General features: G+C 71.6%; 49 protein-coding genes and 1 pseudogene (2 of these 50 running past the window's edge). 21 read left to right on the forward strand and 29 right to left on the reverse strand.

The features are described 5' to 3' along the window. Together AB0A90_RS13000 and AB0A90_RS13005 are read right to left on the reverse strand one after the other, a co-directional pair. On the reverse strand, window positions 1-1365 hold the 5' portion of the coding sequence (locus tag AB0A90_RS13000; RefSeq protein WP_357245948.1) for a hypothetical protein. The gene continues 807 nt to the left of window position 1, outside the view; 1365 of the gene's 2172 nt are visible here — the first part of the coding sequence; it begins with the start codon at window positions 1363-1365; its stop codon lies beyond the left edge, outside the window. A 7-nt stretch (window positions 1366-1372) separates the two neighbouring features. After that, a complete protein-coding gene (locus AB0A90_RS13005) occupies window positions 1373-2296 on the reverse strand; it encodes an SDR family NAD(P)-dependent oxidoreductase (RefSeq protein WP_357245951.1) in 924 nt (307 codons plus the stop codon). Between the two features lie 132 nt (window positions 2297-2428). Between AB0A90_RS13005 and AB0A90_RS13010 the strand changes: the two genes are divergently transcribed. Then, window positions 2429-3277, forward strand: a complete 849-nt coding sequence (locus AB0A90_RS13010) for a helix-turn-helix domain-containing protein (protein WP_357245954.1) — start codon at window positions 2429-2431, stop codon at window positions 3275-3277. Here AB0A90_RS13010 and AB0A90_RS13015 read toward each other — a convergent pair. The 3 genes from AB0A90_RS13015 to AB0A90_RS13025 form a co-directional block, all read right to left on the reverse strand. Continuing rightward, the gene (locus tag AB0A90_RS13015) at window positions 3274-4041 is read right to left on the reverse strand and encodes a TetR/AcrR family transcriptional regulator (protein ID WP_357245957.1); all 768 of its coding nucleotides are present in this window, start codon (window positions 4039-4041) and stop codon (window positions 3274-3276) included. The genes AB0A90_RS13010 and AB0A90_RS13015 overlap by 4 nt on opposite strands. Window positions 4042-4108: 67 nt before the next feature. Next, entirely contained in the window at window positions 4109-5743 is a 1635-nt protein-coding gene (locus AB0A90_RS13020) for an MFS transporter (RefSeq protein WP_357245960.1), read from the reverse strand. Then, window positions 5737-6432 carry an SDR family oxidoreductase gene (locus AB0A90_RS13025; RefSeq protein WP_357245963.1) on the reverse strand — a complete coding sequence of 232 codons (696 nt, stop codon included), beginning with the start codon at window positions 6430-6432 and terminating at the stop codon, window positions 5737-5739. The genes AB0A90_RS13020 and AB0A90_RS13025 overlap by 7 nt, the downstream gene beginning before the upstream one ends. A 154-nt stretch (window positions 6433-6586) precedes the next feature. Between AB0A90_RS13025 and AB0A90_RS13030 the strand changes: the two genes are divergently transcribed. From AB0A90_RS13030 to AB0A90_RS13040, 3 genes are all read left to right on the forward strand, one after another. After that, entirely contained in the window at window positions 6587-7876 is a 1290-nt protein-coding gene (locus AB0A90_RS13030; RefSeq protein ID WP_357245966.1) for a histidine kinase, read from the forward strand. Beyond that, window positions 7864-8529 carry a response regulator transcription factor gene (locus AB0A90_RS13035; protein WP_357245969.1) on the forward strand — a complete coding sequence of 222 codons (666 nt, stop codon included), beginning with the start codon at window positions 7864-7866 and terminating at the stop codon, window positions 8527-8529. Before AB0A90_RS13030 ends, AB0A90_RS13035 begins: the two co-directional genes overlap by 13 nt. A gap of 87 nt (window positions 8530-8616) precedes the next feature. Continuing rightward, window positions 8617-9678, forward strand: a complete 1062-nt coding sequence (locus tag AB0A90_RS13040) for a Gfo/Idh/MocA family oxidoreductase (protein WP_357245972.1) — start codon at window positions 8617-8619, stop codon at window positions 9676-9678. Between the two features lie 112 nt (window positions 9679-9790). Here the strand turns inward: AB0A90_RS13040 and AB0A90_RS13045 are convergent, their stop codons facing one another. Both AB0A90_RS13045 and AB0A90_RS13050 read right to left on the reverse strand, forming a co-directional pair. Then, the gene (locus AB0A90_RS13045) at window positions 9791-10015 is read right to left on the reverse strand and encodes a hypothetical protein (protein WP_357245974.1); all 225 of its coding nucleotides are present in this window, start codon (window positions 10013-10015) and stop codon (window positions 9791-9793) included. 89 nt (window positions 10016-10104) lie between these two features. Continuing rightward, complete coding sequence (locus AB0A90_RS13050) at window positions 10105-10353, reverse strand: winged helix-turn-helix domain-containing protein (RefSeq protein WP_357245979.1); 249 nt, start codon at window positions 10351-10353, stop codon at window positions 10105-10107. 209 nt (window positions 10354-10562) lie between these two features. Between AB0A90_RS13050 and AB0A90_RS13055 the strand changes: the two genes are divergently transcribed. After that, window positions 10563-10766, forward strand: a complete 204-nt coding sequence (locus tag AB0A90_RS13055) for a hypothetical protein (protein ID WP_357245982.1) — start codon at window positions 10563-10565, stop codon at window positions 10764-10766. Between the two features lie 101 nt (window positions 10767-10867). On the opposite strand, the gene AB0A90_RS13060 is transcribed toward AB0A90_RS13055, so the two are convergent. Together AB0A90_RS13060 and AB0A90_RS13065 are read right to left on the reverse strand one after the other, a co-directional pair. Continuing rightward, the gene (locus tag AB0A90_RS13060; RefSeq protein WP_030335934.1) at window positions 10868-11089 is read right to left on the reverse strand and encodes a hypothetical protein; all 222 of its coding nucleotides are present in this window, start codon (window positions 11087-11089) and stop codon (window positions 10868-10870) included. A 157-nt stretch (window positions 11090-11246) separates the two neighbouring features. Continuing rightward, complete coding sequence (locus tag AB0A90_RS13065) at window positions 11247-12335, reverse strand: hypothetical protein (RefSeq protein ID WP_357245985.1); 1089 nt, start codon at window positions 12333-12335, stop codon at window positions 11247-11249. Window positions 12336-12393: 58 nt separating this feature from the next. On the opposite strand from AB0A90_RS13065, the gene AB0A90_RS13070 reads away from it, so the two are divergent. Next, complete coding sequence (locus AB0A90_RS13070) at window positions 12394-13266, forward strand: hypothetical protein (RefSeq protein WP_357245988.1); 873 nt, start codon at window positions 12394-12396, stop codon at window positions 13264-13266. A 68-nt stretch (window positions 13267-13334) separates the two neighbouring features. Here the strand turns inward: AB0A90_RS13070 and AB0A90_RS13075 are convergent, their stop codons facing one another. Then, a complete protein-coding gene (locus tag AB0A90_RS13075) occupies window positions 13335-15995 on the reverse strand; it encodes an AAA family ATPase (protein WP_357245991.1) in 2661 nt (886 codons plus the stop codon). Window positions 15996-16104: 109 nt separating this feature from the next. Beyond that, window positions 16105-17202 (reverse strand): PIN domain-containing protein, encoded by a 1098-nt coding sequence (locus tag AB0A90_RS13080; RefSeq protein WP_357245994.1) that lies wholly within the window; start codon window positions 17200-17202, stop codon window positions 16105-16107. 224 nt (window positions 17203-17426) lie between these two features. Here AB0A90_RS13080 and AB0A90_RS13085 point away from each other — a divergent pair, with 224 nt between their 5' ends. Next, complete coding sequence (locus AB0A90_RS13085; RefSeq protein WP_357245996.1) at window positions 17427-19463, forward strand: glycosyl hydrolase family 28-related protein; 2037 nt, start codon at window positions 17427-17429, stop codon at window positions 19461-19463. A gap of 42 nt (window positions 19464-19505) precedes the next feature. Here AB0A90_RS13085 and AB0A90_RS13090 read toward each other — a convergent pair whose 3' ends face one another. From AB0A90_RS13090 to AB0A90_RS13105, 4 genes are read right to left on the reverse strand one after another with little or no spacing between them, the layout of a single operon-like run. Continuing rightward, complete coding sequence (locus tag AB0A90_RS13090) at window positions 19506-20135, reverse strand: hypothetical protein (protein WP_357245999.1); 630 nt, start codon at window positions 20133-20135, stop codon at window positions 19506-19508. Between the two features lie 13 nt (window positions 20136-20148). Beyond that, the gene (locus AB0A90_RS13095; RefSeq protein WP_357246002.1) at window positions 20149-21252 is read right to left on the reverse strand and encodes a cellulose binding domain-containing protein; all 1104 of its coding nucleotides are present in this window, start codon (window positions 21250-21252) and stop codon (window positions 20149-20151) included. Window positions 21253-21308: 56 nt separating this feature from the next. Beyond that, window positions 21309-22358 carry a nitronate monooxygenase gene (locus AB0A90_RS13100; RefSeq protein ID WP_357246005.1) on the reverse strand — a complete coding sequence of 350 codons (1050 nt, stop codon included), beginning with the start codon at window positions 22356-22358 and terminating at the stop codon, window positions 21309-21311. Between the two features lie 31 nt (window positions 22359-22389). Then, on the reverse strand, window positions 22390-23502 hold the full coding sequence (locus AB0A90_RS13105) for a hypothetical protein (protein ID WP_357246008.1): 1113 nt from the start codon (window positions 23500-23502) through the stop codon (window positions 22390-22392). A 231-nt stretch (window positions 23503-23733) separates the two neighbouring features. Here AB0A90_RS13105 and AB0A90_RS13110 point away from each other — a divergent pair, with 231 nt between their 5' ends. After that, the gene (locus AB0A90_RS13110) at window positions 23734-24006 is read left to right on the forward strand and encodes a hypothetical protein (protein WP_357246010.1); all 273 of its coding nucleotides are present in this window, start codon (window positions 23734-23736) and stop codon (window positions 24004-24006) included. Window positions 24007-24172: 166 nt separating this feature from the next. Here AB0A90_RS13110 and AB0A90_RS13115 read toward each other — a convergent pair. Next, window positions 24173-25440, reverse strand: a pseudogene (locus AB0A90_RS13115) (Nramp family divalent metal transporter). A gap of 205 nt (window positions 25441-25645) precedes the next feature. Here AB0A90_RS13115 and AB0A90_RS13120 point away from each other — a divergent pair. The 3 genes from AB0A90_RS13120 (at window position 25646) to AB0A90_RS13130 (ending at window position 28013) form a co-directional block, all read left to right on the forward strand. Further along, on the forward strand, window positions 25646-26053 hold the full coding sequence (locus AB0A90_RS13120; RefSeq protein ID WP_357246013.1) for a GntR family transcriptional regulator: 408 nt from the start codon (window positions 25646-25648) through the stop codon (window positions 26051-26053). Window positions 26054-26136: 83 nt separating this feature from the next. Further along, window positions 26137-27027 carry an ABC transporter ATP-binding protein gene (locus AB0A90_RS13125; RefSeq protein WP_357246016.1) on the forward strand — a complete coding sequence of 297 codons (891 nt, stop codon included), beginning with the start codon at window positions 26137-26139 and terminating at the stop codon, window positions 27025-27027. Continuing rightward, a complete protein-coding gene (locus AB0A90_RS13130) occupies window positions 27024-28013 on the forward strand; it encodes a transporter (RefSeq protein WP_357246019.1) in 990 nt (329 codons plus the stop codon). The genes AB0A90_RS13125 and AB0A90_RS13130 overlap by 4 nt, the downstream gene beginning before the upstream one ends. A 92-nt stretch (window positions 28014-28105) precedes the next feature. Here the strand turns inward: AB0A90_RS13130 and AB0A90_RS13135 are convergent, their stop codons facing one another. Continuing rightward, window positions 28106-28936, reverse strand: a complete 831-nt coding sequence (locus AB0A90_RS13135; protein ID WP_357246022.1) for an ABC transporter permease — start codon at window positions 28934-28936, stop codon at window positions 28106-28108. Further along, the gene (locus tag AB0A90_RS13140) at window positions 28933-29904 is read right to left on the reverse strand and encodes an ATP-binding cassette domain-containing protein (RefSeq protein WP_357246025.1); all 972 of its coding nucleotides are present in this window, start codon (window positions 29902-29904) and stop codon (window positions 28933-28935) included. The genes AB0A90_RS13135 and AB0A90_RS13140 overlap by 4 nt, the downstream gene beginning before the upstream one ends. 88 nt (window positions 29905-29992) lie before the next feature. On the opposite strand from AB0A90_RS13140, the gene AB0A90_RS13145 reads away from it, so the two are divergent. Further along, entirely contained in the window at window positions 29993-30343 is a 351-nt protein-coding gene (locus tag AB0A90_RS13145) for a hypothetical protein (RefSeq protein ID WP_357246028.1), read from the forward strand. A 26-nt stretch (window positions 30344-30369) separates the two neighbouring features. On the opposite strand, the gene AB0A90_RS13150 is transcribed toward AB0A90_RS13145, so the two are convergent. From AB0A90_RS13150 to AB0A90_RS13170, 5 genes are all read right to left on the reverse strand, one after another. Continuing rightward, window positions 30370-31575, reverse strand: a complete 1206-nt coding sequence (locus AB0A90_RS13150) for an ROK family transcriptional regulator (RefSeq protein WP_357246189.1) — start codon at window positions 31573-31575, stop codon at window positions 30370-30372. A 169-nt stretch (window positions 31576-31744) separates the two neighbouring features. After that, window positions 31745-32848: a sugar-binding protein gene (locus AB0A90_RS13155; RefSeq protein WP_357246031.1), complete on the reverse strand. Its 1104-nt coding sequence runs from the start codon at window positions 32846-32848 to the stop codon at window positions 31745-31747. 54 nt (window positions 32849-32902) lie between these two features. After that, complete coding sequence (mmsB, locus tag AB0A90_RS13160) at window positions 32903-34201, reverse strand: multiple monosaccharide ABC transporter permease (protein WP_357246034.1); 1299 nt, start codon at window positions 34199-34201, stop codon at window positions 32903-32905. Then, entirely contained in the window at window positions 34198-35745 is a 1548-nt protein-coding gene (mmsA, locus tag AB0A90_RS13165) for a multiple monosaccharide ABC transporter ATP-binding protein (protein ID WP_357246037.1), read from the reverse strand. Before mmsA ends, mmsB begins: the two co-directional genes overlap by 4 nt. Window positions 35746-36287: 542 nt before the next feature. Next, window positions 36288-37466, reverse strand: a complete 1179-nt coding sequence (locus AB0A90_RS13170) for an alcohol dehydrogenase catalytic domain-containing protein (RefSeq protein ID WP_357246041.1) — start codon at window positions 37464-37466, stop codon at window positions 36288-36290. Between the two features lie 128 nt (window positions 37467-37594). Between AB0A90_RS13170 and AB0A90_RS13175 the strand changes: the two genes are divergently transcribed. Further along, entirely contained in the window at window positions 37595-38179 is a 585-nt protein-coding gene (locus tag AB0A90_RS13175) for a WHG domain-containing protein (RefSeq protein ID WP_357246044.1), read from the forward strand. Next, a complete protein-coding gene (locus AB0A90_RS13180) occupies window positions 38176-39012 on the forward strand; it encodes an alpha/beta fold hydrolase (RefSeq protein ID WP_357246046.1) in 837 nt (278 codons plus the stop codon). The genes AB0A90_RS13175 and AB0A90_RS13180 overlap by 4 nt, the downstream gene beginning before the upstream one ends. A gap of 6 nt (window positions 39013-39018) precedes the next feature. Here AB0A90_RS13180 and AB0A90_RS13185 read toward each other — a convergent pair whose 3' ends face one another. Next, entirely contained in the window at window positions 39019-39411 is a 393-nt protein-coding gene (locus AB0A90_RS13185; RefSeq protein WP_357246049.1) for a PPOX class F420-dependent oxidoreductase, read from the reverse strand. A 138-nt stretch (window positions 39412-39549) separates the two neighbouring features. On the opposite strand from AB0A90_RS13185, the gene AB0A90_RS13190 reads away from it, so the two are divergent. Together AB0A90_RS13190 and AB0A90_RS13195 are read left to right on the forward strand one after the other, a co-directional pair. Continuing rightward, entirely contained in the window at window positions 39550-41235 is a 1686-nt protein-coding gene (locus AB0A90_RS13190) for an ATP-binding cassette domain-containing protein (RefSeq protein WP_357246052.1), read from the forward strand. Next, window positions 41225-42670 carry an aminotransferase class V-fold PLP-dependent enzyme gene (locus AB0A90_RS13195; protein ID WP_357246054.1) on the forward strand — a complete coding sequence of 482 codons (1446 nt, stop codon included), beginning with the start codon at window positions 41225-41227 and terminating at the stop codon, window positions 42668-42670. Before AB0A90_RS13190 ends, AB0A90_RS13195 begins: the two co-directional genes overlap by 11 nt. Window positions 42671-42689: 19 nt before the next feature. Here AB0A90_RS13195 and AB0A90_RS13200 read toward each other — a convergent pair whose 3' ends face one another. Then, window positions 42690-43088, reverse strand: a complete 399-nt coding sequence (locus tag AB0A90_RS13200; protein ID WP_357246057.1) for a hypothetical protein — start codon at window positions 43086-43088, stop codon at window positions 42690-42692. Between the two features lie 292 nt (window positions 43089-43380). Here AB0A90_RS13200 and AB0A90_RS13205 point away from each other — a divergent pair, with 292 nt between their 5' ends. From AB0A90_RS13205 to AB0A90_RS13220, 4 genes are all read left to right on the forward strand, one after another. Continuing rightward, the gene (locus AB0A90_RS13205; RefSeq protein WP_357246060.1) at window positions 43381-44628 is read left to right on the forward strand and encodes a family 16 glycosylhydrolase; all 1248 of its coding nucleotides are present in this window, start codon (window positions 43381-43383) and stop codon (window positions 44626-44628) included. 152 nt (window positions 44629-44780) lie between these two features. Then, the gene (locus tag AB0A90_RS13210; protein ID WP_357246063.1) at window positions 44781-45803 is read left to right on the forward strand and encodes a DUF4331 family protein; all 1023 of its coding nucleotides are present in this window, start codon (window positions 44781-44783) and stop codon (window positions 45801-45803) included. A 127-nt stretch (window positions 45804-45930) separates the two neighbouring features. Continuing rightward, complete coding sequence (locus AB0A90_RS13215) at window positions 45931-46479, forward strand: hypothetical protein (protein WP_357246065.1); 549 nt, start codon at window positions 45931-45933, stop codon at window positions 46477-46479. 16 nt (window positions 46480-46495) lie between these two features. Beyond that, window positions 46496-47500 (forward strand): hypothetical protein, encoded by a 1005-nt coding sequence (locus AB0A90_RS13220; RefSeq protein ID WP_357246068.1) that lies wholly within the window; start codon window positions 46496-46498, stop codon window positions 47498-47500. 52 nt (window positions 47501-47552) lie between these two features. Here AB0A90_RS13220 and AB0A90_RS13225 read toward each other — a convergent pair whose 3' ends face one another. Both AB0A90_RS13225 and AB0A90_RS13230 read right to left on the reverse strand, forming a co-directional pair. Further along, complete coding sequence (locus AB0A90_RS13225; protein ID WP_184183641.1) at window positions 47553-47783, reverse strand: DUF2188 domain-containing protein; 231 nt, start codon at window positions 47781-47783, stop codon at window positions 47553-47555. A 72-nt stretch (window positions 47784-47855) separates the two neighbouring features. Then, window positions 47856-48503, reverse strand: coding sequence for a M23 family metallopeptidase (locus AB0A90_RS13230; protein WP_357246071.1), 648 nt, complete (start codon window positions 48501-48503; stop codon window positions 47856-47858). 358 nt (window positions 48504-48861) lie between these two features. Here AB0A90_RS13230 and AB0A90_RS13235 point away from each other — a divergent pair, with 358 nt between their 5' ends. Continuing rightward, window positions 48862-49359: a hypothetical protein gene (locus tag AB0A90_RS13235; protein ID WP_357246074.1), complete on the forward strand. Its 498-nt coding sequence runs from the start codon at window positions 48862-48864 to the stop codon at window positions 49357-49359. 67 nt (window positions 49360-49426) lie between these two features. Here the strand turns inward: AB0A90_RS13235 and AB0A90_RS13240 are convergent, their stop codons facing one another. Then, complete coding sequence (locus AB0A90_RS13240) at window positions 49427-50110, reverse strand: hypothetical protein (RefSeq protein WP_357246077.1); 684 nt, start codon at window positions 50108-50110, stop codon at window positions 49427-49429. A 16-nt stretch (window positions 50111-50126) separates the two neighbouring features. Next, window positions 50127-56969, reverse strand: the 3' portion of a protein-coding gene (locus tag AB0A90_RS13245) for a putative Ig domain-containing protein (protein ID WP_357246080.1). Its footprint extends 4782 nt past the window's final position; only the last 6843 of its 11625 coding nucleotides appear in the window; its start codon lies off the right edge, out of view — the gene reads right to left on this strand; its stop codon occupies window positions 50127-50129.

Genomic DNA, 56969 nt, shown 5'->3' on the forward strand with positions numbered 1-56969 from the left:
CCGACCCAGCCACTCGGTGAACCGCGCCCGGGCCACGGCCCTGCTGACCTCCCGCAGCCGCCCGGTCGCCTCCGGCGGCGAGGTGGGAAAGTCGCGGGCGGTGATGTCCTCCGCCGCACGGCGCCGGCGGCCCCGGGACAGCAGGGTCACCGCGCCGCACGCCAGCACCGCCGCGGCCACGTGCAGGAACACCGCCAGGATCGTCCACCGGTACGGCAGTGCCGGCCCACCGTCACTGCGAAAGCCGCCGAGCAGGCCCCCCGTCTGGTAGACGAGGCCGGCGGAGAGCGCACCGGTCAGGCCGACCGCGATGGCCGCGATGACCGTCGCGCCCAGTCCGCGCGGCAGGGCGGAGCGGTCCCGGGCGCGACCGAGAGGCCACAGCACCAGCCCGCAGAGCAGCACCAGCAGCACCATCTGGCCGAGTAGCGCCGCGCCCGTGATCGCGCCGTAGCCGGGGAGCGCGGTCGACGACGGCCAGCCCCGCTCGTCGCTCGCGACAGCGACGAGGGTGGCCACGGTCAGCGCGGCCGCCACCACGCCCACCGCGCGGGCGGCCCAGGTGGACATCCGCGCCGTCGTCGCGCGGTCGATCAGCCCTGGCACGGCGAGCAGACCGACGCTGGCCAGCAGGACCGCCGCGCTGAGCGTCAGCAGCAGCGTCGTCGCGGGCGTCGCGCCGCCGCCGCGACGGGCCGTGAGCAACAGGAGATCGAGGACGGCGAGCGCGGCGGCGACGTGGATCGCCCGCAGCCGCCCCACCAGCGGCTCCACCGCCCACAGGGGGTTGCCGGACGGGCGGGACCGGCGGGTCCCGAGCAGCCGCAGGAGCGCGACCGCGGCGATCGGCAGCAGCGCCAGCACGGCCAGCCGCTGCCCGACGTGTCGGTCGTCGAAGCCGGCCGGCGTGTCGAAGGGCGCCCGGCAGTGGGCCGCGCCGAGACACCGCCAGGCCAGCAGGTCGAGGGCGACCCCGGCGATGGACACCACGTACACCACGGTGAGGTTCAGCGCGAGCAGCCGGCACAGGACGGTGACCCCGGCGGCGGCGCGGCCGGCGGGCCGCATCCACACCGCCAGGTTGCTGAGCATGAACGGCAGCAGGAAGACCATGGAGAGCGTCCGAGCCACGGTGCCCGAGGGCAGGTCACCCCAGCGGTACGCCTCCAGCGTCAGCCCGTCCGGGTCGGTGCCGTCGGGTCCGGCGCGGCGGTGGAAGCCCCCGCTGTCGTCGCCCGCGACCTGCCGCACCCGCGTCTCGTGCAGCACGACCGAGGGTCGGGCCCCCGACACGCCGTGCACCCGCAACTCCACCAGGTCGTCGCGTCGGGGCTGGTCGCCGTGCCGGGCTGGCCTCTGCGGCATCGGGCGGCTACCCGGCCGCGACCAGCTCGGCCGCCACGTCCCAGAGCCGCTGCGCGTTGGCCGGATCGACCGCGTACGCCGCCACCCCGGTGTAGTCGGCGGGCCGCTCGGTGACGACCGGCGCCTCGGCGCAGTCCTCGAAGTAGCGACCGCCGACGCCGTCGAGCAGCGGGGACGCGGCGAGCAGCGCCGAGGTCGCGGCGCCCTGCTGCGGGGTCTTGTGCATCTCCTTCGGCGACTTGAGCCCGCCGGTGTGCTTCTGCAGTCCGGTGGCGATCGCACCCGGGTTGAGCGCGTTGGCGTAGATGCCCTCGCCGGACCAGCGGCGGGTCGCCTCGACGGCGAGCAGGGCCTCGGCGCTCTTGGACTGCCCGTAGGCCAGCAGCGGGTCGTACGGCCGGAACGCGAAGTGCAGATCGTCGAAGATCACCGGCGAGAAGAGGTTGCCACTGGAGCTGACCGACACGACCCGGGCGCCACCGGCGGCGGCGAGCGCGTCGTGCAGGCCGACGGTCAACGCGTAGTGCCCCATGAAGTTGGTGGCGAACTGCATCTCCCAGCCCTCGGCGGTGCGCTCCAACTCGGGCAGCGCCATGATCCCGGCGTTGTTGACCAGGATGTGCAGCGGCTGGTCCCAACCGGCGACGAATCGGCGTACCGAATCCTGGTTGGCCAGGTCCAGCTCGCGGACGGTGACCCGCTCCGCGCCGAGGCCGGCCGCGATGTCGGCCGCGGCCTGCTCGCCGGCGCTGACCCGACGTACCGCGAGCACCACCTCGGCACCGGCGGCGGCCAGCGAGCGGGCGGTCTCGACGCCGATGCCGGCGGCGCCTCCGGTGATGACGGCCCGTTTGCCGCTCAGGTCGACTCCGGCGAGGACCTCGTCGGCCGTCGAGGCGAAGCCGAACGGTGTCGTGATTCGCTCGCTCATCTCTGTCCCATCTCTCGTTGACGCCTACGCCACAAACTGTCACCCCGGCGGCCGGCGCTAGCCGGGTTCCTGGTTTTCCTGGTAGTGGCAGGACCAGGATGGGCGGCCGTCGGCCGCTCCTACGATGGGTTGGTGCGCACGGCCGGTCCGCTCGGCGAGTACCTGCGTGCCCGGCGCGAGCTGATCAGACCGGGCGACGTCGGGCTGCCCGCGCACGGCCGTCGGCGGGTGCCCGGCCTGCGGCGCGAGGAGTTGGCGCTGTTGGCCGGGATCAGCGCCGACTACTACCTGCGGCTGGAGCAGGGGCGGGACCGGCACCCGTCGACGCAGGTGCTCGACGCGCTGGCCCGGGCCCTACGGCTGGACGCGGCGGCCACGACGCACCTGCGCCGGCTGGGTGAGCAGGCGTCGACCCGCCGCCCGGCGCGACGGCCGGAACGCGTACCGGTGGGAATCCGACAGTTGGTCGGTTCGTGGACGCAGACCCCCGCCCTGGTGCACGGCCGGCACCTGGACGTCCTCTTCGCCAACCCGGTGGCGACCGCGCTGGCGCCGATCTACGCGGTCGGCGTGAACCTGCTGCGCGCGGTCTTCCTGGACCCGGTCGTGCCGTCGCTCTACCCCGCCTCGGAGGCGGTCGCGGCCAACGCGGTGGCCGGCCTGCGCGCGCAGGTCGGCGCCGAGGTCGACGACCCCCGGCTCACCGACCTGGTCGAGGAGCTGTCCGCCGGCAGTGAACGGTTCCGGCGGCTGTGGGCCCGGCACGACGTGGCCGCCCGCGCCGGTGGCGGGGTCCGGGTGTTCCGTCATCCCCGGGTGGGTGAGCTGGAGCTGCGCTACGAGAAGCTCACGATCGCCGGCACGACCCAGTCGCTCGTCGTCTACCACGCCGAGCCGGGCAGCCCGTCGGCGCGCGCGCTCGCCCGGCTGGCCCGGCACGCGGCCGGCGGGACGCCCCGCCCGGCCGGGTCAACGCCCTAGCCGGCGATGGCCCGTTCGGCGACCACCACCGAGATCCCGTCGAGGACGCGTTGCAGGCCGAACTCGAAGGCGTACTCCGGGCCGTAGGCGGCACCGTGCTGCTGGCCGGCCGCGGTGCCGACCCGGGAGGCGGTCGGGTACGCCCCGGCCGTCAGGAACGTCTCCAGCCAGGGCGCGTGCGACTGCCACCACTGGCCGTCGGACATGCCGGTCTCCCGCTCCAGGTCGACCACCTCGGAGGCGGCGCGGGCGGCACTCTTCACGTGCCCGAGCACGAGCGTGAGCACCGCGTCCATCTCGACGTCGGTGAGCCCGATGTCGGCGACGGTGTTCAGCTCGCGGTCGTACTTGGCGATCAGGTGGGGGCCGAGCACGGGCCGGGTCGTCTCGGCCCGCAGCATCCACGGATGCCGCTGGTAGAGCGCGAGATTGTCGCGGGCGACCCGCTCCAGCCGGGCCCGCCAGTCCCCCTCGGCGGCGGGGCGTGGCATCTCGCCGTACGCGGTGTCGATCATGACGGCGACGAGTTCGGCCTTGCCCGGCACGTAGGTGTAGACCGACATGGTGCCGACGCCCAACGCCTCGCCGACCCGGCGCATGGTCAGCGCGTCGAGGCCCTCGGTGTCGGCGATGTCGATCGCGGCCCGGACGATCCGGTCGACGCTGAGCCCCGGGCCGGCGCTGCGGCTCGTCGGCTCCCGGGTGCGCCAGAGGATGGCCAGGCTGCGGGCCGGGTCCGCGGTCGCCTTGCGTTCACTCGCCATGGTCCGGCCATCCTAACAACGCCGACGTACGCCGTACGTCGGCCGCCGGCCCGACCTCTGGCCGAGATCACAGCTCTTCGCGGTCGTCGGACAACGTCGGGCCGGCGGCGGCGGGCACGAGGTGCCGCACCTCCGGTTCGCCGTCGGTCAACTCCCGGGCCCGTTCCTCGGCCGCGCGATCCTCGCCGGTCAACCGACCGCCGTGCTGACGCAGGTGTTCGTCCCAGGACGGCACCAGGTACACCTCGACGAACCGGTCCGTCGTCTCGGCCGGCCGGAACAGTCCCCACCGCATCGCGCCGGTCCGCTGCCGCGCCCCGCGCACCTGGTCCATCGCCGCGAGGAACGACCCGGCCCGCTCCGGCCGGACGGTGTACTCCACCGTCACCAGCACCGGCCCCACCCCCGGGTCCGGTTCCTGCGCCAGGTGCAGTTGCGGCCAGTAGGCCGCCGGCTCACGGTTGACCGACCGCAGGTCCGGCAACGGCCAGAGCCGGCTGGACGCGGTGCCGACGAGCATCAGCGCCGCCGCCGCGAGATAGGCGAGGACCAGCCCGGCCATGTCGGCCACCAGTCCCCAGATCAGCGCGCCGACCGCCTGCCCACCGGCGAAACACACCTGGTAGACGGCCAGGCCGCGGGCCCGTACCCAGCTGGGCAGGAAGAGCTGCATCTCGGCGTTGACGTTGGCCAGCACCGTCACCCAGGCCATCCCGGCGGGCAGCAGGGCGAGGAGCACCAGGGGTACCACCCGCACGGTGCCGAGCACTGTCAACGCCACGGTGAACAGCACGCCGGCGATCAGCAGGAGCTGGTTGGCCGACAGCCGGGTGCGGATCACCGCCAGCAGCACACCGCCGGTGATCGCGCCCACGCCGAGAGCCGCCAGCAGCAGCCCGTACCCGCCGGAACCCAACCCCAGCCGCCGGGCGGCCACCAGCGGCAGCAACGCCCACAGCGCGCTGGCCGGGACCACGAAGACCAGCGCACGACGCAGGAGCCGGCGCACGGTCGGCGAGTGGCGTACGTACCGACTGCCGGCGCGCAGGGCGGCCGTGAACCGCTCGGGCACCTCGACCGCGCGGGCGTTGCGGGGCCGCCAGCGCCACAGCGCGTACGCGAAGATCCCGAAGGCGACCGCGTTGATGCCGAAGACCGGGGCGACGCCGGTACGGGCGATCAGCACGCCGGCCACCGCGGGCCCGACGGCCCTCGCCACGTTCACGCTTATCGAACCGAGCGCGGACGCCGACCGGAGCTGGTCCTGCGGCACCAGCTCCGGGATCACCGCCGCCCAGGCCGGCAGGGTCAACGCCTGCCCGACCCCGAACGCGAAGGTGAGGGTGAGCAGCAACGCCGGCGGCATCCGGTCGGTCAGGGTGAGCAGCGTCAACGTCACCGCCACCGCGACCAGGAACAGCTGCACGGCGATCAGCAGGTGCCGGCGGTCGAAGTTGTCGGCCAGCACCCCGGCGGGCAACGCCAGCAGCAGCACCGGCAGCAGGCTGGCGGTCTGGACCAGCGCAACGAGAGTGGACGCGTTGGAGTGGTGGATCAGCAGCCACTGGGCGCCGACCGTCTGCATCCAGGTGCCGATGTTGGCGGCGAGCAGGGCCAACCACAGGTTGCGGTAGACCGCGGTCCGCAGCGGTGCCCAGGCCGACGCCGGACGTTCGTCGGGTCCGGCTCCGGCCGTCACCACCGCCCGTCCGCGCGCAGCACGCGCTCACCGGACACGTAGAGATCGTCGGGTGCGAGCAGCAGCAACCGGACGACCTCGGTGGCGACCTGTTCCGGCAAGGCGTACACCTCGTCCAGGAACTCGGCACCCACCCGTTCCTGCAACCGCGTCGGCATCGGCCCGGGGTGCAACTGCATCACCTTCACCCGGTTGCTGTGCTGCGCCTCGGCCAGCGAGTCGACGAGGCTGTTCCCGTAGCTCTTGGTGGCCCGGTAGACGGGGATGCCGGGCCGGGGGGCCGCCAGCGCCAGTGCGCCGATGTACACGACATTCCCGTGGCCCTGCCGGTGCAGGTGCCCCACCACCTCCCGCAGCAGGTACGTGAGGCCCAGGACGTTGATCTCCACGGCTCGGCGGATGTGCTCCACCGACAGGTCCCCCAGCTCGCCGCCCGCCCACATCGAGGCGCAGGCCGCCACCCCGTCGATCGTGCCGTAGCGCTCGACCACCTCGGCGAACCCGTCGCGGACCTGCTCGTAGGAGGAGATGTCACAGACCGCGCCGTCGCACCCCAGCTCGTCGGTCGCGGCGGCGACCTCGGCCGGCACGTTGCCGAACACCACCACCTGATGCTCGTCGACGAGCAGCCGAGCCACCGCGAGGCCGAGGCCGCTGGTACCGCCGACAACCACGAAGGTCCTGGCACCCATGTCTCTCCAGCCGCCGACCGAAACAGGTCACGTACGCCGCGTTCTTCCCGTTTCCGGAGGCCGCACACACGATGGGTCGGTAGTGCTGGACCTACCTCGGAAAGTCGATCTGGACGGCTGGGGCGCCCCGTCGTCCGCGATTAGCGTTTGCGGCATGACCACGGAACCCCCCACTCGGCTGGCCGAGGCGCTGCGTCGCCGCGACTGGCTGATCTCCGTCTGGCCCTGGCGGGCACTCGCCTACGCGATCAGCACCCTGCCGATCGCGGGCATCCTCGCCACCGGACTGCTCATCATCGGCGCACCGCTGCTGGCCGCCGCCAACGGGTTGCTGCTGCACGGCCGGCCGCCCGGCGTCGCGCTCCTGCTGTTCCTGGCCGTCGGCAGCCTCAGCCTGCTGGCGCTGGCCCCGATCGTGAGCTTCCCGGTGGCCGTCATCGAGCGGTGGCGGCTCCGGCTCGTCGACAACCGCCCGCTGCCCGCGCCGCGGTGGCCGGGTCTGGTCGCCCGCTACCGCAGCGCCGGGGCCTGGCGCGAGGTGGCGTACCTGTTCTGTCTGGGCGGGTTCGTGCCTGTCGTGTACTGGGTGTTCCTGCTGCTGGTGCTGCTCGACCTCGGGATGATCACCAGTCCCTGGCTGGCCGGCGACGCCGAGCCGGTCGTCATCTGGCAGCCGATCGAGAGCACCGGTGAAGCCATCCCGTACGCGATCGTGGCGGTGTTGCTGCTGCCGGTCCTCTGCTACGCGGCCGGTCTGGTCGCCGCAGCCCAGGCAGAGGTGACCCGGTGGGCACTGGCCTGGCCGGTCGACGCGACGGCGCTGCGCGAGGTCGCCCGGTCGCGCACCCGACTGGTCGGCGCGTACGAGGCCGAGCGGCGACGGATCGAACGGGACCTGCACGACGGCGCGCAACCACGACTGACCAGCCTCAGCCTTCAGCTGGGCCTGGCCCGGTTGGACGTACCCGAGGACTCCCCGGCCGCCCGGCCCCTCGCCGTGGCACACGACCAGGCTCAGGGCCTGATGGTGATGTTGCGACAGTTGGTGCACGGCATCCGTCCGCAGAGCCTCACCGACCTCGGTCTGGCCGGCGCCGCGAGCGAGCTGGCCGACGTCGCCACCATCCCGGTCACCGTGCACGCCGACGTCGAGGGCGAGTTGCCGGAGATCGTCGAGACCACCGCCTACTTCGTGGTGTCCGAGGCGCTGGGCAACGTCGCCCGACACGCCCGGGCGACCCACGCCGAGGTGCGCCTCAGCCAGGCCGGCGGGGACCTCGTCGTCGAGGTGAGCGACGACGGCCGTGGCGGCGCCGACCCCACCCGGGGCACCGGCCTGACCGGTCTCGCCGACCGGGTCGCCGCCGTGGACGGCCGGCTGCTGCTGTCCAGCCCGCCTGGCGGGCCTACCCTGGTCCGGGTGGAGCTACCGTGTCGTCGATGACCCGAGTGGTCCTCGCGGAGGACGAGGTGCTGCTGCGCGAGGGCCTGGTCGCGCTCCTGACCCGCTTCGAGTTCACGGTGTGCGCCGCCGTCGGCTCCGCGCCCGACCTGCTGGACGCGGCCCGGGAGCACACACCGGACCTGGTGCTCACCGACATCCGGATGCCGCCGGGCCGCCACGACGACGGGCTGCGGGCAGCCGTCGCGTTACGCGCCGAGCGACCCCACCTGCCGGTGGTGGTGCTCAGCCAGTACGTGCAGACCGGGTACGCGGCGGCGCTGCTGGACAGTGGCGACGGTCAGCGGGTCGGCTACCTGCTCAAGGACCGGGTGGCCGAGGTCACCGAGTTCGTCGACACGCTGCGCCGGGTCGCGGCCGGCGGCACCGCCATCGACCCGGACGTGGTGCGCCAGCTACTGCACCGACCGCGTGATCCGCTCGCCGCGCTCTCCGCCCGGGAACGCGAGGTGCTGGCGCTGCTGGCCGAGGGCCGGTCGAACGCCTCGATCGCCGGCCGACTGCACGTCAGCGAGGCGGCGGTCGGCAAGCACGTCGGCAACATCCTGCTGAAGCTCGACCTGCCACCGAGCGACGACACCAACCGGCGAGTGCTCGCGGTGCTCACCTACCTGCGCCGCGACCCGGTGGGCTGACCAGCGCCGGACCGAGGGTGGGGCGTAGATTCGGCGAGCGGTACCGCCGCCGGCGAGGGGCGCGGGCCGGCGAGACGGGGGTACGGCATGACGGAGGCGCTGCGGGTCGGTCTGCTGGGGTACGGGCTGGCGGGTCGGGTGTTCCACGCACCGCTGATCGCCGCGACCCCCGGGCTGCGGCTGGACGCCATCGTGACCCGCGATCCGCAGCGGCGCGAGCAGGCCCGGCAGCACTTCCCGGACGCCCGCCTGGTCGACGACGCCGACGAGCTGTGGCGTACGCCGGACGCCCTGGACCTGGTCGTGGTGGCGACGCCGAACCGGCTGCACGTGCCGATGGCCCGCGCGGCGCTGGCCGCCGGGCTGCCGGTCGTCGTGGACAAGCCACTCTCCCCGACCGCCGCGGAGGGCCGCGCGCTGATCGGCGAGGCGACCGAGCGCGGGGTGCCGCTGACGGTCTTCCAGAACCGGCGCTGGGATGGCGACTTCCGGACCGCTCGCCGGCTGGTGGAGCAGGGCGAGTTGGGGCGGGTGCTGCGCTTCGAGTCCCGGTTCGAGCGGTTCCGTCCGACGATCAAGCCGGGCTGGCGGGAGCTTGCCGGTCCCGAGGAGGCCGGCGGCGCCCTCTTCGACCTCGGCGCCCACCTCGTCGACCAGGCGGTGCAGCTGTTCGGCCGGGTCGACCGCGTCTACGCGGAGGTGGACCGCCGCCGCGCGGGTGCGGCCGTGGACGACGACGCCTTCGTGGCGTTGACCCATGCCAACGGGGTGCGCTCGCACCTGTGGATGGGCGCGGTGACCGCGCAGCTCGGGCCGCGGCTGCGGGTGCTGGGCGACCGGGCCGGCTACACGTCGTACGGCCTGGACGTGCAGGAGGCGGCGCTGCACGGGGGCGGCCGACCGGACCAGCCGGGTTGGGGCGAGGTTCCGCCGGAGCGGTACGGCCTGCTCGGCGTCGACGGTGACCTGCGGCCGGTGCCGACCGAGTCCGGGGCGTACCAGAGCTTCTACGCCCAGGTGGAGACGGCCCTGCGCGACGGCACGCCGATGCCGGTGGACCCTCGGGACTCGGTCGCCACTGTCGAGTTGATCGAGCTGGCGCACCGGTCGGCCGCCGAGGGCGCGGTACTGCCGGTCCCGACCACCTGACCGAGGCGATCGCCTGCGACTCGTCCCGCCACGTCGATGATCGACTCGGCTTCCGTGATGTCGGGGTGTCAGACCGCCCCGGACACCCCGATGTCACCGAAGCCGAGTGGATCTACAGGTCGGCGTCCGGCTCGGAAAGTGCCTCGTCTGGCTCGGAGAGAAACTCCTCCGGCTCGGAAGGGGCAGCGTCCTGCTCGGAGCGGGCCTCGTCCGGCGCCCGGGCGTCGTCGTCGGTCAGCGCGTCGTCCGACGAGGTGCCGAGGTTGCCGAGTCGACGCTCGGCCTCCCGGACCTCCTCGTCGAGGCCGGGGTTCTCCTCGTCGGGGCTCTGCGACATGGGCGACCTCCATCGGGCACGACCGGCAGGTCTCCGTGTACCCGGCCTGAGGGCGGGAACACGGACCACCTGGGGCGTCCCTTGATCAGCTACGGCGCCCCTTGATCAGGTGCACCGACGTCCTCGGCGACCCACAGGCCACGGCCCTGAAGACCCACCACCAGGCCACGTGTCTGAAGAACGATGATCGCCCTCTGCACCGTGGTCACGCTGACGTCGTAGAGGCCCGCGAGTTCGTTGTAGGTGGGCAGACGCTCGCCTGCCGCGTACTCCCCGCTCTTGATCCGGGCGGCGAGGTCCTCGGCCACCTCGCGGTATCCGCCGGTAGGTATGGGCATGTGAAGGTTCCTTCGTTCGGCACCCTCCATCCGACCACGCCGACCATTGCTCTTCAAGACCATCATTGCCTTAGGTACTAAAGGTCTCTAACATCGGTGGATGTGGTCGGTTCCTTCGTTCGGCAAGCGGCGGATCGTGCCACCCTCGCTCAGTGCGGCGGAGACGTCGCCTGGGCGGGGCCTGATCGTGTCTACGAAGGGGATCGACGATGTCGATCGATGAGCCCGTATCCACGGCGACCGAGTTGTTCACCGCGGAACGGGTACTGGATTCGCACTGGACGCGGGCTCTCGACCGGCCGTGGCGAGCGGGCGGCTGCTTCGAGTGCAGAGGTCGCTACGACTGCCCACAGCTTGACTGGGCGCTGGCGCTGATGGCACACGTCGCTTCGGTGATGCTCCAGAAGCGGTGAGCTGCACGTCGCCGGCTGGCCGAAGAGCCGAGCGCCGGGCCGGCCGGGGAGCGCACCGGGCGGGGAACCCAGGAGCGTTGCCGGCCCGGCCCGGTGCCGGATCAGCGCTGCTTCAGCTCGCGCCAGGATGGGTGGGTGCCGCGCCACGCATCGGCGAGGATGGCCGCCGAGGCCCGGCTTGGGCACTGCTGCACCCGCTCACGACCCGACGCCCCACCGATCTGGGCGCGGACCTCCCAACCCTGCCCGTCAGTACGGATATACACGTCCCGGCGTCCGCGCGGGGTCGTGTCTCCGTTCCACCAATGCTCCTCGACCTTCATTCGCCGACCGTATAGCAAATTTTGCGCCGAGGGTACGGCGCAGGTGGGCTTATACCAGGGCGATAGCCGTAATTCCGGCGCATTTCGGCCTATGCGTTGACGGAGAGGACCCGCAACGGCAGGTCCTCCCCGTCCTGAGCGACCAATCAGGGCGCGCTCACATGTCGCTGAGTACGCCGGCCAGGGTGTTGGCCAACGCGTCCTGGCCTGCTGGGCTGGGATGCGGCGAACCACCCTCGGCGGTGATCTGGATGTCACCGGGCGTGAACGGCGGCGGGAACGCCACCCGCACGGCCGGATCGAACGGGACGCCGAGCTGGACCGCCCAGTTGAGATCGTTGATCACGGTTCGCACGGTGCCCACCCACAGCGGGTCGATGAGCGGTTGCAGCGTCGACACCGGGGCCGCCGGGACGTAGGACTGCAACCCGGTCGGCAGCAACGACTTGAGCTTCGCCCAAGAATACTGGCCGATGTCGACGTTGGCCGGGGTGATGTCGTAATACAGCATCCAGACGACCTTGTCCGCGCCGGCGGCCAGCAACGAGTTGACGATGAAGGTGGCGTCGGCGGTGATGCCGGCGTACTGGGCCGGGCCGTTGTAACGCGGCACCCCGATGTTGATGTAGTAGTCCTCGCCGGCCGGCAGGTCGATCCAGAAGTTGCAGCCACCACCGTTGGTGACGATGCCCTGCTTGCCGCCGACCGCCGCCCACTCGAAGCGGAACAGTCCGGTGGGGTTCAGGCTCTCCCCGGCGAACTCCAGCGCGCGACACATGGCCAGCCGGATCAACACGGTGTTCCAGTTGGTGTTGTTCACGCCGCCGGTGGTGGCGTGGTAGGCGTGGTGCCCGTCCGCCTTGGCCTTCGCGATCCGCGCGGTGGCGAGGCCGAGCGGGCTGGCCACCCGACCCCAGGCGTTTCCGCAGGCGTCGGGGCCGGCGCGGCCGGCGATGATGTCCCCGGTGCCGTACCCGGTGCGCGCGTAGTTGTCGTAGTCGACGACGCTGGTGTCCAGATCGAAGTACCGCCGGCCGTAGCTGTAGACGCCGTTGTTGCCGGGCATGCCACGGCCGTCGAACGAGGTCATCGGGCAGCCCGGACCCACCCCGAAACCGAACTGGTGGTGCGCGGAACTGATCGAGTCCCCGGTCAGGGTCAGCACCGTGTCGTCCGTGACCGTCTGCACCTCGCGGCAGCGGATCCGGTCCTTGTTGGCGTCCACCAGGGTGGGATTGCCGGCCACGTTGGGGCAGCCGGTCGGCGGCGGGGGTGGCGGCGATGGCGGCCCGCCGGTGGGCCCGGTGGGCGGGTCGGTCGGGTTGGGCGGGTCGGTCGGCTCCGGCGAGCCGCTGCCGCTGGGCGACGCGGACCCGGACGGCGACGCGCTACCGGACGGCGAGGAACTGCCCGACGGGGACGCACTGCCCGACGGCGAAGAGCTGCCCGACGGCGACGCGCTGCCGGATGGCGAGGAACTCCCCGACGGGGACGCGCTGCCCGACGGGGAGGAACTGCCGGACGGCGACGCGCTGCCCGACGGCGAAGAGCTGCCCGACGGCGACGCGCTGCCCGACGGGGAGGAACTGCCGGACGGCGACGCACTGCCCGAGGGGGACGCGCTGCCGGACGGCGACGCGCTGCCGGAGGGGCAGGGCGTTCCGGTGGGCGAGGCTGTCGAGCTGGGTGACGCCGTCGAGCTGGGTGAGCCCGTCGTGGTGGGTGCGGTCGCGGTGGCGGCGGGGGCACGCTTCGCGACCGGCTCCGCCGTGACGGGCGGCCGGGTCGCCCGGGTCGGCGCGGTCGAGGCCGACGGCGTTCCGGTCGGGTCCGGGCAGTCGGCAGCGGCGGCCGCCTTCTGGGTACGGATCTGCGCGAGCCGCGCCTCGACCTCCACCGGAAGTTTCCCGCCCGGCTTGACGCACGGGTCGAGCAACCAGGTCGTCCCCTCCAACTCGCGGGTGCACGGCGGCTCGTCGTACGACGCCCGTTCCGCGCTGGCGGCGGGGGCGGCCGGTGCGCCGCCGGCGGCCGGGGCGACAAGTGCGGTGACCATGGCCACCGACACCGCCACCCCGGCGGCGAAGAGAGCATTGTGGACGCGGGGCGACCTTGTGGGTCGCGGTCCTGGCGGTCCACCCAGGTGCAGTTGGCTCATGCCGTCCTCCAGGGACTGAGGTGCGCCGGTAGTTGTTACCGCACGGTAGGCAGGCGTGCGGTAACCCGGTAGATCAGTCGCCCTTACCTACTGTGGAGGCCGGATCGCACCCGGTGACCTGTCCGGCGCCCCCGGTCGGTCGTGGCCGAGCACCACGGCCAACTCCCGGCGGTTGCGCACACCCAGTTTCGTGAAGACGCGGGCCAGGTTGTTGTTGACGGTGTTGACCGACAGTCCCAACCGGTCGGCGATGCCGCGACTCGGCAGCGTCACCGCGAGCAGGGCCACGTCCCGCTCCCGACGGGTCAGCGTCGCCTCCTCGGTGCCCGCGGCGGTCGCGGTGAGCAGGGGCGTCCGAACCCCTCGGCAGTCCCGGGCCAGCGTCGCGGCCCGCTGCGTCACCGCCACCCGGGGTCGGCCGCGCCGCGCGTACGCCCGGGCGGCGGCACCGAGCACCTCGGCGGCGAGCAGGGTGTGCCCGCGGGCGACGAGGTCACCCGCGGCGGTCTCCAGTGCCGGCCCGTCATCGCGTACCAGACCGTCGGCCGCGCCGGCGAGCGTCGACGCCAGCCCGCCGAGCCGGTCGGCGAGAGCGCCCAACCTCTCCCGTACCGACTCGGGCGCGCCCAGCCGCGCGCACTCGTAGAGCGCCACCGCCTCGATCGTCGGCTGCTCGCTGCCCCGCGCCAGGTCGGCGGCGGTACGGGCGGTACGGATCGCGGCGGTGAGATCACCCTCGGCCACCTGCACCCAGGCGCGGTCCAGCTCCACCCACGGGTGGAAGATCCGGTTCGCGGCGCGCTCCCGCGCGTCCGCGGCGGCCAGCCAGCGGCGGGCGCCGGACGGGTCACCGGCCAGCGCGCGGACTCCCGCCAGCGCCGCCCAGTACGTGCGCACCAGGTGGTACTGGTCGTTCTCCTCGACGAGCGCGATGGCCTCCCGCAGGTTCGCCTCGGCGGCGTCGAGCCGTCCCTGGGTCTTGGCGACGATCCCCCGGAATCCGGCCCACACGGCGACCATGCCCCGCGCGTCGCTGGCCACCGCCGCGGAGTAGCCGTGATCGGCCAGGTCGGCGGCGCCGGCCAGCTCGCCGGCAGCGTACCGGGCGTAGCAGAGCCCCAGCCCGACCTGCGCCTCGTTCCACGGCATCCGCTCGGGTTCGGCGGCGAGCACCGCCCGGCCCCGTTCCGCCAGCTCGGCGGCGAGCCCGAGCCGGCCGAGCATCCCGGCCGCCGACGCCGCGCCCATGGTCGCCCAACTGGCCGCCCGTACGCCGGTGTCGGGCCGGGCCAACACGGCCTGGCCGACGGACAGCGCGGCCTCGCACCGGCCGTCGTAGAACAGCACCCACGACCGGGTGGCCTCGGTCAGGTCGTGGCCGGGTGAGCCCGCCGGCACCATCCGCAGCGTCTCGTGCGCCTCGTCGATCCGGTCCAGGCCCCAGTAGAGCAGGCCGGCACGGGTGATCGCCCAGATGGCGAGGCGCTTGCTGCCCGGCGGTGGGGCCGGCGGGAGCATGTCCAGCGCCTCCTGGCTGCGCGCCTGGTACTGCAACACCCGGGCCAGCAGCCACTGCGCCTCCCAGCCCGGCGCGGCGTCGTACGCGGTGCGGGCCAACCGCTCGGCCAGGTCGATGTCGAACCTGTCGATCGCCTGTCGGGCGGCGGCCAGCGCGATGCCCGGATGCCGGACGCTGCCGGACCGGAGCTGCCACACCCCGGCGACCAGCGCGTCGTCCCGCCGGCGCAGCGGCATGCTCGCCAGCACGTCGGCGAGTTGCCCGAACACGGTGCGGGACCGGCTGGCCGGCATGCTGGCGCGCAGCGCCTCCCCGTACAGGGGGTGGGCCATGCGCAGCGCGGTACGGGCGCCGGAGCGTTCCGCGACCACCATGCCGCTGCGTTCGGCGGCCTCGATCGCGACCGGGTCGGTGAACCGTTCCAGCAGCGCCAGGGAGAGCGGTTCGCCGCAGGCGACCACCTCCAGCACCTGCCGGGCGGCCGGTTCCAGGGCGCGCAGTCGGGCACTGACCAGCTCGGCCAACCGGGGGCTGCCCGACGCGGTGCCGCGCCACCGCCAGACCCCCCGCGACTCGCGGAGCCCGCCGGTGTCCATGGCGTCGGCCAGCAACTCCCGCAGCAGCAGCGGGTTGCCGTCGGCGAGCCGGGTCAGCCGGCGGCGGCTGATCGCGTCGAGCGGACCGGGCGCGGCCTCGTCGAGCAGATGCTCCACGGCGGTGGCCGGCAGCGGGCGTACGTCGAGTCGCCGGCCGGAACCGGCCCACAGCGAGGTGAGCGCGTCGGAGAGCGGAAGGCCCGCCCGGACGGTCGCCACCGCCACGGCCAGGCCGTGCACGGCGAGCTGGTGCAGCAGCCCGGCCGAGGGTTCGTCGAGCAGGTGGGCGTCGTCGATGCCGATCACGATCGGGCGGCCACCGCCGCGCCGGGCGAAGTCGCGTTCGACGGTGACGACAAGCCCCACCGGATCGGCACGCGGTCGGGTCTGCGCGGGGATCAGGTGCGAGACCGCGCCGAACGGAATCGACCGGGCCGCCCCGGTGGCGGAGACCCAGTGACACTCCACGCCGTCCTGAGCCGCGCGGGCGAGCGCCTCCCGCAGCAGCCGCGTCTTCCCCACCCCGGCGTCACCGACCAGCACCAGCCCCGGCATCCGCGACGACACGACGTCCTCGATGATTTTCAGCTCGTCGTCGCGGCCGACGAGCGTCCATTCGCCACGTCCCGGCATGACGACCCTCACCTCGCCCTCGGGCAGCCCTACCGCTCACCCTAGGGGGAGTTCCGGCACTCCCGCTCGACAGCGGTCGATGCGACGCCGGACGCGCCGGGCGTGGGGCTCAGCCCTGGGTGGTCAGCAGGTAGTCGTCGGCTTCGGGGCTCCACCGCAGGTCGACCGCGCCGCTGGTGGCCGCCGCCTTGCAGAACTGCAGGAAGCTGCGGTAGCCGAGCTTCTTCTCACTGAAGTCGGGCCGGGCCCGCCGCAGCTGGTTCTTCAAGCCGGACAGCGCCACCGGGTTACCGCTGCTGCCCAGCTCCGCCACCACGCCACGCAGCAGGCCGAACGCCACCTCGCGGTCGCCGTGCTCGGGCAGCGAGACCTCGGGGTCACCCTTCGCGGGACCCTCCGCCAGCTCGATCACCGTGTGCTCGGCGAGGTGCCGCAGCAGTTCCCCGAAGGTGCGGAAACCGTAGTCGGACTCGCTGAACGTCGGGTCCTTGCGCAGCAGGGTGCGCTTGAGCCGGGACGCGGTGACCGCACCGTTGGCACTGCCCTGCAACCCGGCCACCGTCTGGGCGACGAGCACGGCGAGCGCGTCGACGTCGCGTCCGGGCTCCTCACCGGCGGGCCGGCGGCCCACCTCCGGCTCCGGCTCGCGCTCCAACTCCGGCTCGGGCGGGCGCTGCTCCGTGCCGGCCGGCCGGGTCGGGCGACCGCGCCGGCTGCGGGTCGGCGGGATGTCCACACCCTCCAGCCGGTCGTAGTAGAGGAACTCGTCGCAGGCCGGCGGGAGCAGCGCCGACGTCGACCCCTCGACCCCGACGCCGATGACCCGCTTGTTCAACTCGCGAAGCTTGTGCACGAGCGGGGTGAAGTCGCTGTCGCCACTGCAGATCACGAACGTGGAGATGTAGTCGCGCTCGAACGCCAACTCGATCGCGTCGACAGCCATCTTGATGTCCGCGGCGTTCTTCCGGGACGCGCCCATCCGCTGCGGAATCTCGATCAGCTCGACGTGGGACCGGGTGAGCATCCGGCGGTCCTCGTCGAAGTAGGACCAGTCGGCGTACGCGCGGCGGACCACCACCCGACCCCGTTCGGCGAGCGCGTCGGCGATCGGCCGGAAGTCGAACTCCGCGCCGCCACGGTGATCACGCGCCCCCAACGCGAGGTTCTCGTAGTCGAGGAACAGGGCGATCCGATCTTCTTGATCCACGCGGCCCAGCGTACGCCGGCCGTGGGCGGTCGCGGCGCAGGCGAGGCGCGACACCTCAACTCACCGATCGTCCATTTCTTGCGGTCTAATGGTCGTCTATTTTCGTACTTCGATTGTCGTCTTGCAGTGGGATGGTCGGTGCTGCATCATGACGATCAATGTCGGGCGTCGGGGGAAGCGCCGGGCGGACCTCCACCACCACCACCCACCCAGGAGGGTCACCGATGATTCACAGCCTCATGTCGGCCCGGGGACGACCCGGCCGACCTGCCGGCACCGCCGTGGCGCTCGCGGCCGGCCTCGCCGTGCTCGTCGCCGTGCCCACCGTGGCCGTCGCCGGCCCATCCGCGCCCGCCGGCGCGCGGCCGGTGGTCACCCGCGCCGCCCTCGACCCGGCACTCGTCGCCGGGCGCGGCGCCGACGTCGACTTCGTCGAACAGGAGGCGGAGAACGCGCGCACCAACGGCGAGATCATCGGCCCCGACCGGTCGGCCTACACGCTGCCCGCCGAGGCCTCCGGCCGCCGGGCGGTCCGGCTCACCCCCGGGGAGTACGTGGAGTTCGTCCTACCCAGCGCGGCGAACGCGATAAGCGTGCGGTACAGCATCCCGGACGCGCCGCGAGGCGGTGGGATCACCGCTCCGCTGCGCGTCGCGGTCAACGGCAAGCACGCGCGCACCATGACGCTGACCTCGCAGTACTCGTGGCTCTACAACCAGTACCCGTTCACCAACGACCCCCAGGCCGGGCTGCTGCACCCGGACTGGTGGATCACCGAGTGCCAGTGCGTGCCGGCGGCCACCACGCCGGCCCCGGTCATCGACAAGCCGTTCCGGCCCACCCACTTCTACGACGAGCAACGCCTGCTGCTCGGGCGCACCTACCGGGCCGGCGACCGGATCCGCCTGACCGCGCCGACCGGCAGCGCCGCCGCCTGGACCGTCATCGACCTGCTCGACTCCGAGTTGGTCGCGCCGCCGCGCGTCCGGCTGCTCGCGGCGAACGTGCTCGCCTTCGGCGCCGACCCCACCGGACGACGGGACTCCGCCGACGCCATCGACCGCGCCATCGCCTTCGCCCGGCGCGCCCACCTCAAGGTGTACCTCCCGCCGGGCACCTACCAGGTCAACCGGCACATCATCGTCGACGACGTGACCATCGAGGGCGCCGGCAACTGGCACACCGTCATCAGGGGCCGCGAGGTAGCCCTGCCGACCCCCGCGCCGGACGGCTCGGTGCACACCGGCGTCGGGTTCTACGGCCGCGACGCCGCCGACGGCGGCAGCCGCAACGTCCACCTCTCCGGCTTCACCATCGAGGGAGACGTCCGGGAGCGCATCGACACCGACCAGGTCAACGCGATCGGTGGGGCGATGAGCGACTCCACGATCGACGGGCTCTACCTGCGCCACACCAAGGCCGGCCTGTGGTTCGACGGGCCGATGCGCAACGTCCGCGTCACCAACAACATCGTCGTCGACCAGATCGCCGACGCGCTCAACTTCCACACCGGCGTGACCGACTCCCTCGTGGCGCACAACTTCGTCCGCAACACCGGCGACGACGGTCTGGCGATGTGGTCGGAGAAGACGGCGAACGCGCGCAACACGTTCGACCACAACACCGTGCAGTCACCGACCCTGGCCAACGGCATCGCCATCTACGGCGGTACGGACACCACCGTCTCGCACAACCTCGTCGCCGACCCGGTCCGCGAGGGCAGCGGCATCCACGTCGGCGCCCGCTTCGGCGCGGAGCCCTTCACCGGGCACCTGCGGATCACCGACAACACCACCGCCCGCGCCGGCACGTACGACCTGAACTGGAACATCGGGCTGGGCGCCATCTGGTTCTTCGCCCTGGACCGCAGCATCGACGCGGCCATCGAGGTGACCGGCGACGCGTACCTCGACAGCACCTACAACGCGATCATGCTGGTGAGCGACTGGCCGGTGAAGGACCTCTACTCGATCTCCAACGTACGGTTCCGGGACATCCGGGTCGACGGCACCGGCACCTCGGTGGTCAGCGCCCGCGCGGCGGGGTCCGCCTCGTTCGCCAACGTGGACGCCCGCCACGTGGGCGCGGTGGCTGTCAACAACTGCGGTTCGTTCCACTTCACCCCGGCCGGTTCGGAGTTCACACTGACCGACCTCGGCGGCAACGACGGCGGGTGGCTCGCGCCGTGGCTGCTGCCCAACACGATCACCTGCGACGACCGGCCGCCCGTGTCGCCGCCCCCGCCTCCGGCGCAGTGGTGAACGCGGTGGGCGGCCGGACTCGTCGGGCCGCCCACCGCACGCTCAGCGCGTCCGGACGTACGCCAGTGGCACGCTCGTCGGTTGCCCGCTCCAACTGCCGAGCAGGGCCGCCCCGGCGGCCTCGGCGGCACCGGGGCGGCGGACGACGACCAACTCGACGGTGTCGGTGACGACGAGCGTGCTGTCCTCGTCGACCACCCGGCGCACGGGACCGACCGGTGCCGCGTCGGCGTCCACGGCGCCGCTGGCGGTGATCGTCACACTTGGCTCGCGCACCTCACGCCGACCGTCCACCTCGAAGTACTGCTCTGCCTGGCCGGCGCCGGTGCGGATCGCGTGGGCGAGCGCGGCGGCGTACACGTGGTCCACGCAGCCGTCGTACACCCAGCGCCGGCCGAGCACCGAGTGGTCGGTGGTGCCGACCAGCCAGGCGTCCGCACCGTCCAGGGGACCGGCCCGGTAGGTGAGCGGGACGTGATGGACCGGCCCGTCGGGGGTGCTGACCAGGATGGTCTCGATGCCGACCTCGCCGGCCGGATCGTCGAAGCGGTAGGCGCCTCGGCTCACCAGCTCGACGCCGGCGGACCCGGCGTACCAGGGTCGGTCGGGAAGCCAGGTCGCCAGCAGGTCGAGCTTCGTGGGGTTCAGGGTCGCCTTGTGCAGCAGTGCCATGCCGGCAGCCTAGTCAGAGGCCCGCGCAGGGTTGCCCCCCGATCGTGCAGCTCTCCGGTTGCCGGGCCTTCGGCCGGCTGTCGCGGACGTCGAAGCTGATCGTCTGCGAGCCTCCGGCCACCACCGCGGCGCCGGTGAAGGTGATCGACCTCCCGTCCTGTCGCCAGTTCGCGCCGTCGACGTCGTCGACGGTGGTGCCCTCGCCGAGAGTGACCACCACGGCCCAGTCCGCCACCGGTACGCCGCTCGGGTTCTCGACCACGACCGCACCGGTGTAGCCGAACAGGCGGCTGGAGTCGGTCTCGTAGCGGGCCACCATGGGCACCGGCGACGCCGGCGGCGGGGGTGGCACAGCGGACGCGGCCGGACTCGGGGGCGTGGCCGTCGCCGTCGGGGTCGGACTCGGGCGGGTGGTCGCGGACGCGGTGCTCCGCGAGGGGCGTACCGACGGGGTCGCCTTACGGGCGGCGGCGGTCGTGCCGGCCGTACCGGACGGCGACGGCGCGCCTGCCGATGCCGGCGCGGCGGTGGGTGTCGACTCGGGCGGCAACGTTATCCAGGCCGCCGTCCCCGCCAGCAGCGCGGCCCCGCCGATCAGGGCGACGAGGGTCCGACGCCGACGGCGGGTGCGCCCGGACGTGCGGAGCGCGATCAGCGGCAGCTCGGTGGTCATCGCACCGTCGCCGCGGCGCAGGTCGACCTGCTGGAACGCGAGCCAGTCGAGGATGGCCGGGAGTCGTACGGTGAGTGCCTGCCGCACCTGCTGCTCACGTGGGTCGTGCTGCTCGGCGGACCACGCGCCGTGCGTCGTGACCTCCCGCACCTCCAGCCGGCAGCCCTGGCTGGTGGCCGTGACCACGCAGGTCAGCTCACTGAGCCGGCCGGCCTCGTCGCAGGCCAGCACGAGGAGTGCCGCCTCCCGCCGCTCGGTCACCTCGACCTCGACGTCGGCCTCGAAGCCGGGCAACTCGGCCGTGCGCAGCAGCAGCCGGTCCGCCACGCCCTCGACGGTGTCGGCCTCGGCGAACCACCGTCCGAGCAGCTTCCGGTCGGTCAGTGCGAGCCAGACCCGGTCGGGCGGGTGGGACAGGTCGACCTGCGCACCGATCTCGATCACGGCGGAACTCTACGGGTTTCCCGACCGGCCCGTCCCGCCCCACCCGAGGCCGCCGGTCAGCCCCAGCGTGCCGACCGCTCGACCACCGCCGCCAGCGCGGCTCGGGCACCGGCGCTCACCTCGGTGACCACGTCGGCTGCCGGCAGCTCCCGGGCGAGGGGGTGCGCCTGCCCCGCCCACAGGTTCGCCACCGACGCGTCGCCGTCGCGCCGGGCGGCGGCCAGCAGCGGACGCGTCAGGTGCAGCACCTGGGGATAACCGGTCGGCGCCGACGCGTCGTGCTGGCGCAGGAAGTCGTTGGCCACCCCCCGAGCTCGCTTACCGGTGTACGACCGGGTCAGCGCGGTCGGCGCGGCCCCGGCCACCGCTGCCCGGTGCATCGCCGAACTGCCCGCCTCCGGGCAGCGCAGGAAGGCCGTGCCGAGCTGCGCGGCGGCGGCACCGGCGGCCAGCGCGGCGGCCAGCGCGGGACCGTCGACGATGCCGCCCGCGGCCACCAGGGGCAGGTCGCAGCGGGCGGCGACCAGCCGGAGCAGGGGCAACAGCGCGTAGTCGTCGTCGTCCGGCAGGCCACCCCGATGCCCACCGGCCTCGGTGCCCTGCACCACCACCGCGTCCACACCCAGGTCGGCGGCGACCGTCGCCGCGTCCGGGCGGGTGACGGTGGCCCACACCTCGGTGCCCCGCTCGCGCAGGGCGCGCACCGTCGCCCGGTCCGGCAGCCCGAACACGAAGGACACGACCGGGACCGGGTCCGCGAGCAGCGCGGCCACCTTCTCCGGGTACGCGTCGTCGCCGCCGACCGGCTCGCCCAGGCTCACCCCGCGCTCGGCGGCCTGCGGGGCGAGCCGTTCCGCGTACGCCCGGACGGCGGCGTCGTCCACGCCACCGGGGTCGGGCAGGAAGACGTTGACGCCGAACGGCCGGTCGGTGCGCGCGCGGACCTGCGCGACGTCGGTGGCCAACCGCTCGGTGTCGATCATCCCGGCGGCCAGGAAGCCCAGTCCACCGGCGGCGGAGACGGCTGCCACGAGCGCCGGCGTGGACGGGCCACCGGCCATCGGAGCCGCGATGATCGGGTGACGCAACGTGGACAGCACGGACATCCCACCATCCTGCCGCACCGCCGACGTTCGCTCACCGGCGCGCCGTGTGCCGCCAGCGCAGCACGCCGGCCAGGCCGAGCAGCGCCACGAGTGTTCCGGCCCCGGCCGCCAGCACCCAGGTCCGGCGGCTCAGGCCGGTGGTGTCCTCGGCGATGGGACGAACGAGGGTGGGCAACTCCGACGCGGCTGGCCCCGTCGGACGCGCGGTGGTTGCCGGTCCGTCCGTGGTCGGGTAGCGCAGGATCGTCGGGCGGGTGCCCGGTGGCTGGTCGGCGGATTCGGAGACGGTGAGCAACGACCTGCCGTCGCGGCTGTAGGTGACCGACTCACCCTGGGGCTCGTCCGGCAACGGGGTGACCCGCGCGGTGCCCGCGGTCAGCGCGCGGACCACCTCGCCATCGGGCACGTCGTACTCGAAGGCGTCGGCGTAGCTGCGCAGCACCACCCGACGCCCGTCCGGTGCGCTCGCCGCCCCGGTGATCACACCCCGTCCGAGGAACGAGAACGGGTTGCTGGTGCTCGTCGTCGGCAGGGTCACCTGGCCGACCGAGGCCAGCGGCGTCGTCGCCCCCGGCCGCAGTGCGGCGGTCGGGGCGTACAGGAAGACGGTGCCACTGCCGCCCTTCGTGATGATCAGCGGCCGACCGGACGCGTCCAGCAGCAACGCCTCCGCGTCGTGCGGGCGGTCCGGGTAGGTCATCCGGTGCAGCACCGGCTCGTCCGCTCCGGGAGCGAGTCGCCAGATGGCGATCGTCGACCGGGAGTGGTCGTTGTCGCCGATGTCGGCGACCCAGACGGTGCCGTCGCGACCGATGGCCAGGTCCTCGGTGTCGCGGGGCCGGGACGGGAAGGCCACCGCCCGGACCACCGCGCATCGCTCGTCGAGGAAGAAGATCCGGCGGCGGGCCTCGTCGTCGGCACCGTCGTTGATCATGACGTACCCGTCGTCGGTGGCGACCATCCCGGAGATCTCGCGGAGCCGGTCGTCACGCACCTGGCACACCGGCGTCCCGGCCGCCACCGCACCCGCCGCCACTGCCGGTGTCAGCGCGATGGTCGACGCCCCCGCGCCGGCGAGCAGCGCCGCCAGCGCCGCACCCGCACGGGCTCGCCGCCCCCAGGTCAACCGCCCGCGTACCCGCATCGCCCACCCTCCTCGTCACGGCCGCGCCCCGGGCCACCTGCCCATCCTGGCCGATCCGGGCCACCGGCGGGGTCAGCGCGCGGACGTGGCCGGGCCTGTCGTCGAGGAAAGGCCACCCCGGCCGGTCACTCGTTGCCAGCGGCTCGGATCGAAGCGGCAGGTCTGAGTTCCGCGATGCCGGGTAGGCAGTGGCCCGGCGGCACGTCGACACCCGCCGGGTGGGAGGCTCCGATGAGCACGTACCGGGACGACCAGGGCGACACGTTTCCTCCCCCGGAGGCGGACGCCCAGGAGCAGCGACAGGACGCCGTCGACTACGGGCCGCCGGACCGGGTGTCGGGTGACGTCGACCCGGAGGCGTCCGAGGCCGACCTGGCCGAGCAGGGCGCCCTTCCGGCCGGCACGCTCGAAGAGGTGACGTCACTGCCGGCCGACGCCAACCCGGCGGACGCCCTGGAACAGCGCCAGGAGATCCCCACCCGCGACGAGGGCCGGCGCACCTGACCGCGCGCACCACCGGCCCGGCCGCCCGAAGCCGGGGGCAGGGTCGCCAACGCGTCTGATGCCTGTGAGTCATCAAGATGACTCACAGGCATCACGCTCGGGCGGACGTCCGCATCTGGACGGCTGGCCAGCGAGCCGGCCAGCCGGCTTAACCGGCCACGCCGGCTCAGCCGGCGGTTACCTGCCAGAGCAGGAACGCGTTGAGCGCGACCACCAGTACGGCCACCAGCGACGCGGCCGCGGTGGTGAGCGGATGGTTGACCAGGTTGCCCATCAGGTCGCGCCGCCGGGTGAAGGCGACCACCGGGATCAGCGCGAACGGGATGCCGAAACTGAGGATGACCTGGGACAGGACCAGGGCTCGGGTGGGGTCGAGGCCGATGGCGAGCACGGCCAGGCCGGCACCAGGGTGACCAGCCGGCGCAGCAGCAGTGGGACCCGCCGCCGCAGGAAGCCCTGCATGATCACCTCGCCGGCGTAGGTGCCGACGCTCGTGGAGGCCAGCCCGGACACCAGCAGGGCGACGGCGAACCCGAACGCCGCGGCGGTGCCGATGCTCTGGCCGAGCCCGGCGTGCACACCCTCCAGGCTGTCCGCGCCACCCGGGCCGCCGCCGCGGAAGCTGGCCGCCGCGATCAGCAGCATGGCGAGGTTCACCGCGCCGGCCGCGCTCAGGGCGAGCAGTACGTCGGTGCGCTGGCCCCGGAACAGGACCCGACGCTCGGTGTCGTCGGTGGCCGGGATGCGGTCGCGGGTCAGCGCGGAGTGCACGTAGATGACGTGCGGCATGACGGTGGCGCCCAGGATGCCGGCGGCCAGCAGCACACTGTCGGTGCCCTGGAGCCGGGGCACCAGACCGGCCACGGCGGAGCCGGGGTCGGAGCCGGAGGCGAGCAGGTTGGCGGCGAAGGCCAGGACGATCACACCGAGCAGTACGGCGATGGCGATCTCGAAGGCGCGGAACCCGCGCGAGCGCAGGGCGAGCACGGCGAACGCCGCCGTGCCGATGATGAGCCCGCCGGGCAGCAGCGGGATGCCGAAGAGCAGGTAGAGGGCGACCGCGCCACCGATCACCTCGGCCAGGTCGGTGGCCATGGCGACCAACTCGGCCTGCACCCACATCAGCCGGTTCAGCGGCCGGGGCAGCCGCTCCCGGCACAGCTCGGGCAGGCTGCGCCCGGTGGCCAGACCCAACTTGGCGGTGAGGGTCTGCACCAGCATCGCCATCAGGTTGGCCACCACCACGACCCAGACCAGCAGGTAGCCGTAGCGGGCGCCGGCGGCGGAGTTGGTGGCGAAGTTGCCGGGGTCGACGTAGGCGACGGCGGCGACGAACGCCGGGCCGAGCAGGATCAGCCGGCCGCGTACCCGCCCCCGGGCCCGAGCCACCTGTAGTGGAGTCGCTGTCGACGTCGCCACGTCGTTGGTGACCATCGAACACCTCTCCGTCGACACGACTTTCGTGCCGGTCCCTTCCCGCTCGGTTGGCCCGTTGGTGCCAACCTCTGGCCCGCCGGTGCCACCGAGACCGACGCGCCGGATGCATCGCGACGCGCCGCGCGCTTGACAGCGGCGGGGGTCCCCGACGAAGCTGTCTATTAGTCCTACTGTCGTAGGACAACAGGAAGGATCATCCCGAGTGATCGAGTTCGTGTTGGACAGCCGGTCGAAGGTGAACACCTACATGCAGCTCGTGCAGCAGGTGAAGCAGGCGCTGCGCGTCGGTCTGCTGACGCCGGGCGACCAGTTGCCGAAGGTCCGGGACGTCGCGCAGTCACTGGCGATCAACCCGAACACGGTGCTGAAGGCGTACCGCGAGTTGGAGATCGAGGGTCTGGTCGGCGGCCGACCCGGGGTGGGCACGTTCGTCCAGCGCACCCTGGCCGGCGCGTCCCTGCCCAACCAGGCCGAGCTCCGCGAGGACCTGGTCGCCTGGTTGCACCGCGCGCAGACCGCGGGCCTCTCGGCCGAGGACGTCATCGCCCTGGTGGAGACCACGCTGCGCGCCACCCTCGCCGACGACGCCCCGCAGAAGGAGCCCGCCTGAGCGTGCCCGGCAAGCGAACCACCAGGCACCGAAGCAACGGCTGCTCCCCCACCGCGGGCGCAGCCGGATCGAGAGGACAGAGGATGGACATGGTCTTGGAGGCCGACCGGCTGGGCAAGCGGTACGGCAGCACCTGGGCGTTGCGGGACTGCTCGCTGCACCTGCCGGCCGGCCGGATCGCCGCGCTGGTCGGGCCGAACGGCGCGGGCAAGAGCACCCTGCTGCACCTGGCCGTCGGGTTGCTCAAGCCCGACGCGGGCGCGGTCCGGGTCTTCGGCAGATCCCCCTACGGCGACACGGAGGGGCTGGCCGACATCGGGTTCGTCGCCCAGGACACCCCGCTCTACCGGGACTTCACCGCGGCCGAGCTGGTCATCGCCGGCGGCAAGCTGAACAAGCGGTGGGACGCCACGTTGGCCCGTCAGCGGTTGGCCCAGCTCGGCATCCCCCCGGACCGACCGGTCGGCAAACTCTCCGGCGGCCAACGGGCCCAGGTGGCGCTCGCCCTCGCGTTGGCCAAGCAGCCCCGGCTGCTGCTGCTCGACGAACCGGTGGCCAGCCTCGACCCCCTGGCCCGACGGGAGTTCCTCCAGTCGCTGATGGGCAGCGTCGCGGAATCCGGCACCACGGTCCTGCTCTCCTCGCACCTGCTGGCCGACCTGGAACGGGTCTGCGACTACCTGATCGTGCTCAACTCCGCCCAGGTGCAACTCACCGGCGCGGTCGACGACCTGGTCGCCGAGCACCGCCAACTGGTCGGCCCCCGGCACGACGACGGCGTCATCGGGGGCGTCGCCGCCGTGGTCCGGGCCAGCCACACCGATCGGCAGTCCACGCTGCTGGTCCGCACCGACGGCCCGGTCACCGACCCGGCCTGGACGGTCCGCGAGGTCAGCCTGGAGGACGTCGTGCTGGCCTACCTGGCCGACGGAACCACGCAGACCCGGCACAGCGAGTGGGGAGTGGCAGCATGATCTGGTTGACCTGGCGGCAACACCGCAAGCAGGCGCTCTACACCCTGCTGGGGCTCGTGGCGCTCGCCGCCCTGCTGGTGCCCATCGGCCTGGCCATGCGGAACACCTTCGCCGACCTCGGGCTGACGGACTGCGCCAGCCAACTCGCCCGCGCCGACGTGGCCCAGACGACCCGGGAGACCTGCGATGCGGGCTTCCGGCGCTTCGGCAACCAGTACGGCAGTCTCAGTCTGGTGGCCGTACTGCTGATCACCCTGCCGGCCCTTGTCGGCCTCTTCTGGGGCGCCCCACTGGTCGCCCGCGAGGTGGAGCACGGCACGCACCGGTTCGTCTGGACCCAGGGCGTCGGCCGGACCCGCTGGGCGCTGGTGAAGTTCGGGCTGGTGAGCGGGGCCGTCCTGGTCCTCGCGACGATCTACGGGCTGGGCATGTCCTGGTGGGTCGATCCGCTCACCCAGGCCGCGCACGAGGGCCGGTTCGGCATGATCGTCTTCGATCTGCAGGGCATCGTCCCGATCGGGTACACCCTGTTCGCCGTGGCGCTCGGCGTCTTCGCCGGCACCGTCTGGAAGCGGATGCTGCCCGCCATGGGCATCACCCTCGCCGGTTTCATCGGCGTCCGGACGGCGGTGGAGCTGCTGGCCCGACGGCACTACCAGCCGGCCCACACCCAGACCTTCCCGATCGAGGGGGAAGGGCCACCGGAGATCAGCCGGGGCGACTGGGTCCTCGCCCAGGGCGTCCGGAACCCCGACGGCACGATGATCTCGGAGGGCGGCCGGATCCAGTGTCCACCGGGCGGTAAGGGGCCGGAGGGTCGGCTCTGCGGGGCGGAACTGGGACTCGAGCCGGGCGCGTACAACTGGCAGCTGTACCAGCCGGCGGACCGGTTCTGGCTGTTCCAGGGGATCGAGACGGGCATCTTCGTCGCCCTGGCCCTGCTCCTGCTCTACCTCGCCATCCGCCGGGTGCGCCGGATCGCGTAGTCGAGGAACGGGTGATCGCCGGGCCACGGGGGCTCGGCGATCACCCGTCCGGGCCGGTGGGTCGACCACCGGAGGCCCGTCCCTCGGGCGGGTCAGCCGGCCAGTCGGCGGTAGCGGGCGACCGAGAGCGGCAGGAAGACCGCGACCAGGACGACCGGCCAGAGCACCGCCAGCAACGGGTAGTGCTGCGCCGCCCAGGAGTCACCACCCCAGCCGGGGTTGCCGAACAACTCCCGGGTGGCCCCGACGGTCGCCGACAGCGGGTTCCAGGCCGCCACCGCACCGAGCCACGCGGGCATGGTGGACGGTGCGACGAACGCGTTGGAGAGGAAGCCGAGCGGAAACTCCAGGGTCTGCACGGCCACCACGGCCGTCTGCCCGCGGGTGACCAGCCCGAGGAAGATGCCGACCCAGATCAGGGCGAAGCGCAGCAGCAGGATCAGCCCCACCGCCGCGAGGGTGGCACCGGCCCCGCCGTACGCCCGCCAGCCGATCGCGAGACCGGTCAGCAGCAGGATCCCGAGGGTGACCACGGCGAACAGCATGTCGGCCACGGCCCGGGCCGCCAGCGGGGCCAGCGGTGCGACGGGCATCGACCGGAGGCGGTCGGTCACCCCGCGCTCCAGGTCCTCGGCGACGGCGATCGTGGTGAGGCTGATGCCGAACACCATCGTCATCACGTACATGCCGGGCATCAGGAACTCCCGGTAGCTGCCACCGCCGGGCACCTGCAACGCGCCACCGAACAGGTACGCGAACATCAGCACGATCAGGATGTTGAAGCCGAGCGAGGCGATCAGCGGGCCGGGGTCGCGTCGCCACCGGGCCAGGCCGCGCCAGATCAACGTGGCGCTGTCGGCCAGGAGGGCGGGCCGGCCGGGCGTCAGGTCCACCCCCGGGACCGGCGTGCTCACCGCGCTCATGCGGCCACCTCCTCGGTGGCCCGGGTGCGGTGCCCGGTGAGGTGCAGGAACACGTCGTCCAGGGTGGGCCGGCGCAGTGCGACGTCCGCCACCGGTACGTGCTCGGCGTCCAACGCCCGCAACACGTCGACGAGCGCGCCCGCCCGGTGACCGACCTGGACGCTCACCATTCGCCGGTCCACGTCGACGGTCGGTTCGTCGCCGGCCACCCGGCGTACCTGGGCGACGGCGGCGGCGAGGTCGGCCGGGGCCGCGACGACCACCTCGATCCGGTCGCCACCGAGGCGGGTCTTGAGGTCGTCCGGAGTGCCCTCGGCGATCACCCGGCCGGCCTCGACCACCGAGATCCGGTCGGCGAGTTGGTCGGCCTCGTCCAGGTGCTGGGTGGTGAGCAACACGGTGGTGCCGGTACGCACCAACTCCCGGACCGACTCCCACACCTCGTTGCGGCCCCGCGGGTCCAGCCCGGTGGTGGGTTCGTCGAGGAAGAGGACCGCGGGGGCCAGGATCATGCCGGCCGCCAGGTCGAGCCGGCGCCGCATGCCCCCCGAGTACGTGCGGACCGGCTGCTCGGCCGCATCGGCGAGACCGAAGCGCTCCAGCAGCTCGACCGCTCGCTGCCGGGCACGGCGGCGGCCCAGGTGGAACAGCCGGCCGAAGAGCACCAGATTCTGTCGGCCGCTCAGGGCCTCGTCGAGCGCGGGATGCTGCCCCACCAGCCCGATCCGGTAGCGCACCTCGTCGGGCTGGCGGGTCACGTCGAACCCGGCGACCTCGGCACGCCCCCCGTCCAGCCGGAGCAGGGTGGACAGGATCCGTACCGAGGTGGTCTTGCCGGCCCCGTTCGGGCCGAGCAGACCACACACCGTCCCCGGCCGCACCCGCAGGTCGAAGCCGTCCAGCGCGTAGCGGTCCCGATACCGCTTACGCAGCCCGTCCGCCACTATCGCGTCACCTCTTGTCGGCACAGCGCTCCCCTTCCGCAGGCGTTCAACCGCGTTACCGTACAACATACGGTAGGGATTACGGGAACGATGCTTCGACTAGGTTCGGCAGATGACGATCTCGATCTCCGTGGACGGTCGGCGGTTCCGGGCCGTGGCAGACGTGGTGGCCGGTGAGGTGGGCACGCAGACCGTCTTCACGTACCACGAGCGGGCCGGCGAGGTGTGGGCCGAGTACGCCGGCGGGTCCATCCGGCGCGGCCACCTCGTCGGCACCCGGGAGGGCGACCGACTGGACTTCCGGTACGTCCAGCTCAACGCCGACGGTCAGACGTCCTCGGGGCACTGCGTCTCGGAGGTGTCGGTGCTGCCCGACGGCCGGGTGCGGCTGCACGAGACCTGGTCCTGGGAGTCCCGGCCGGGCAGCGGCAGCAGCGTGGTGGAAGAGGTGCCGAGTCCCTGACGGTTCGTCGACGGGGGCGGTCGCGGCTACGCGGGCTCGGTGGTCCCGACCTGGCCCGCGACGCCGACGTTCAGCGGATCGGCCAGGAGTTTGTCGAAGGCCAGCTCGGCCGCCCCGATCAGGACGGCGTCGCGGCCGAGTGCCGCCGCCCGCAGGCGCAGGTGCTCGCGGGAGGCCGGCAGCGGCATCGTGTCCAACCGCTCGCGGACGACGTCCGCTCCGGCGGTGAAGATGTCGCGAAGCGACCCGCCGAACACCACGGCGTCGGGGTTGACCACGTTGACCAGGTTCGCCACGCCGAAGCCGAGCCACCCGGCGACCTGCTCGACGGCGGCCCGGGCGGTTCGGTCGCCGTCGGCCGCCGCGCGCAGCACCTCGGCCACCGCCGCGCGGTCGCTCGGATCCCGGCCCGCGTGCCGCAACAGGGCGGCCTCGGAGATCTCGGTCTCCCAACAGCCACGTGAGCCGCAGCCGCAGGGCAGGCCGTTCGGGTTGACGACCATGTGGCCGACCTTGCCGCTGTGCCCGCGGTGACCGATCACCAGCCGGCCACCGACGATGATGCCGGCGCTGATGCCCAGGTCGCCGTGCAGGTAGATGACGTCGTCGATGCCCACCGCCACGCCCCGGACGTGCTCGGCCAGCCCGGCGATGTCGGCCAGGTCACCGGCCACGAAACCGGGGCCGCCGCTGAACTCCGCCTCCAGCGCGACGCCGAGCGTCTCGTCGATGCTGGCGATCCGGATCCGGCCGTCCTGACCACGGGTGGTGTCGGTGACCGCGGCGGCGCCGCCGACCAGCAGCGCGTCGGTGGCCACGGACCGTTCCATGTCCCGGACCAGGTCGGCGAGGGGTCGGACGGCGTCGATCGCCGACAGGCCGCTGGGTCGCGGGATCTCCCGCCGATCGAGGATCTGCCCACCGAGGCCGACTCGTGCGGCGCGGAGCCGGTCCGCGTCGATGCTCAACGCGTGGGCGTAGACCCGGTCGGAGCGGGGACTGACCACGAGTGAGGGCCGGCCGGCGCGGCGGGCGGTGGTCGGCGCCTCCTCGGTGACCAGGCCGCCGGCGACCAGGTCGGCCGCGAGCGCGCCGATGGTGCTCCGGTTGAGGCCGAGCCGGCTCGTCAGTTCGGCCCGGGACGTCGGCCCGTGCACGTGGACGTAGCGCAGCACGGCGCCGAGATTCTGCCGCCGGATCTCCTCCTGGCTGGCGCCGGGGACCGACGGCAGCGGAGGTTCGGTCTGGCGTCCGACGCCGGCAGGCCTGGACCGGACGGGTGTTGCCACGGTCAGACCTCCTTCCGGGTCGGTGCCGGGTGGCGCGGGGCAGTCCGGACGACGATGGGTCCCGGAAGAGGAGATCCGGGACCCATCGGCCTTGCTGCCTACCGTGCGGTGATTACTTGGTGAGCGGCGCGAGCTTCGGGTCGTTGGCGTACGCCTCGGCCGCGTTCGCCTTGGTGACGGCGACCGGCGGGAGCAGGTACGTGTCGACGACCTTGCTGCCGTTGTTGTAGGACTTGGTGTCGTTCACCTGCGGGGCGTTACCGGCCTGGAGAGCCTTGACCATGTTGATGGTCTCCTTCACCAGGTTGCGGGTGTCCTTGTTGATCGTCATGTACTGCTCGCCCTTGACGATCGACTTGACCGACTCGACCTCGGAGTCCTGGCCGGTGACGATCGGGGTCGGCTTACCAGCGCCCTTGACCGAGGTCAGGATGGCGCGGGCCAGCGTGTCGTTCGGGGAGAGGACGCCGTCCAGCTCCTTGCTGCCGTACGTCGAGGTCAGCAGCTGGTCCATGCGGGCCTGCGCACCCTCGGCCTTCCAGCCCTGGATGGCGGTCTGCTTGACGTCCTTCTGACCCGAGGCGACGACCACGTTGCCCTTGTCGATCTCCGGCTTCAGCACGCTCATCGCGCCGTCGAAGAAGACACCGGCGTTGTTGTCGTCCGGCGAGCCGGAGAACAGCTCGATGTTGTACGGGCCGTTCGGCTTCTTGGCCTTCATGCCGTCCAGCAGGGCCTGGCCCTGGAGCTGGCCGACCTTGAAGTTGTCGAACGCGACGTAGTAGTCGAGGTCCGGGGTGTTCTTGATCAGCCGGTCGTAGGCGATGACCTTCACACCGGCGGCGTGCGCCGCCGCGACCTGGGTCGACAGCTGCGCGGCGTCGGTCGCGCCGATGACGATGACCTTGGCGCCCTTGGTCACCATGGAGGTGATCTGCGCCTGCTGGTCGGCGACGGTGGTCGACGCGCCGGCGTACTGCACGTTGCCCTCGAAGCCGGCCTCCTTGAGGCCGTTGCTGAACAGGTCACCGGCGAGGACCCAGTTCTCGGAGGTCTTGGCCGGCAGGGCCACGCCGATCAGCGAGTTGGCCGGGAAACCCTTGGCGGCGTCGCCCTTGGAACCGGAGTCGCCGTCACGGCCGGAGCCGCAACCGGCGAGGGCCAGCATCGCGGCGGCGCTGATGGCGACCACCGACGTGCCGAAGAATTTACGCATGGTGAGGACTTGCCTTTCTGGATGTGTAACGGGGTGGTGAGGGGTCGGTGACCGTCAGCTGGACACCGCTGCCTTGGCGGGCTCGCGCTCCGCGTCCGGCGGTGAGGCGGGTGGAGCGGAGTCCTCGCGGCGGAACGGCCGCATCAGGCTCCCGATGATGGAGAAGCGCCCCTGGCTCTTGTTGTAGACGTCGATCGCGACGGCCAGCAGCAGGACCAGGCCCTTGATGATCTGGACCTTGTCGGTGCCCACGCCCTGCAGCTGGAGGCCGTTGTTGAGCACGGCCATCACGAGACCACCGACGATCGACCCACTGATGGTGCCGATACCGCCGGCGACAGCCGCGCCACCGATGAAGACCGCGGCGATCGCGTCCAGCTCCCAGCCGTTGCCGTCCTGCGGTCCGGAGGCCGCCGAACGGGCCACGAAGATCATGCCGGCCAGCGCGGCCAGGACGGACATGTTCATCATGACGAAGAAGTTGACCCGCTTGAGCTTCACGCCGGACAGCTCGGCCGCCCGGGAGTTGCCGCCCACCGCGTAGATGTGCCGGCCACCGGCCGTGTTGCGGGTGTAGAAGGAGTACGCGATGACCAGCAGCAGCAGGATGATGCCGGAGATCGGGAAGCTGGTGCCGACCCGACCGCTGGCGAAGCGCAGCGAGGCGAAGGCGATCACGCCGACCATGACGGCCATTCGCAGGACCGAGATCCACATGGGTGCCGGGTCGGCGTCCATGGCCCGCCGGGTCTTACGGGCCTGAAGCTCGCGCCACACCACGGCCACCGCGGCGGCCAGGCCGAGCAGCAGCGTCGCGTTGTTGTAGCCGGTGTCCGGCCCGAACTCGGGCAGGAAGCCGGAGCCGATGTCCCGGAAGCCCTCCGGCACCGGAATGCTCTGCGCGTTGCCGATGAACTGGTTGCCGCCGCGGAAGAGCAGCATGCCGGCCAGGGTGACGATGAACGCCGGCACCCCGACGTACGCCACCCAGAAGCCCTGCCAGGCGCCGATCACCGCGCCGATGGCGAGACCGAACACGATGGCGGCGGGCCACGGCAGGTCCCACTCGGTCATCGACTTGGCGACCAGGATGCCGGTGAAGGCCGCGACCGAGCCGACCGACAGGTCGATGTGCCCGGCGACGATCACCATGAGCATGCCGATGGCCAGAATCAGGATGTACGAGTTCTGCTGGAACAGCGCGATCAGGTTGTCCGAGCGCAGCGTCAGCCCGTTGGTCCAGATCTGGAAGATCAGGACGATCGCCACCAGGGTGAAGATCATCCCGAACTGGCGCGCGTTGGAGGTCGTACCTCCAAACAGATTCTTCTGAAGGTCCTTGATACGGCTCATCGGGAGGCCAACTTCTTCGTCGAGGTCATCTGCTTCATGAGGTTTTCCGGGGTGGCGTCCGCCCGAGCGATCTCGCCCGTGATGGCGCCTTCGAACACGGTGTAGATGCGGTCGCAGAGCCCGATCAGCTCAGGCAACTCCGAGGAGATGACGACGACGCCCTTCCCCTGGTCGGCGAGCCGCTGGATGATGCCGTAGATCTCGTACTTGGCGCCGACGTCGATGCCGCGCGTCGGCTCGTCGAGGATCAGCAGGTCCGGGTCGGTGAACATCCACTTCGCCAGCACGACCTTCTGCTGGTTGCCGCCGGAGAGCTTCGAGACGCCCTCGTCGACCGTCGGGGCCTTGGTCCGCAACTCCTTGCGGTACGCCTCGGCCGCCTGGTACTCCTCGACCTCGTTCAGGACGCCGTGGTGCCGGATCTTGGACAGCTTGGCGGCCACCGTCGACGTCTTGATGTCGTCGAGCAGGTTGAGGCCGATCGCCTTGCGGTCCTCGCTGACGTACGCGAGGCCGTTGTCGATCGCGTCCGCGACCGACTTCAGGACGATCTCCTTGCCGTCCTTGATGATGGTGCCCGACTCGTACACCCCGTAGGAGCGGCCGAAGACACTCATCGCCAGTTCCGTGCGGCCCGCGCCCATGAGACCGGCGAAGCCGACGATCTCGCCGCGGCGCACCACGAAGCTCTCGTTCTTGCAGACCTGCCGGTCGGCGGAGATCGGGTGCCGGACGTTCCAGTTGCGGACCTCGAAGAAGACGTCACCGATCTTCGGGGTGTGGTCCGGGAACCGGCTGCCCAGCTCACGGCCGACCATCCCCCGCACGATCCGGTCCTCGTCGACCCCGTCCGCCTTGACGTCGAGGGTCTCCACGGTCCGGCCGTCGCGCAGGATGGTGATCTGGTCGGCGATCGCCTCGATCTCGTTCAGCTTGTGCGAGATCATGATCGAGGTGATGCCGCGGGAGCGGAAGCCGCGCAGCAGGTCCAGCAGGTGCCGGGAATCCGCCTCGTTCAGCGCGGCCGTCGGCTCGTCCAGGATGAGCAGCTTCACGTCCTTGGCGAACGCCTTGGCGATCTCCACGAGCTGCTGCTTGCCGACACCGATGTCCTTGATCAGGGTGTCCGGGTCCTCCTGGAGACCGACCCGGGCCATCAGGTCCAGCGCCATCCGGTTCGCGGCCTTCCAGTCGATCGCGCCCCGCTTGCGCGGCTCGTTGCCGAGGAAGATGTTCTCGGCGATCGACATGCCTGGAATGAGCGCGAGCTCCTGGTGGATGATCACGATTCCGGCGCTCTCGCTGGCCCGGATGTCGGAGAACTTGGTCTCCGACCCCTGGTAGACGATCTGGCCGTCATAGCTGCCGTACGGGTAGACCCCGCTGAGGACCTTCATCAGCGTGGACTTGCCCGCACCGTTCTCGCCGCAGATGGCATGGATCTCACCGGCGCGAACCACCAGGTTGACGTCGGAGAGGGCCTTGACTCCGGGGAACTCCTTGGTGATGGAGCGCATCTCAAGGAGGGTCGGCACGTTGCTCATCGCTCGTACCACCTCGCCAACGTCATCGGTTGCCTCCGGAAGGTTGAACCTTCACTTGGTTTTGTTGTTGTCGGCAACGTATTGCGGCCGAAGGGCCATCCGCAAGGCGAGGGACTGTTGAAAATGTAACAATCCGGCAATATCGACGACGCACAGTTTTCGCCTGTCACAGCCGCCTCCGCAGCCCCTCCCGGCACCTTGGCCCGTCGGTGGCAACGTTGTCAAATGGAGACAACGCCGCGCCCGGCTCCCCTGTTCCTCGACAGGCCCGCGACCAGCCACGATCCGCGGCAGGCCGGAAAGGGGGTGCCACGCCGCGCGCTCGGCACCATCGAATGATCATGATGAAACCGCGACACCGACGCCGCGCCCGGAACGGCTCGGCGACCGCCGGGCGGGGGTGTGACCCGCGCCTCAATCGCCGGGACGGATCGACGATGATCGTCGCCTCAGGGCCGCCACCAGGAGACGGATCCGTGGCTTAACGTCCCTTAAGGGCGGATCGGGGGCCATCCGACGGCTCACGCCCCGGTGCCGACCGGTCAACTCGGGCGCAGCACCGCCTTGATCACCCCGTCGTCGCGGCGGTCGAAGCGGCGGTACAACTCCGGCGCGTCGGCCAGGGTGCCGTGGTGGGTCACGACGACGCTGGGCCGGGCGCGACCGGCGACGACCAGGTCGCGCAGCAGCACGGTGTAGCGGCGGTCGTGGGTGCGGCCGAACCGGACGGCGACGCCCTTGGCGAACAGCGTCCCCCACGGTGCGACAAGATCCTCGTGGGCGTCCGCGCCGGGTCCGGGGCGCAGGTCCTTCTCCGGATAGACGCCCGCGACCGCGATCGCCCCGGCGGGGTTGACCAGCCGGGCGGCGTCCGCGATCACCTGGTCCGGGCGTTCCCGGTCGGGGCGCTCCCGGTCGCGGGCCTGGAACCCGACCGCGTCGATCACCTTGTCGACTCCGCCCAGCTTCTCCTCCCCGAGCGGCAGCCCCACCCGCGCCCGGTCGGCGCGGATCTGCTCGACCGGATCCCCCCGGCGAAAGTCGACGGGCACGGCACCGATCTCCCCGGCCTTGTCCAGCCGAGCGTCGACACCGTCGACGCAGTAGACGACCCGGGCGCCCCGCAGCAGCGCCGCGTAGGCGCCGAGCAGGCCGATGGTTCCGGCCCCGAAGACGGCCACCGTGTCACCGGGCTCGACCCCGGCGAGGGTGGCGGCGGCGTGCCACCCCGTGACGAACGCGTCGGCCAGCAGCACGAAGTCGTCCTCGTACCCGTCCCCCGGCTCACCGGGCACGGGTACGCAGTTGGCGTCGGCCCACGGCACGCGCAGCAGGTCGGCCTGGGCACCGCGATAGGGGCCCATCCCGGCGTAGCCGTACGCCGCGCCCGGCCCCTCCGCCCGCGCCCGCAGACAGGCAGCCGAGAGCCCTCGGGCGCACATCACACACGTCCCGCAGAACAGGTGCGTGGGGATCACCACCCGGGTGCCCGGCCGGACCGTCTGCACCGCCCGGCCCACCTCCCGCACCACGCCCAGTGGCTCGTGGCCGAGCACCAGCCCGGGGGTGGCACCGGTCCGTCCGTCGTACATGTGCAGGTCGGTGCCGCACAGCGCGGTGGAGGTGATGCGCACGAGCGCGTCGGTCTCCGCCTCCAGCGTCGCGTCGGGCACCTCCCGCACCGCGACGGTCCGGACGTCGGTGTAGACGACGGCTCGCATCCCGGGTCTCCTGTTCGGTGACGAAAGAGCCGGTCTTCCCCCGACCGGGCCGTTCATGCCCGGGGGCGTTGGAGCGCGGTGCTATCTTAGGGCTCCTAAGTTACTTCCTAGCGAGACAAAGGTTCGGGATGCCACGGCAGGGACTCACCAGCGCGCGCGTGTCGGCCGCCGCGGCCGAACTGGCGGACGCCGTCGGCCTGTCCCGGTTGACCGTCGCGGCCGTGGCCCGGCACTTCGGCGTCTCGGACGCCGCGCTGTACGTGCACGTCCGCAGTCGCGACGCGTTGATCGAGCAGGTCGCCGTCCGGGCGGCGGCCGCGCTCGCCGACGAGCTCGCGATGGCCGTGGCCGGACGATCGGGCCACCGGGCTCTCGTCGGGTTCGCCGACGCCTGGCGCGCGTTCGCCGTGGCGCGCCCGGGGCAGTACGCCGCGACGCAGCTCCCGCTTCCGCCCGAGGTCGGCACGAGTTCGGCCGGGCATCTGCGCCTGATCGAGCTGAGCTACGCGATGCTGCGCGGCTACGGGCTCGCCGAGCCGGCGCTGACCGACGCGATGCGGTTCGTCCGCAGCACCCTGCACGGCTTCGCGAGTCTCGAAGTCGTCGACGGATTCGGGCATCCGCGCGCCGTGGACGCGTCGTGGCACTCGATCCTCGACGCGGTCCACACCACCTTGAGCACCTGGCCAACCCACAGACGGGAGCAGCAGTGAACAGTCGTGACCAGTCGACCGAGTCGGCCGACGGCACCCGCCTGGTGGTGCGACGCCTGGGCGTCGGAGACCCCGTCATCCTGGTGCACGGCTCGGGTGGCGGGCTGCACTCCTGGGCCACGGTGGCTGAGCACCTCGCCCACGACCACGAGGTGTGGTTGCCGGCGCGGCGCGGCTACGGCCCCAGTGACGTCCCGGCCGGCACAAAATCCTTCCGGGACGAGACCGCCGACCTGCACGCCGTCATCGAGGCGGCCCGCCAATCCTCGAGTCGACCGGTCCATCTCGTCGGCGCGTCCTACGGAGCGACGGTGGCGCTGCACACCGCCCTGGCCGATCCGCGCCACGTCCGCTCCCTGGCCATCTTCGAACCACCGCTCTTCGCGGCCGGGGCGGAGATCGTGCCGCTGCTCGACCGGTACCGTGCCGCCTTCGAGCGCGACGACGCCGCCGCGATGGCAGCGGTTCTGAACGACGTGACGCGGGTCCCGGCCGAGATCGTCGCCGCGATCGCCGCCGGCGCGGCCGATCGGGTGCCCGACCCGGTCGAGGCGCGCCGCTCGGCGATCGGCTGGCTGCACGATCTCGAGGCCCTCGCGCAGGACAGCACCGACATCGCGCGGTGGTCCGCGATCGCCGTGCCGACTCTCCTGTTGGCAGGCGCGGACACCTGGGAGCCGATGCCCACCACGATGAACGCTCTCGCCAGGACGATTCCGGCAGCCCGCCACGTCGTCTGGCCGGGCCAGTCGCACTTCGTGACCATGACGGCACCCACCCTGGTCGCCGACGCCCTGCGGCAGTTCTTCGCCGGTGACTCCGCGAAACGGTGACCGCCGTCAGCCCATCGAACGCACCCGGTCGGGCTCGATGGTGAGGATGATCCGGACCTGGTCCCGGCCACCGAACCACGGGTACGGCCCACCGAGGTAGCGCTGCGCCAACGTGTCGATGTGCTCGGCGGCGCCCTCGGTGCTGGCCCCCACCACCCGCCCCCGAACCTCGTGGTAGCGGCCCGGCTTCTGCGGGTCGGAGATCGCCACCGCCACCCGTGGGTCCCGCCGGACGTTCCGCGTCTTCTGGTGGGATTCCACCGTGTTGATCAATATGTGCGTGCCGTCGGTGTCCACCCAGGTCTGGGTGAGCTGTGGCGAGCCGTCGGGCATCAGCGTCGTGACGAAGCAGGTGCTCGGCTCGCGCAGCAGCGTGAGCAGGTCATCGGGCAGATCCACGAGACAGTCCCCTTCCGCGTGACCAACCGTGTGGTGATCACCGGCCAACGGTCGCACAAAACTGCGTTGTCACTCAGTAGCATCGGCAGGGGACGATGTTCGTGCGGACCACTCCCCCGACCGGATCGGGCACCCGACATGACGACCGAGCAGACCACCTCTCCGTCACGTACCGGCGTCGGCATCGCCGCCAGTGCCCTGGGCCAGAGCGTCCGGGGCGGTCGCCAGATCCTGGCCGACGTCTCGCTGGCCATCGCACCTGGCGAACTGGTCGCGATCATCGGCGCCAGCGGGGCCGGCAAGACCAGTCTGCTGGAACTGCTGGCCGGGGTACGGCGACCGACGGCGGGCGCCGTGACCTACGACGGCACCGCCCCGGCGGGAGCGGTCGGTTTCGTCCCGCAGGACGACATCATCCACCGCGAGCTACCCCTGGCCCGCACCCTGCGCTACGCCGCCCGGCTGCGTCTGGCGCCCGGCACCGGGCCGGCCGAGGCCACCCACCGAGTCGCGGAGGTGCTCGCCGAGTTGCGCCTCACCGACCGGGCCGACACCCCGGTGGGCCTGCTCAGCGGTGGCGAGCGCAAACGCGCCAGCATCGCCGTCGAGCTGCTCACCCGGCCCGGCGTGTTCTTCCTGGACGAACCCACCTCGGGGTTGGACCCGGCGATCGCCGTGGAGTTGCTCCGAGTGCTGCGTACGCTCGCCGACTCCGGGACCACTGTGGTGCTCACCACCCACCAGATCACCGACGTGGACCGCTGCGACCGGGTTGTCGTGCTGACCCGTCAGGGCCGTCTGGCGTTCACCGGCACGCCCGCCGCCGCCCGGGAGTTCTTCGACCTGCCGTCCCTCGTCGAGGTGCACCTGCGGCTCGACGAGGCGGCACATCCGGCCGAGTGGCCCGACCGCTTCGCCGCGCGGCGTGACGCCAGCCCGGCGGCCGGTGCGATCGGCGACGGTGACAGCGCCCTGCCAGCGCCCCGGCGGGTCGGCCGGCTGCGCCAGTGGGCCGTCCTCACCGCGCGCAACGTGGAGATCGTCGTCCGCAGTCGACTGACCCTGGCGATCCTGCTCGGCTCACCGGTGCTGGTGCTCGGCATGTTCGCGCTGCTGTTCCGTCCGGGGGCGTTCGAGCCCACCCGACCGAGCCCGACCGTGACCGTGATGATCCTGTTCTGGATCGCGTTCGGCGGCTTCTTCTTCGGGCTGACCTACGGGCTACTGCAGATCTGCACCGAGCTGCCGATCCTGCGCCGGGAGCGACTGGCGGGTGTCCGGCTGCTGCCGTACCTGCTGGGTAAGGTCGCGGTGCTGCTGCCGCTGCTGGCCCTGGTGGACCTGGCGCTGCTCGGGGTGTTGCGCGGGATCGACCGGCTGCCGCCGGTCGTCGGCACCGACTTCGCGGCCCTGTACGCGACCCTGCTGCTCTCCTCGGCGGCGGCACTCACCCTCGGCCTGCTGTGCTCGGCGGCGGTCTCCGACGCGGCCCAGGCGACGCTGCTGCTGCCGATGCTCTGCTTTCCGCAGGTGCTCTTCGTCGGTGCCATCCTGCCGGTGCCGGCCATGGCGGTCGGCGGTCAGTGGCTCAGTGTCGCGATGTCGAACCGCTGGGCGTTCGAGGGTCTGGGGCACACCGCCGGGGTGGAACGGCTCTGGCGCGACGGCGGCTCCCCGCTCGGCCCGCCGCTGCTGGCCACGTACGGTGACAGCTTCTCCCGGCCGGTCTGGGTGAACTGGCTGGTGCTCGGCGGCTTCACGGTGCTCTTCCTCGTCGCCGCCTGGGCGGTGCTGGCCCGACGGGACTCCCGTCATGCGTCCTGAACTGATCCCGCACGCCTCCCCCGCGGCGCTGCCGGGATACGCCGCCACCGGCCGGATCGACGAGCTGCGCGCCACCGAGTACCGCCACCTGGACACCGCCGGGCAGGTGTACCTCGACTACGCCGGTGCCGGGGTCGTGGCGCGAGCCCAGGTACGCGAGCATCACGACCGGCTGCTGGCCGGCCTGTACGGCAACCCGCACTCGGAGAACCCCGGCAGCGCGGCGGCCGGTTCCCTGGTGGAGTCGGCACGACGCGCGGTTCTCGATTTCTTCCACGCGGACCCGTCCGAGTACGCGGTGGTCTTCACACCGAACGCCAGCGGCGCCTGCCGACTGGTCGGTGAGGCGTACGACTTCGGCCGCACCGCTCCGCTCGTGCTGACCTGGGACAACCACAACTCGGTGAACGGCATCCGCGAGTACGCCCGCGCGGCCGGCGCGGCCGTACGTTACGTACCGCTGAGTGGGCCGGAGCTGCGGGTCGCGGAGTCGGACCTGGCCACGGTGCTGCACGCCGGCCGTGGCGCGCGGCGGGGTCGGGGCCTGTTCGCCTACCCGGCGCAGAGCAACTTCTCCGGCGCGCGGCACCCGCTGGACTGGGTGGAGGTGGCCCACCAGCACGGCTACGACGTGCTGCTCGACGCTGCCGCCTTCGCGCCGACGAATCGGCTGGACCTCCGCGTCGTCCGGCCGGAGTTCGTGTGTCTGAGCTGGTACAAGCTCTTCGGCTACCCGACCGGGATCGGCGCGCTGCTGGCCCGCCGCGACGCGCTGGCCCGACTGCGCCGGCCGTGGTTCGCCGGTGGCACGATCCGCGCGGTCAGCGTGCAGGGTGACTGGCACCGGTCGATGGACGACGAGTCGGCGTTCGAGGACGGCACGCTCAACTTCCTGAGCATCCCGGACGTGGAGTTCGGACTGCGGTGGCTGGACTCGATCGGCGTGGACCTCGTGCACGCCCGGGTCGGTCTGCTCACCGAGTGGCTGCTGGCGCGGCTGACCACGCTGCGGCACGCCAGCGGTCAACCCCTGGTGCAGGTGTACGGGCCGACGACGGGCGCGGGCCGTGGCGGCACGGTGACGTTCAACCTGCGCGACCCGGACGGTGCCCTGGTCGACGAGCGGTTGGTCGCGCGGGAGTCGGCGGAGGCCGGCTTCGCCCTGCGAACCGGCTGCTTCTGCAACCCGGGCGCGGGCGAGGGCGCGTTCGGCATCAGCCGGGACTCGGTGCGGCGGCGGCTGTTGGCGCAGGTCGACACGATCGACCAGTACCTTGCCGCGCTGCGCCTGCCGACGGGCGGCGCCGTCCGTGTCTCGTTCGGGCTGGCGTCCACCGCGACCGACGCGGAACGGTTCGTCGCCTTCGTCCAGTCGACCTACCTGGACCGTGGTGCCGGCGTCGAGGCGTCGCTGCCACCGCGGTTGCGGTGTTGACGCGGACGAGGCGGCGCGGCTAGCTGACCTGGACCACCGGTGCCGGGCGGTGCCTGATCTCCTCCATGAACGGGAACTGGGCGGTGAGTTCGGCGATGGTCAGCCCGGCCTGCCAGGCCGCGGCCACCTTGGCGACCTGCAACAGGTCCATCACGTCGCCGCGCGCCAGCACCTCGCCGGACACCCGCAGATCGATCATGAAGTAGCGGGCCTGCGATCCCAGCTTCACGCAGACCTCACCCTGCCCGGAGTGCAACTCCGCGCAGGTGAAACGGCCGCGCCCCTGCTCGGGGGCGGTGACCTGGCCGAGTTCGAGCCCGTGGCGGGCGGCGGTGTCGATGAGCGCGGGGGCCAGACCACCTCGCTCGACCAGATCCGGGTAGAGGCGCACACCCAGCGCCGTCGACGCGTCGCTCATGACTGACTCCCACTTCCTTGTGACAGAGACCAGCAGCGCGCGGGTTACGAGAAGGTTTCCCGCACGCCTCGCCATCCTGTCCCGGGTGGACACCCCACGGCAATAGGAAGGGTCGATTCGACCGCTATCGAGTAACCCCCGCCCGACGGCCACGGCAACGGCGTGAAGGGCGTTGCGGGTGTATTGGAAACACTCTTGACAGAAAGACACCATATCGACATGCTTCTCTTCTAGAGAGCGCTCTCCGCCCTTCGCCGCGTAGCCTCCACCACTCCCCGCCGAGGAGCCTCCCGTGTTCACAGCCCGCACCCGGTCTCGTCCCCTCGTACTCCTGGCGGTCGCCCTCGTCGCGACCGCCGCGGCGCTCGTCCCGGCCCATCCCGACCGAGCCGAGGCCGCCATCGGCTCGATCAGCTGGCAGGACGAGTTCAACTCCCCGGCCGGCACGCCCGTCGACCAGAACAAGTGGCGCTTCGACATCGGCGGCAGTGGTTGGGGCAACAACGAGCGGCAGTACTACACCAGCAGCACCAGCAACGCCGTCCACGACGGCCAGGGCAACCTGGTCATCACGGCCCGCCGGGACAATCCCGCCAACTACCAGTGCCACTACGGGCGCTGCGAGTACACGTCGGCGCGGCTGCTGTCGGCGGCCACCTTCACCCAGACGTACGGCCGGTTCGAGGCCCGGATCAAGATTCCACGCGGCCAGGGCATCTGGCCGGCGTTCTGGATGCTCGGCACAGGCGGTGGATGGCCCGACGCCGGCGAGATCGACATCATGGAGAACATCGGCCGGGAGCCCAACACCGTGTACGGCACCGTGCACGGGCCCGGCTACTCCGGCGGCGGCGGCATCACCGGCAGCCGCAATATCGGGGCGCCGCTCGCCGACGGCTTCCACACCTACCGGGTGGACTGGGAGCCGAACGTGATCACCTGGTACCTGGACGGGGTCCAGTACCACCGGGTCGACCCCGCGCGGCTCGGCGGCAACCGCTGGGTGTTCGATCACCCCTTCTTCATGATTCTCAACGTGGCGGTGGGCGGCAACTGGCCCGGCTACCCGGACGGCTCCACGCAGTTCCCGCAGCAGATGCTCGTCGACTACGTCCGGGTGTCCAGCTACACCTCCGGCGGCGGCGAGCCGACTCCCGGCACCAGCCGGATCCGGGGCGCGCAGAGCGGGCGGTGCATCGACATCCCCAGCGCCAACCCGGTCGAGGGCGCCAAGCTCCAGATCTGGGACTGCAACACCACCGCGGCCCAGTCCTGGACCTTCGCCTCCGACGGGACGGTCCGCGCGATGGGCAAGTGCATGGACCCCGCCTGGGCCGGCACGGCGAACGGCACCGAGGTCAACCTGGTCAGTTGCAACGGCAACACCGCGCAGCGCTTCACCCTCAACGGCGCCGGCGACCTGGTCAACGTCAACGCCAACAGGTGTGTGGACGTGCGGGAGGCCAATCCCAACAACGGCGGCAAGCCGCACCTGTGGGACTGCATCGGGGCCGCCAACCAGAAGTGGTCCCGCGTCTGAGGACACCGACACGAGCGGGTGGGCCGTCCGACAGCACCTCCGGATGGCCCACCACCGTCCGGTGCTCGGGTTTACCTCGATAGGACAAAGGACCGCGTGACGCCCCGCTATGTTCGGATACGTCCAGAATCCGGCATTTCGGGAGTCAGCTCATGTCGCACCATCTCGACACCCCCCTCGCCGCGCAGGGCGGCCAGCTCTACATCGACGATCTGTACGTCTTCAACGGCGACCGCGCCACGGTGTTCGTCATGGATGTCAACAGCTCGGTGACGAAGGCGGACATCAAGCGCGGCTTCCACGCCGAGGCGCGGTACGAGATCAAGATCCACTTCAACGGCGCGGAGATGGAGGGGCTGACCTACCGGTTCGCCTTCGGCGAGCCCGACGGCAACGGCAGGCAGACCTTCCAGTTGTACGAGCTCGCCGGCGCGGATGCCCGCGACGACGCCGCGATGGGCACTCCCATCGCCGAGGGACACACCGGCGAGGTGTCGACCGGCGGCAACGTCCGGATCTGGGCCGGGCGGATCACCGACCCGTTCTACGTCGACCTCGACGAACTCGCCACCATCAACGGCGCGATCAAGAACGGCGCCCGGGTGGACCGGTCGGCCTGGCGGATGGACCAGGCCAAGAACAGCTTCGCCGGTACGACAGTCGAGTCGATCGTCCTCGAGGTCTCCCACGACGAGCCGCTGTTGCGCGACGGCACCGACATCGGCGTCTGGTGCCGCACGATGCTGGCCACCGACGCCGGCGGGTGGCGACAGATCAACCGCGCCGGCCACCCGATGATGTGGCCCCTGTTCTGGCCGCACGACACCGACTTCTCCGACCCCGCCAACGTCCGGCACCCCAGCAAGGACCTCTCCGAGAACGGCGAGGAGATCGCGAGCGCCGTCGCCGGCGTCGTCAAGGCGAACGGCACCGCCCCCGACCCGCAGGCGTACGGGTGGAGCGTCGCCCGGCAGCTCTACCCCGACCTACTCTCGTACCGGGTCGGCACGGCGGCCAACTATGGCTTCGCGGTCCGCAACGGGCGCGGCATGGCCGACAACGCACCGGAGGTGATGTTCTCCCTGGTGCTCAACACGGGCACCACGTCCGGCCTCACCCCGGAGGTCACCAAGGCCGCCCGCGCCGCCAGCTTCCCGTACGTGGTGCCGGCCTGACCTTCATCTCGCTCGGGCCCATGGTCCCTCGATGGGCGAATGCATCCTATTTATCCGGTATTAGGCTCCTTGCGCACATAGTCTTCTCGGTGCATCCCATGGGGGATTTCAGGATGAAGGAGACTTGATGCGCAGGAAAGTTCTCGCCGCCGGCCTGGCCGGTATCGCCGCAGCCGCCGCCCTCGCGGGGCCAGCCGCCGCGGACACGACCGGCGACACGATCGTGACCCTCACCGTCAACGCCGCCGGCGGCCTCTCGATCACGGTGCCCGCGACGGCGAACATCGGAAACGGCGTGGAGGGCACGACCGTCTCCGGCCAGCTGGGTCCGGTCACCGTCCTGGACCAGCGCGGTTCGCTCACGCCGAACTGGACCGCCACCGTCGTCTCCACGGACTTCGTCACCGGCGGCGGCAGCTCCGGAGAGACGATCCCGTCCATCAACGTCCTGTACTGGTCGGGTAACGCGACCGGAACGGCCGGCACCGGCACCTTCACGCCGGGGCAGCCGACCGCGGCCCAGGCGGTAATCATCAATGTCCCCCGGACGGCGTTCAGCAAGACGGGTGGTACCGGCAACAACTTCGCGAGCTGGAACCCCACGCTGCAGGTGAACATTCCGGACGGAACCGTCGAGGGTGTCTACACCGGGACGGTGACACATTCGGTGGTCTGAGCCGCTCGGCCGGCTGGTGCTGCTGGCCTCGGTCGCTCTCGTAGCGGTCGGGGCGTCGGCGGCACCAGCCGTTGCCGCGCGGGAGCAGCGATACGAGCCGGGGGACGATCCGGCCGCGATCAACCTCCAACTGCTGGACATCCCCGCCAAACGGGCCGAGGACCCGCGCGCCCGGGTCTACATCATCGACCACCTCAAGCCGGGCGCGACGATCAGCCGGCGGGTCGAGGTGCGCAACGATTCCCCGGTGTCACAGAAGATCGAGCTCTACGCCGGGGGCGCGTCGGTCGAGGAGAACGCCTTCACCATTCCCGATGACCGCACGGGCAACGAGCTCAGCGGCTGGATCAAGCTGAAGACGCCCACTGTCGACCTCGCCCCAGGCGAGCGGCAGCCGGTCGCGGTCGACATCGCCGTCCCGAAGAGCGCGTCCAAGGGCGAGCGGTACGCCGCCATCTGGGCGCAGGTGACCAGCGCGACGAAGCCGAACGGCAACGTCGTGCAGGTGCACCGGGTCGGTGTCCGTGTCTACCTCGACATCGGTCCGGGCGGTGAGCCGCCGACGGACTTTCGCATCGACGAGCTGGGCGCAGAGCGCGGGACAGGCGGGTTGCCCGTGGTCACCGCGCTCGTCATCAACACCGGCGAGCGGGCGCTGGACATGACCGGACGCCTGACGTTGAGCAAGGGAGCGGTCCAGGCCGGGCCGTTCAAGGTCACCAACGGCGTGACGATCCTGCCGGGCCAGAACGGCATGGTCCGCATCGAGGTCAACCAGTCCCTGCCAGCGGGCGTCTGGGACGCACAGGTGCTCCTCGCCAGCGGGCTGGTGGAACGGAAGGCGGAGGGACGGATCACCCTGCCCGTCGCGGCACCGATGGCGGTCGCGAAGTCCCCGAGAGCGGTCTGGCTCGCCTACGCGGTCGGCATCGTGGCACTGCTGGTGCTGGTCGCGCTGGTCGGCTGGTATCTCGCCCGTCGACAACGGGCACGAAGCACGCCTGTTCGCCGGTTGGGCTGACGCGGACTGACCTCGTCGGCGCAGCCGAGGAGGTCAGTCCGCGAAGGGGCGGTCAGCCCTCGATGTCGCGGGGGTCGCGGCTGCGGGGGTAGGTGTTCTTCTCCCCGATCGTGCCGTCCTGCTTCTTCACCACGTGTTCGACGCCACGGTCGGCAGCCATCTCCCGGCCCTGGGCCTGCGCGTCAGCCTTCACGTCATGCGTGCTGCTGGCCCGCTCGTTGCCCTCCGCCTTGTTCTTCCACTGCCCGTCCTCGTGGTACGTGTCGACGTCACCCTTGACCATGGCCGGCTCCTCTCCGCGTCTGAACTGTCCCCCCAGTCAGTGCCCCGAGCCGGGCCGGGCAAACCGCGGTCCTCAGGAGACGGCCGGGCAGTTGTTGCTCACCCGCCGGAGGATCTGTTCACGTTCGTCGGTGGTGATGCCCGACGCCGTGCCGTCGAAGTACGTCTCGACCTTGTCCCAGCCGCGCCGCTGCTCGTAGTGCAGGTGCGGCGCGCCGGAGTTGCCGGTGCTGCCGAGCCGCCCGAGCTGGTCACCCTGGGCGACCTTCTGGCCGACAGCGACCAGGGGCGGTTCGAGCATGTGCAGGTACTGCGTCTCCCACTTGCCGCCGTGGTCGATCTTCACCCAGTAGCCGCCACCGCGCCCCCGTGGGCCGTCCGGGTTCTCCGGGGTGCGGTCGCCCAACGACCCGTTGATGCCCGCCACCGTGACCGTGCCGGCGGCGGAGGCGAGCACCGGCCGCCCCCACGCCTCGCCCTCGATCGGAAAGAAGTCCACGTCGTAGTCGTCGTGACCGGGGTAGGTGCTGAGCTGCCACGTCTCGCCACAGGAGACCGGCATCTGGAAGAGCGGGCGCGGGCCGGCCGGTCGCAGCATCGGCACCGCGACCACCGCGATGCCCAGGACGGCCGCCACCGCGACGAGCGCGAGGAGGATGCGAAGGGCGCGACTGCGAGGACGGCGGTGGGAAGGGGCTCTGGGCGGGCGGCCGGTCGTCATCGAGCCGAGCATGGCAGATCCCGGCAACACCTCGGCCCCCGGTCTCCCCGCCGCGTCGGACGCCACGGTCGGCTGCTGGTAGCCCGGCTCGGGGACTCGTCACCGTAACGTCACCGGCAAACATCGATTCGCCCCGCCGGCACGGCGACGGCCGTCCGAGTCGCCTAGGTCCTCGGCAGAGGCGCCGGCTCCAGCGGTAATACCATTCGCGGGTCTGCACTATGTCCACTTTGGCAGTGCGCAGGGATCACGGCCGATAGGCTCGGTACAAGGAGACGCAGCGGATTAGCACGTGATGACGGGAACAACAATGCGCAGGCCCTTTGAACTGACCGTGGCAATCGGAGCGGCATGCCTGGTGGCTTGTCCCACGCCCGCCCGGGCCGACAGCACCGGCGACGTCACGGCCACCGTCGTCGTCGCCGGCGGCGAACTCTCCATCATCGTGCCGGCGAGCACAGATCTCGGGCAGGGGTCGCCCGACGAGGGCATCTCCGGTCAGCTCGGCACGGTCACCGTCGTCGACGATCGCGCACAGCTCGCGGCGACCTGGGTGGCGACCGTGACAGCGACTGACTTCACCACCGGTGGCGGGACGCCGGAAGAGACGATCCCGGCCAGCACGATCGACTACTGGTCCGGACCAGCTACGCAGGACGTCGGCACCGGCGTCCTCGTACCGGGTCAGCCCACCGCGGCCGAGGCGGTGCCACTCGCCACGGAACCCAGGGCGTTCAGCAGGACCACCGGTGACGGACTGAACAGGGCCAGCTGGAACCCGACCTTGATCTTTGAGCTGTCACCGTCCACGGTGGTAGGCGTCTACACCGGAACGGTGACCCACTCGGTCGGCTGATCGGCGCCGTACGACAAGCGCCGGCTCGGCAACCGCCTCTCGGCGGCCGACGCGGCTCGAGGCTCGCTCAATCCAGACTGACCGCGCCGGCCATTCGGTCGGTGCTCTCGGTCGGTCGGGACGCCGAGTGGGCGGGCACGGGCGCAACCCGGCGTCGGCGGTGGCGAAGCAGGACGATCGCGCCCAGGCCGACGATGAGCAGCGCCACCACCGCACCTGCGGACCAGAGCCAGGACATGCCGGAGCGCTCGGCGGCCGGGGCGACGGCGCCGGCCGGGAGCAGATCGGAGTGGGTCGCGCAGACGAGTGGCTTCTTGCCGTCCTTGGCGGTGGCACACGCGACCGTGGCGAGTCGCAGAAGATCCTTTGGCGTCTCACCGACCCGGGCCACAGTGGTGAAGGTGGACTCCTGACCCACAGTGAGGTCGGTGTCCCAGGTGACCGCGCCGTCCCGAGACTTGCCTCCGCGGTCGGCGGAGACGAGGGTCAACCCGGTCGGCAGGCTCTGCGAGACCTTGATGTCCGCCACTTTGGTGGTGCCGAGATTGCGGACGGTGAGCCGGTATGTCAGCTCGTCGCCGGCGGCGACCTCGGTCCGGCCGTCGTCCACCGTGATGCTGAGCAGCGGGCCGGGCGGCGAGGCCGACGCGGACGGCTTCGGCGTCGGGGCCGCCGCCTGCGCCGGGGCGACCGCTGGCCCGGCCAGCACCCAGGCGGCCAGTGCGGTCGCCAGGACAGGGATCCTTCGCATGATGCTCCTCAGGCTGTTACTCGGTAATCGCCACGTACTCCAACGTCGTGGAGTACTCGTCGGCTACGACCGCGGGAATGCTGACCTCGTAGTCGTTGCCGATCGCGTCCCCGCCCGGCGCCGACGGCCCGGGCTGGCGGTGCACCACCACCGGCGTCACGTCGGAGAGTTCGCGGAAGACGCTGGTACCGCTCTCCCGTACCCTCAGGTTCTCGATCGGGATCGTGTACGGATTCTCGGGATTCGCCCCGACCAGTTCGGGCGCCAGCCCGCGCACTGTCACGGCGTATCCGGTGGGGCTGTTGGTGGTGACGGTCATCGTGACCGCCTCGGGCCGACCGACCACCTGCTGAGGCCGGCCGGTCAGGGTGAACCCGGCCGGCAGGCCAGACAACGTGATCGACTGCGCGGCCACGACGACCGTTGCGGTGCATGCTGCGCCGCCCCCACCCGCCGGGCAGGTATTACCGAGGGTGGTGGAGGCCACGGTGTTGACCAGGGTCCCGTCGCCGGAGACCGGCTGGTTGACGGTGACGCTGTAGGTGATCGCGGCGGTGGCGCCAACCGGCAGGTCACCGGTCCAGGTCAGCACCGGGGCGGTGTAGGACAGCACGCCCGTGGTGGTCACGGCGTCACCGACGTAGACGGCGTCGTCGAGGACGTCGACGAGCGAGTCGGTGGCGGTGGCGGTGGCGCCACTGTAGGGCGTCTGCCCACTGTTGGTGATCAGCACCGAGTACCGCACGGTCCCGCCGGCGACGACCGTGCCGGTGTCGGCGGTCTTGGTGATGCTCAGTTCGGGGATCCGGACCGCGACCGTGGTGGTGCAGGCCGACGATCCCGGGCAGTCGGCGCCCACGGTGCTGGAGCTGACGGTGTTCACCAGAGTCCGGTCCCCGCTGTCCGGGAAGTTGACCGTGACCGAGTAGGTGATCACCGCGACCGCCGCGACCGGGAGATCACCGGTCCACGTCAGCACCGGCGTGGCGTACGAGACCACACCGGAACTGGCGGTGGCGTCCGCGTTGTAGACGGCGTCGTCGAGCACACCGGCGAGCGAGTCCGCGACTGTCGCACCGGTGTACGGCGACTGCCCGGTGTTGGTGACCGTGATCGTGTACGTGACCGTGCCGCCGGCGGTGACCGTGGCGGTGTCCGTGGCCTTGGTGATGCCCAGCCCCGGGATCAGGATGGCGACCTGGGTGCTGCACCTCGGGTCGGTGCTGCCGACCGCGCAGTTGTTGGCCTGCGCCCCGGAGGTGACCGTGTTGACGAGGGTGCGCCCGGCGACCTGGCTGTCGCTGACCGTCAGGGTGTAGGTGATCGTCACGGCGGTGCCGACGGGCAGGTCACCGCGCCAGGTCAGCACCGGCGCCGTGTAGGAGACCACCCCGGAACTGGCGGTGGCGTCGGCGTTGTAGACCGCGTCACCGAGCAGGCCGGCGAGCGAGTCGGTGATCGTCGTGTCGACGTACCCCGTCTCCCCGGTGTTCGTGGCGGTGATGGTGTACGTGACGGTGCCACCCGGCGTGATGGTGGGGTTGTCGGCGGTCTTGTCGATGGCGAGGCCGGGAAGCAGCACGGCGACACTGACTGTGCAGGCGGGACCGGGCGCCGCGGGCGGGCAGTTGCTGCCGGGCGCGTTGCTGGTGACGGTGTTGGCCATGACCCGGTTGCCGGTGTCCGGGTTGTTGACCGTGACCGTGCCGGTGATGACGACTTCCCCGCCGATCGGGATGTCGCCGGTCCAGGTGACGACCGTGCCGACCACGGTCAACGTGCCGGAGCTGGCGACCTGGTCCCCATTGGGCCGGGAGTCGTCAAAGCGGTTCGCGAGGTTGGTCGTCCCCTGGATGCCGACGTACGGGGTGGGACCGGTGTTGGTCAGGGTGACAGTGAACCGGACGACGCTGCCGGGCGTGGTGGTGGCCACGTCGGCGACGTTGGTGATGGTGAGCGCCGGGATGAGCACGGTGACGGTGACGGTGCAGCCCGGGTCGGTTCCCCCGGCCGGGCAGTTGCTGCCCGGCGTGGTGGAGGTGACGGCGTTGGTCATGCTCCGGTCACCGTCGGAGGGGTTGTGCACCGCTACCGAGTAGGTGATCACGGCGCTGCCGCCGACCGCGAGGTCACCGGTCCAGGTCAGGGTCGGCGCGGCGTACGACACCACGCCGCCGGTGGCGACCGCGTCGTTGTTGAAGGTCGCGTCGTCGAGCACGGCGGCGAGGCTGTCGCTCAGGGTGGCCCCGGTGTAGTCGGTCTGGCCGCTGTTGGTGACGGTGATGGTGTAGCCCACCGTGCCGCCCGGGGTGGTGGTGCCGACGTTGGCGTGCTTGCTGATGCTCAGGGCCGGCAGCAGCACCTGGACGGTCGCCGTGCAGGCCGGATCCGAGCCTCCGGGCGGGCAGTTGTTGCCCGCGGCGGTGGAGCTGACCGTGTTGACCAGGACGCGGCCGCCGGTCTGCGGATCGTCGGCGGTGATGGTGTAGGTGATCGTGACCGATCCGTCGATCGCGAGGTCACCGGTCCAGCTGAGGGTCGACGCGGCGTAGGTGACGACACCCGAGCTGGCGACGGCGTCGCCGTTGTAGGTGGCGTCGTTGAGCAGGATGGCCAGGTCGTCGGTGACGGTGGCACCGGTGTACGGGGTCTCGCCGGTGTTGGTGACGGTGATCGTGTAGCCGACGATGCCACCGGGGACGGTGCTGGCCCGGTCCGCGGTCTTCGAAACGGTCAGCGCCGGGATGAGGATCGTGGTCGTCGCCGTACACAACGGGTCGGTGCCGCCGGGCGGGCAGTTGTTACCGGGTACGGCGGAGCTGACGACCGAGGTCATGATCTGGTTGCCCAGGTCCGGGTTGTTCACCGTGAAGGAGCCGGTGACGGTGAGCACCGCACCGACCGCCAGGTCACCGGTCCACCGGATCGATGCCGTACCCGGCACCAGGACCAGAGTGCCGGTCGAGGCCGCCGCGTCGCCGGTATAGGTGGCGTCGTCGACCGAGCCGGCGAAGTCGGCCACGATCTCGATCGCGGTCAACGGGGTGGTCCCGGTGTTGGTCGCCGTGGTGGTGAATCGGACCGTGCCGCCGGGCACCGCGCTCGACGGGGCCACGCTGTTGACGATGCTGAGCACCGAAACCGTCACGGTGGCCGTACACGCCGGGTTGGTGCTGTCGACGACGCAGCTACTACCGGCCGCCGCGGAGCTGACCCGGCTGGTCAGGAGACGATCGCCGCCGTCCGGACTGGCTACCGACACGGAGTAGGTGACCGTGGCCGTCGCCCCCGGGGCGAGGGTGCCGGACCACTGTAGGTTCGGGCTGGTGAAGGTGACCGTGCCGGTGCTCGCGACGGCGTCGCCGTTGTAGGTCGCGTCGTCCAGCAGCCCGGCCAACGAGTTGGTCACCGTGACGCCCGTCTGCGCGGTCTGCCCGGTGTTGACGATGGCGATGGTGTAGCCCACCTGCGCGCCGGGCGCCGTGCTGGCCGTGCCGGCGGTGATGGTGATGCCCAGACCCGGGGTGAGTACAGGCACCAACACCGAGCAGTCCGGGTTGGAGCTGGCCGGCGGGCAGGTGCTGCCAGCCTCGGTCGAGGAGACGGCGTTCACCATCGTCTTGTCGCCCGGGTCGGGGCTGAACACCGTCATGGTGTACGTGATGACGGCGCTCTGCCCCGCCGCGAGGTTTCCGGTCCAGGTGAGCGTCGGCGCCGCGTACGACAGAACGCCCGCGGTGGCGGTGGCGTCGTTGCCGAAGCTCGCGTCGTCCAGCGCGCCGGTGAGGTCGTCGGTGACCACCGCGCCCACGTACGGTGCGGTGCCGGTGTTGTTGACGGTGATGGTGTAGCCGACCGTGCTGCCGGGTGTGGTGACGGGTGTGTTGGCGACCTTGACGATGCTCAGCGCCGGCAGCAGCACGTCGACCCGGACGGTGCAGCGCGGATCGGTGCCGTCGACCGGGCAATTGTTGCCCTGGATCGCCGAGGTGGCCGTACTTGTGATGATCTTGTCGCCCGGGTCCGGATTGCGGACGCGGAAGGTGCTGGCGATGGTCACCACACCGCCCACCGGCAGGTCACCGGTCCACGCGAGACCGTCCGGGCCGACCACGAGGCCGCCCGAGGTAACCGTGTCGCCGATCGGCACGGCGTCGTCGAGCAGGTTGGCGCCGCCCAGGTTGACGACCGCGCCGAAGTAGGCGGTGCCGCCGTCGTTGGTGATGGTGGTGGTGAGGACGACCGTGCCGCCGGGCAGCACGGTGGCCATGTCGGCGGTGTTCAGGATGGTCACCTGCGACACGGTGACCCGCGTGGTGCACCTCGGGTCGACGCTGCCGGCGGCACAGTTACCGCCGTCGGAGTCGGAGACCAGGGTGTTGACCATCAGGTTGTCACCGGTGACCGGCTGCACCGTCACGCTGTAGGTGATGGTCACCGACCCGGCCGCCGGCACGTCACCGGTCCAGGAGAGCACCGGGGCGGTGTAGGCGATGGTGCCGACCCCGCCGGCCGAGGCGTCGTTGTTGTAGACGGCGTTGCCGAGCACGTCGGCCAGCGAGTCGTCGAAGGCCGCGCCGAGGTACGGGGTGAGCCCGGAGTTGGAAACCACCACCGTGTACGTGACCACCGACCCGACGGTGGCCGAGGCCACGCTCGCGGTCTTGGCGAACGTCAGTTGAGACTGGTCGACGATCGCGACGGTGACCGTGCACTGGGGGTCGGCGCCGCCCACCGGGCAGTTGGCACCAGCCGCAGCGGAGGTGACGACGTTGGTGAGCACGTCGTCACCGGTGGCAGGATTGTCGACGGTCGCGCTGTAGGTGATCGTCACGGTGGCGCCGACGGCCAGGTCGCCGGTCCAGGTGAGCACCGGCTCGGCGTAGGAGACCGTGCCGGCCGTGGCGCTGGCGTCCGCGTTGTAGGCGGCGTCGTCAAGGATCCCGGTCAGGTCGTCGGCGACGCTCGCGGCGCTGTAGTCGACCTGACCCGAGTTGGTGATGGTCAACGTGTAGGGCACCGCAGTGCCCGGCAGCGCGGTCGTGGCAGTCGTCGACTTGGCGACGGTCAGCGCCGGGGTGAGGACGAGCACGGTCGAGCTGCACCCGGGCGCCTGGGCGGTCGCGGTACAGGAACTGCCGACGGCGGTGGACTGCAGGGTGTTGACCATGATCTTGTTGCCCGGGTCGGGCGAGCGCACCACCACCGAGTAGGTGATCGTGACGACCGCGCCGACCGCCAGGTCACCGCTCCAGGTGAGGGTGGTGCCGGCGAAGGTCAGGGTTCCGGCGCTGGTCACCGCATCGCCGTTGTACGTCGCGTCGGTCAGGACCGACGCCAGCGAGTTGGCCACACTGATCGCGCTGTACGGCGAGGTCCCCGAGTTGGTGATCGTCACGGTGTAACCGACGGTCTGCCCCGGTACGGCGGTCGTCGTGTCCGCGACGACGTCCAGCGCGAGGCCCGGCACCAGCACGGCCACGCTGAAGACGCAGCGCGGATCCGTACTCGCGGGTGGACAGTTGTTGCCAGCGGCCGAGGAGAACGCGCGGCCGCTGATCTGTCGGTCGCCGGTGTCCGGGTCGAGCACGGTCGCGGTGCCGGTCAGCGTGATGGTCTGCCCCACCGCGATGTCACCGGTCCAGACCGCACCGCCACCGCCTGCGGTCAACGTCCCCGAGGAGGCGGTCTGGTCACCGGTGGGCAGCACGTCGTCGATGAAGCCGCCGAAGTCGAGATTCACCCTGGTGTTCAGGTAGGGGACCTGGCCGGTGTTCGTGAAGGTCGCGCCGACCCGGATCACCCCACCCGGCGTGACGGTGGCCGGTTCGGCGTCCAACGCGATCACCAGCCGGGCCACCGGCACGGTGACTGTGCAGCGGGCGTCGCTGCCGCCCACGGTCGGGCAGTTGCTGCCCGCCGCTGTCGAGCTGACCCGGTTGCTGAGGATCAGGTCACCGGCGACCGGATCGTGCACCGTCACCGAGTAGGTGATCGTCACTGACCCGCCGACGGCCAGGGGCCCGGTCCAGATCAGGTTGGGGCTGACGAAGCCGACCGTGCCGGCGGAGGCCACCGCGTTGTTGTTGTAGGCCGCGTCGTCCAGCACGCCGGCCAGCGCGTCGGTGACGGTCAGCGTCGGGTACGCCGTCTGCCCGGTGTTGCTGATGGTGACGGTGTAGCCGACAGTCGCGCCCGGCGTGGTGGTCGGCACGCCGGAGGTCTTGGTGATGGTCAGTGCCGGCACCAGCACCTGCACGGTGGCGGTGCACCGCGCGTCGCTGCTGCCCGTCGCGCAGTTGCTGCCCGGGGTGGTGGAGACCACCGTGTTGACCATCGACTTGTCGCCCGGGTCCGGGTCGAGGATCGTCATCGAGTACGTGATGGTCGCGGCGGCGCCGATGCCCAGTGCGCCCACCCAGCTCAGGTTGGGCGAGGCGTAGCTGACCGTGCCGGACGAGGCGGTCGCGTCACCGTTGTAGGTGGCGTCGTTGAGCGGGTTGGCCAGCGAGTCGGTGAATGCTGCCGCCGCGTACGTCGTCTCGCCGGTGTTCGTCACGGTGATGGTGTAGGTGACCACGCCACCGGGGACGGTGGTGGCGCTGTTGGCGGTCTTGACGATGGTCAGCCCGGGCCGCAACACCGTGACAGTGGCCGTGCAGGCCGCGGCGGGCGTGCCGGCCGGGCAGTTGTTGCCGGCCGCCGTCGAGCTGAGGGTCGAGGTCAGCACCCGGTTTCCGGCGTCGGGGTTCTGCACGGTCACGGAGAAGCGAACGGTGGCAGTCGCTCCCACCGCGAGCGCGCCGGTCCAGGTCAGCACCGCCCCGGACACGTCGACGGTCCCGCTGTCGGCCGTGGC

Source organism: Micromonospora sp. NPDC049204, assembly GCF_040647935.1.
Lineage (GTDB): Bacteria > Actinomycetota > Actinomycetes > Mycobacteriales > Micromonosporaceae > Micromonospora.

What these genes read in the sequence shown, in the direction of transcription:
- AB0A90_RS13005 (WP_357245951.1), bottom strand. Translation starts at nt 2,296, where the DNA reads ATGAGCGAGCGAATCACGACACCGTTCGGCTTCGCCTCGACGGCCGAC.
- AB0A90_RS13015 (WP_357245957.1), bottom strand. Translation starts at nt 4,041, where the DNA reads ATGGCGAGTGAACGCAAGGCGACCGCGGACCCGGCCCGCAGCCTGGCC.
- AB0A90_RS13025 (WP_357245963.1), bottom strand. Translation starts at nt 6,432, where the DNA reads ATGGGTGCCAGGACCTTCGTGGTTGTCGGCGGTACCAGCGGCCTCGGC.
- AB0A90_RS13030 (WP_357245966.1), top strand. Translation starts at nt 6,587, where the DNA reads ATGACCACGGAACCCCCCACTCGGCTGGCCGAGGCGCTGCGTCGCCGC.
- AB0A90_RS13040 (WP_357245972.1), top strand. Translation starts at nt 8,617, where the DNA reads ATGACGGAGGCGCTGCGGGTCGGTCTGCTGGGGTACGGGCTGGCGGGT.
- AB0A90_RS13045 (WP_357245974.1), bottom strand. Translation starts at nt 10,015, where the DNA reads ATGTCGCAGAGCCCCGACGAGGAGAACCCCGGCCTCGACGAGGAGGTC.
- AB0A90_RS13050 (WP_357245979.1), bottom strand. Translation starts at nt 10,353, where the DNA reads ATGCCCATACCTACCGGCGGATACCGCGAGGTGGCCGAGGACCTCGCC.
- AB0A90_RS13055 (WP_357245982.1), top strand. Translation starts at nt 10,563, where the DNA reads ATGTCGATCGATGAGCCCGTATCCACGGCGACCGAGTTGTTCACCGCG.
- AB0A90_RS13060 (WP_030335934.1), bottom strand. Translation starts at nt 11,089, where the DNA reads ATGAAGGTCGAGGAGCATTGGTGGAACGGAGACACGACCCCGCGCGGA.
- AB0A90_RS13075 (WP_357245991.1), bottom strand. Translation starts at nt 15,995, where the DNA reads ATGCCGGGACGTGGCGAATGGACGCTCGTCGGCCGCGACGACGAGCTG.
- AB0A90_RS13085 (WP_357245996.1), top strand. Translation starts at nt 17,427, where the DNA reads ATGATTCACAGCCTCATGTCGGCCCGGGGACGACCCGGCCGACCTGCC.
- AB0A90_RS13090 (WP_357245999.1), bottom strand. Translation starts at nt 20,135, where the DNA reads ATGGCACTGCTGCACAAGGCGACCCTGAACCCCACGAAGCTCGACCTG.
- AB0A90_RS13100 (WP_357246005.1), bottom strand. Translation starts at nt 22,358, where the DNA reads ATGTCCGTGCTGTCCACGTTGCGTCACCCGATCATCGCGGCTCCGATG.
- AB0A90_RS13105 (WP_357246008.1), bottom strand. Translation starts at nt 23,502, where the DNA reads ATGCGGGTACGCGGGCGGTTGACCTGGGGGCGGCGAGCCCGTGCGGGT.
- AB0A90_RS13110 (WP_357246010.1), top strand. Translation starts at nt 23,734, where the DNA reads ATGAGCACGTACCGGGACGACCAGGGCGACACGTTTCCTCCCCCGGAG.
- AB0A90_RS13125 (WP_357246016.1), top strand. Translation starts at nt 26,137, where the DNA reads ATGGACATGGTCTTGGAGGCCGACCGGCTGGGCAAGCGGTACGGCAGC.
- AB0A90_RS13130 (WP_357246019.1), top strand. Translation starts at nt 27,024, where the DNA reads ATGATCTGGTTGACCTGGCGGCAACACCGCAAGCAGGCGCTCTACACC.
- AB0A90_RS13135 (WP_357246022.1), bottom strand. Translation starts at nt 28,936, where the DNA reads ATGAGCGCGGTGAGCACGCCGGTCCCGGGGGTGGACCTGACGCCCGGC.
- AB0A90_RS13145 (WP_357246028.1), top strand. Translation starts at nt 29,993, where the DNA reads ATGACGATCTCGATCTCCGTGGACGGTCGGCGGTTCCGGGCCGTGGCA.
- AB0A90_RS13155 (WP_357246031.1), bottom strand. Translation starts at nt 32,848, where the DNA reads ATGCGTAAATTCTTCGGCACGTCGGTGGTCGCCATCAGCGCCGCCGCG.
- mmsB (WP_357246034.1), bottom strand. Translation starts at nt 34,201, where the DNA reads ATGAGCCGTATCAAGGACCTTCAGAAGAATCTGTTTGGAGGTACGACC.
- mmsA (WP_357246037.1), bottom strand. Translation starts at nt 35,745, where the DNA reads ATGAGCAACGTGCCGACCCTCCTTGAGATGCGCTCCATCACCAAGGAG.
- AB0A90_RS13170 (WP_357246041.1), bottom strand. Translation starts at nt 37,466, where the DNA reads ATGCGAGCCGTCGTCTACACCGACGTCCGGACCGTCGCGGTGCGGGAG.
- AB0A90_RS13175 (WP_357246044.1), top strand. Translation starts at nt 37,595, where the DNA reads ATGCCACGGCAGGGACTCACCAGCGCGCGCGTGTCGGCCGCCGCGGCC.
- AB0A90_RS13190 (WP_357246052.1), top strand. Translation starts at nt 39,550, where the DNA reads ATGACGACCGAGCAGACCACCTCTCCGTCACGTACCGGCGTCGGCATC.
- AB0A90_RS13195 (WP_357246054.1), top strand. Translation starts at nt 41,225, where the DNA reads ATGCGTCCTGAACTGATCCCGCACGCCTCCCCCGCGGCGCTGCCGGGA.
- AB0A90_RS13200 (WP_357246057.1), bottom strand. Translation starts at nt 43,088, where the DNA reads ATGAGCGACGCGTCGACGGCGCTGGGTGTGCGCCTCTACCCGGATCTG.
- AB0A90_RS13210 (WP_357246063.1), top strand. Translation starts at nt 44,781, where the DNA reads ATGTCGCACCATCTCGACACCCCCCTCGCCGCGCAGGGCGGCCAGCTC.
- AB0A90_RS13215 (WP_357246065.1), top strand. Translation starts at nt 45,931, where the DNA reads ATGCGCAGGAAAGTTCTCGCCGCCGGCCTGGCCGGTATCGCCGCAGCC.
- AB0A90_RS13225 (WP_184183641.1), bottom strand. Translation starts at nt 47,783, where the DNA reads ATGGTCAAGGGTGACGTCGACACGTACCACGAGGACGGGCAGTGGAAG.
- AB0A90_RS13230 (WP_357246071.1), bottom strand. Translation starts at nt 48,503, where the DNA reads ATGACGACCGGCCGCCCGCCCAGAGCCCCTTCCCACCGCCGTCCTCGC.
- AB0A90_RS13240 (WP_357246077.1), bottom strand. Translation starts at nt 50,110, where the DNA reads ATGCGAAGGATCCCTGTCCTGGCGACCGCACTGGCCGCCTGGGTGCTG.